The sequence below is a fragment of the Kitasatospora sp. Ki12 genome (assembly GCF_054601375.1).
In genome coordinates this window covers 2,399,301-2,454,941 of sequence record NZ_BAAIHT010000001.1, presented here as the reverse complement: position 1 = coordinate 2,454,941, position 55,641 = coordinate 2,399,301, and the positions used below count along the sequence as shown (strand labels likewise).

The following is a 55,641-nucleotide window of genomic DNA, read 5'->3' as shown; positions in this document are numbered from 1 at the left end:
GCTGGTCCAGGTGGCCGGGCCGAGCCCGTACAAGCTGTCCGAGGACGGCGACTCGGCCCGGCACTCCGCGGCCGTGGCGGCCAACCTGCTGCCGCTGGAGCCGCCCGCCCCGGCCGCCGGGCCCGAGCCCGCCGCGGCGCCCGCTCCCGCCCCGGAGCCGGCGCCCGCGCCCGAGTGGTCCGCGCCGGTGCCGGACGCGCCGACCAGCAACCCGTACGGGGTGGCCAACCGCAGCTACGCGGCCGGGTACCACACCGGGGTGGACTTCGCGGTCTCCCCGGGCACGCCGCTGCTGGCGGTCGGCAACGCGACCGTGGTGTCGGCCGGCTGGGACGGCGCGTACGGCAAGGAGGTCGTGCTGCGGCTCGCGGACGGACGCTTCGCGCAGTACGCTCACCTCTCCTCGCTCGCCGTCTCTGCCGGCCAGCAGGTGGCGGCCGGGCAGCGGATCGGGCTGTCCGGGAGCACCGGCAACTCGACCGGGCCGCACCTGCACTTCGAGATCCGCACCAGCAACAGCTACGGCGCGGTGATCAACCCGGTCGCGTACCTCGCGGCGCACGGCGTCACGGACTTCTGACCGGCCCTCAGGGGCGGACGGGCTCCGGGGCCGGCGGTGCGGGTACGGGCGGCGCAGGGGGTGCCGGCGGCGCGGCCGCGGGCGGTGCCGGGGGTGCGGCCGGGGGTGCCGGGTGGCTGATCCGGCCGCCGATCTCCAGCGCGATGTCCCGGGCCGTCCCGATCGCCTCGTCCAGCGTGGCCGCCGTGTCCAGCGGCTCGCCCCAGACGTTCTCGGCGTGGCCGTCGTCCGCGGTGTCCTGCTTGAGCAGGAACATCGCCGAGTGGACGGTGAACAGCGCCATCGCGGCCCGCAGCCGGTCCGGGAAGTCCGCCTGCGGCCCGTGCACCAGCTGCATCATGGTGATCATGCGGTCCCGGAAGGCCAGTCCGGCCGGGGACTCGCGCAGCGCGGGCTGGTTCTCGTGGAAGAAGCGCAGCAGCGGGGCCCGCTCGGCCATCCCGTCCGCGAAGCGGCGGATCAGCTCGTCGCGCATGGCCGGGCTCCAGGACTGCCCGCGGCCCCACTCGATGGTCTCGTCGATCGGCGCGGCCATCCGCTCGACGATGCCCAGGACGATGTCGTCCTTGGTCTTGAAGTGGTAGTAGAGCGCGGCCTTGGTCACACCCAGCCGGTCGGCGATCTCGCGCAGTGAGGTCTGCTCGTAGCCCTGCTCGGAGAAGAGCTCCAGCGACACCTCGATGATGCGAGCCCGGGTGTCGCTGCGGGGACTGTGCGGAGTGGCCATGGCCTGCCTCATGACTGCGTCGTTGACTGCTGCGGACGCCCGGTGACGTCCGCCCCGGGCACCATTCTCCCTGCCCAGGTGGCCGGTTCGAAAACTGGCTTGACGACCGGCTAGGAAACAACTTACCGTGCCGACGATCGATAAACTAGCCGGGCGACAAGTAAGTGACCCGCCGCACGGCCCGACGTTCCGTCCGAACCACCCCTCCGGGAGACCCCACCTCATGTCACAGTCCAAGACCGCCGGCCCGGTACCGGAGGACAAGACGGCCGAGGAGGAGCAGCCGCGGTCGCCCCGCGAGATCCGCCTCGTGATGGTCGGCCTGGTCGTCACCATGCTGCTGGCCATGCTCGACAACCTGATCGTCGGCACCGCGATGCCCACCATCGTCGGCGACCTGGGCGGTGCCGAGCACCTGTCCTGGGTGGTCACCGCCTACACCCTGGCCACCGCCGCCTCCACCCCGATCTGGGGCAAGCTCGGCGACATGTACGGCCGCAAGGGCACCTTCCTCACCTCGATCGTGATCTTCCTGGTGGGCTCGGCGCTGTCCGGCCTGTCGCAGAACATGAACGAGCTGATCGGCTTCCGCGCCGTGCAGGGCCTCGGCGCCGGCGGCCTGATGGTCGGCGTCATGTCGATCATGGGCGCGCTGGTCCCGCCGCGCGACCGCGGCAAGTACCAGGGCATGTTCGCCGCGGTGATGGCCCTCGCCACCATCGGCGGCCCGCTGGTCGGCGGCTTCATCACCGACCACCTGAGCTGGCACTGGACCTTCTACATCAACCTGCCGCTCGGCGTGGTCGCGCTCGCCGTCGTCATCGTCACCCTGAAGCTGCCCAAGGTCCGCAGCACCGCCAAGATCGACTACCTGGGCGCGGTCCTGCTCACCGTCGGCATCACCTCGCTCGTGCTGATCACCACCTGGGGCGGCCAGCAGTACGCCTGGGGCTCCAAGCAGATCCTCGGCCTGGCCGCGCTCGCCGCCGCCTCGCTGATCGCCTTCTGCTACGTGGAGCAGCGGGTCGAGGAGCCGATGCTCCCGCTGACCCTGTTCAAGAACCTGAACTTCACCCTGGTCTCGATCATCGGCTTCGTCGTCGGCTTCGTGATGTTCGGCTCGACCGTGTTCCTGCCGCTCTACCAGCAGATCGTCCAGGGTGCCTCGGCGACCAACTCCGGCCTGCTGCTGATGCCGATGATGTTCGGCATGCTGGTGGTCTCGCTGGTCGTCGGCCAGGCGGTCACCAAGACCGGCAAGTACCGGATCTACCCGATCATCGGCACCGTCGTGATGACCGCCGGCATGGTCCTGCTCTCCACCATGGGCGTCGGGACCAGCAGCTTCACCTCGGCCTGCTGGATGGTCGTGCTCGGCGCCGGCATGGGCTTCCTGATGCAGATCACCATGCTGGTCGCGCAGAACAGCGTCGAGCTCAAGGACATGGGCGTGGCCAGCTCCACCGCCACCCTGTTCCGCACCATCGGCGGCTCCTTCGGTGTCGCCCTGTTCGGCGCGCTGTTCAACAACCGGGTGACCGACACCATGAAGGAGAAGCTCGGCGAGCAGGCCGCCTCGGGCGGCGGGGTCAAGGACCCGGGCCAGATGAGCCCGGCCGCCCTGCGCAAGCTGCCCGAGAACATCCAGGACGCCTACCACCACGCGGTGTCCAACGGCATGCACACCGTCTTCCTCTGGGGCGCCGGGGTGGCCGTGATCGCGATCGCCGCCGCGCTCTTCCTGCGCGAGGTGCCGCTGCGCGGGGCCGGCAAGGACGAGAAGTCGGCCGAGGCCTCGCTGGAGGCGGCGGCCGTCTGACGGTCCCGCCCCGCACGTACGACGGCGCCCCCGGGAGTGGACCTCCCGGGGGCGTTGTCGTGTCCGCTGGGGCGTTGTCGTGCCTGCTGAGGCGCCGTCGTGTTCGCTGAGGCGCCGTCGTGTCTACTGGGGCAGGCGGTAGACGCCCTGCTCGACCGGCTCGACCAGGCCGTCCGCCACCAGGCCGTCCAGGGCCCTGGCCCGCTGCACCGCGTCCGGCCAGACCGCGTCCAGCCGGGCCTGCCCGACCTCGCCGTGCGCCTCGCGCAGCACCGCCAGCAGCTTGCCGCGCACCTGGCGGTCCGTCCCCTCGTAGGACTGCCCGCGCCGGGCCGGGCCCTCGTACGGCGGACGGCCGGCCCGCTGCCAGGCGCAGCCGGTGAACAGCGGGCACTCCCCGCACTCCGGGCCGCGCGCGGTGCAGACCAGCGCGCCCAGCTCCATCACGCCGACCGCCCAGGTGGCGGCGGTCTCGGCGTCGTCGGGCAGCAGGGCGGTGGCGGTGCGGCGCTCGGCGGCCGTGGTGGCCTGCGCCGGGTACTCCACACCGGTCACCGCGCGGGCGAAGACCCGGCGGACGTTGGTGTCCAGCACCACGTGCCGCTGGCGGAAGGCGAAGGAGGCGACCGCGGCCGCGGTGTACTCCCCCACCCCGGGCAGCGAGAGCAGCGTGGCGTGGTCGTCCGGGACCTCGCCGCCGTGCTCCTCGGTGATCGCCACGGCGGCCGCGTGCAACCGCAGCGCGCGGCGCGGGTAGCCCAGCCGGCCCCACATCCGGACCGCCTCGCCGGGGGCGTCGGCGGCCAGGTCGGCCGGGGTCGGCCAACGGGTCAGCCAGGCCTCCCAGGCGGGCAGCACGCGCTTGACGGGGGTCTGCTGGAGCATGAACTCGCTCACCATGACCGCCCAGGGCGTCGCGTCGGGGGTGCGCCAGGGCAGGTCCCGCTTGGTCGCCTCGTACCAGTCCAGGACGGTCGAGTGGAACAGCGGCAGGGGCATCGGCAGCCGGGTGGCCCCGGCGTCGGGGGGTGTGGCGGTGGCGGTGATGGCAGTCATGGCCCTTCGATCCTCCCATGCCCGCCACCCCGGCCGAAGTGGAGTTCGATGATCCGGTCCACCCGGAGGATTCACCGGAAATCATCCCTTCGGGGCTCCCTCGAACGGATCAAATGGCGGATCATGTGAAGGAAGGGACGACTGTGCGGTGTTGGTGAGTCAATCGCCACACACAGTCTCGTAGAGTTTGGTCGTGCCCTCTCTGCGTCAACCCGTGGGACCGCTGCCGGCCTCGATCTACTGGCGTCGGCGCGTCGTCGTGCTCGCCGCCGTCGCGGCGGTCGTCGCCCTGATCGCCTGGCTGATGACCGATCAGGGCGGAGGGGGTGACGGCGGCTCACAGAGCAAGGCCGCCCAGGCCGTTCCGTCCCAGTCCCAGACCCCCGCCCAAGCCATCACGCCCGGCGCCTCGCCGAGCGGCCCCGCGGCGCGCCCCGGCGGCGGAGGCTCCGGCGGCGGCCCGGTGGCCGGCGGTGGCGGCACCGAGGTCAACCTGAGCGGCGGCGGCACCGGCGGCGCCAACCCGGCCCCCGGGGGCGGTACCGGCGGCTCGGCCGGCGGCACCGGTGGCGGTGCGGCGGGCGGCTCCGGCGGCGCGGCGGGCGGCTCCGGCGGCGCCCCGGCGTTCAACACCGCGGAGGTCATGGCCCTCCCGGTCTGCGCCTCCTCGCAGGTCGCCCTGGAGCTGGCCGGCACCCAGAACTCGTTCCAGCCCAAGGACAAGCCGCGGCTCGCCCTGACGGTCAAGAACTCCTCCGGCGCCAACTGCCGGGTGGACCTCGGCCGGATCGCCTCCGCGATCACCGTGAGCGCCAGCAACGGCGACCGGGTCTGGTCCTCCGGCGACTGCCCCAGCGAGAAGGGCAGCATCTGGGTCCAGCTGGCCGCGAGCGGCAGCCAGACCGAGACCTTCACCTGGGACCGCAGCCGCAGCAAGCCGCAGTGCGCGACCGCCGACCAGACCCCGCCGCCGAACGGCACCTACGTGGTGCTCGCCGAACTCACCGGGCTCTCCGGGGACAAGGTCTCGGCGCGGGCCTCGATCCGGCTCGACAACTGAGGGACGCTCATCCCCGTTCCGGAGCCCCCGGCCGCGCGCGGCCGGGGGCTCCGGCGTTCTCGGGGCGCCGGGGGGTCGGGGTTCTGGGGGTTCTGGGGGTGCCGGGGTTCTGGGGTTCTCGGAGTGCCGGCCCTTTCGGTGCCGGGACGCGGGACGGCCCCCGGGGAAGCGTCTCCCCCGGGGGCCGTCCGTCGTCGTGCGCGCGTCGGGTCAGACGTAGCGCTCCAGGATGGACGATTCGGCAAGGCGGGACAGGCCCTCGCGGACCGAACGGGCCCGGGTCTCGCCGACGCCCTCCACCGTCTGCAGGTCGTCGATGCTCGCGGCGAGCAGCTTCTGCAGGCCGCCGAAGTGCTCGACCAGGCGCTCTATCACCGTGTTGGGCAGGCGCGGGATCTTCGCCAGCAGGCGGTAGCCGCGCGGCGAGACGGCGGAGTCCAGCGACTCCGGCGAGCCCGAGTAGCCGAGCGCCTTGGCCACGGTCTGCAGGTCCAGCAGCTCGGCGTGGGTGAGCGCCTCCAGGTCGGCCAGCACCTCGTTGACCGTCCGGCCCTTCTTGGCGGCCCGCTCCGGGAAGTAGTCCCGGGCGACCAGTTCGCGCTCCGGCTCCACGCCCGCGATCAGCTCGTCCAGCTGCAGCGAGAGCAGCCGGCCGTCGATGCCGAGTTCCAGCACGTAGCCGGCGATCTCGGTGGCGATCAGCCGGACCATCTCCAGGCGCTGGGCCACGGCGGTGACGTCCCGGACCGTCACCAGGTCCTCGATCTCCAGCGCGGAGAGCGTGCCGGCCACCTCGTCCAGGCGCAGCTTGTAGCGCTCCAGGGTGGCCAGCGCCTGGTTGGCGCGGGACAGCACGGTGGTGGAGTCCTCCAGCACCCGGCGGGTGCCGTTGACGTACATCGCGATCAGCCGCATCGAGTGCGAGACCGCGACCACCGGGAAGCCGGTCTGCCGGTTGACGCGCTCGGCGGTGCGGTGCCGGGTGCCCGTCTCGTCGGTCGGGATGGTCGAGTCCGGCATCAGGTGGACACCGGCCCGGACGATCTTGGTGATGTCCTTGTCCAGCACCACCGCGCCGTCGAGCTTGCACAGCTCGCGCAGCCGGGTGGCGGTGAACTCGACGTCCAGCACGAAGCCGCCGGTGCAGATCGACTCGACGGTCTTGTCGAAGCCCAGCACGATCAGGCCGCCGGTGTTGGCCCGCAGGACCCGCTCCAGGCCGTCACGCAACGCCGTGCCGGGCGCGATGGCGGTGAGGGAGGCCCGCAGCAGGGCCTCCTCACGGGAGGCCTTGTCCGCCCCCCGGTCGCTGGCTGCCACGTGACTCCTCCGGTCGACCCCGTGCCGCGCGCCTCGCGCCGTGCGCCGGTCCGCGGTCTGTTGCTCTGTCGCTCAGTACCGCTCGGTACTGCCTTCTGGCCAATGAGACTGGGGAAAGTCTAACTGCGTGTGGCTTCGGCAGGGCTTGGGTCAGCGCAGTTCGTCGGAGTCGAGCGGCTCCCAGCCGTCCATCAGCTCCTCCGGGTACGCGGCGACCCGGGCCGAACGGGGTGCCGGCGGCGCCGACGGAGCCTCACCACGGGCCTCGGTACGGGCCTCGGCACGGACGTCGGTACGGGCCTCGCCGCGCGGCTTGTCGGCAGACCGGCGACGGCCCGGGATGGCCCGCAGCGCCTCGCCGATGTCGGCCACCTCGACCACCTTCATGCCCGGCGGCACCTTGCCCGGGTCCGGCGGGACCAGGGCATGGGTGAAGCCCAGCCGGTGCGCCTCGGCCAGCCGCCGCTGCACACCCGTCACCCGCCGCACCTCGCCCGCCAGGCCGACCTCGCCGATCGCCACCAGGTTGCTGGGCAGCGGGGTGTCGGTCGAGGAGCTGGCCACCGCGAGCGCGACCGCGAGGTCGGCGGACGGCTCGCTCAGCTTCACCCCGCCCACCGTCGCGGTGTAGATGTCCTGCTTGCCGAGCTTCACCCCGCCGTGCCGCTCGACCACGGCCAGGATCATCGCGATCCGGGGCGACTCCAGGCCCGAGGTGGTGCGGCGCGGGGACGGGATCTGCGAATCCACCATCAGCGCCTGCACCTCCGCCACCAGCGGGCGCTTGCCCTCCAGGGTGACGGTGAGGCAGGTGCCGGGGACCGGCTTGTCACGCCTGGTCAGGAAGAGGCCGGACGGGTCCGCCAGGCCGACGATGCCCTCGTCGTGCAGCTCGAAGCAGCCCACCTCGTCGGTGGCGCCGTAACGGTTCTTGACCCCGCGGATGAGACGCAGCCGGGCGTGCCGGTCGCCCTCGAAGCTCAGCACCACGTCCACCAGGTGCTCCAGCAGGCGCGGACCGGCGATCTGGCCGTCCTTGGTGACGTGGCCGACCAGCAGGGTGGCCATGCCGCGGTCCTTGGACGCCCGGATCAGCGCGCCCGCCACCTCGCGGACCTGGGCCGGGCCGCCGGGGGCGCCGTCCAGCTCGGCGGAGGCGATGGTCTGCACCGAGTCCAGGATCAGCAGGCCGGGGCCGACCGCCTCGATGTGCCCGAGCACGGCGCCCAGATCGGACTCGGCGGCGAGGTAGAGGTGCTCGGAGAGCGCGTCGATCCGGTCCGCGCGCAGCCGGACCTGGCTCGCCGACTCCTCGCCCGTGACGTAGAGGGTGCGGTGCTGCGCGGTGGCCGCCTTGGCCGCGACGTCCAGCAGCAGGGTCGACTTGCCGACACCGGGCTCGCCGGCCAGCAGCACCACCGCACCGGGGACCAGCCCGCCGCCGAGCACCCGGTCCAGCTCCGGCACGCCCGTCGAGCGGGCCGTCGCGACCTGCCCGTCCACCTGGCCGATCGGACGGGCCGGCGCGCTGACCGGACCGGCGGCCGTCGTCCGGATCGGCACCGCGCCGTACTCCTCGACCGTCCCCCAGGCGTTGCACTCCGGGCAGCGGCCGACCCACTTGGGCAGCTGGTTGCCGCACTCGGTGCAGCGGTAGGCCGGGCGCGGCTTGGCGGTGGTCTTGGAACGCGGAGGCATGCGGCCCACGGTAGCGCCTGGGTACGACAGCGGCGGTCCGCCACCGGACTCGCCGCGCGTCCACACAGATGGGCGATGTTGTTACCCGAAAGAAGTACATACGGCGCGAATGGCGGGGGCGGGCCGTCCGGGGTCTCTACCGTCGGACGGGTGACAACGCGAACCCTTGGGCCGGCCGGGCCCCAGGCCGCCGCCGTACTCGTGGCCTACGACCGGCAGGTGGACGGCCTGTTCACCTACTGCCTCTCGGTGCTGTGCGAACACGACGCCGCCGCCGACGCCCTGCGCGAGGTCCGTGAGCTGGCCCGGCGGCACGGCGCCCGACTGGCCGAACCCGGACTCGTCCGGGCCTGGCTGTTCTCGCTGGCCCGGTACTGCTGCCTGCGCCGGCTCACGGCCGGGGGCGGGGGCCGGGACGGGGGCGGGAGCGGCGGTCTGGACGGGGGCGGGGGTCTGGACGGGGGCGGGGGTCTGGACGGGGCTGACGGCAGGCTCGGTGCCGGACGGGCCTCCGGGGCGGAGCCGAGCGAGACCGAGGCCGCCCGGCGGCGGCGCGAGCTGGCCTCGCTCGCCTGGCCGGAGGCGGCCGGCACCGACCCCGAACAGCGCGAGGCGCTGGAACTGTCCGTCCGGCACCGGCTCACCCCGCTGGAGGTGGCGGCGGTCCTGGGCCTGCCGTTCGAACGGACCCGGGAACTGCTGACCGGCGCCGAGGCCGAAGTGGCCCGGACCAGGGCGGCGCTGCTGGTGCTCGGCGTGGGCAGCTGCCCGGAACTCGACCGGCTCGGCGGGGCCGGGGCCGAGTCCTGGCGGGACTGGGTCCTCGGCCCGGCGCTGCGGCGGGAACTGGTGCAGCACGTGGTGGACTGCCCGACCTGCCGGGGAACGGCCGAGCGGGTGGCCGGCGAGGCGGCGGCGGGCACGGCGGGGCTGTCGGGGCTGCCGCTGCTGGGGGCTCCGGTGTCCGTGGGCGGGGCAGGGGGCCTCGGGGGCGCGGCGGGCGTCGGGGGCGCGGCGAGTGCCACGGGTGTGGCGTCGGTGACGGCGGTGGCGGCGGTTGCGTCGGTTGCGTCGGTGCTGGAGCCCGGGTTGCGGTTCGACCAGAGCGGGTTCCCCCGGCACCGGGCGCCGGACGCGGGGCGCGGACTGGCGGTCCGTCGGCGGGTGGTGACCACCGGCGTGCTCGCGGCCGTCCTGGCGGCACCCGTGGTCGCCCTCTGGGCCGGACACCGGGGCGGCGGCGGGTCGGGCTCGGCGGCCTCGGTGTCGGCGGTCCGGGTGGACGAGGCCGGGCGGGTGACCGGGCAACGGCCGCCGCAGTCGCTCGACCATTCCGGCGCCGGCCAGGGCGTACCGGGCATGCCGGGGCTGGAACTGGCCGGGGCGGGCGGTGCCGGCGGCGGAATCGGTGGTGCAGAAACGTTGCTCCCCGGATTTCCACGGCTGACCTTCCAGGGCGCCGTGATCCCCGTCCCGGCCCACGGCGCCACCCCGCTCAGCAGCCCGACCCTGGTCGCCGCCCCGGCCCCCGTGGTCGACCGGGCCTCCGCACCGGGCGCGGCCGAACCCGCCCCCACCGGACTGCTCACTGTCGAAGCCGGCGAGTACGGCAACCGCACCGTCCTCACCCTCACCAACTCCGGCACCACGGAAATCCGCTGGCGCGCGGTGACCGACGCCGGCTGGCTCCGGCTCAGCCGCGACTCCGGCACCCTCGCACCCGGGCAGCGGATCACCGTGATCGTCACCGTGGACGAGGACCTCGCGCCGACCACCCAGTGGACCGCCCGCATCGCACTACCGCCCTCCCAGGCCGTGGTCACGCTCGAAGGCGGCCCGCACAACCGCGGCGGCTCGGCCTCCTCACCCGCCGACCCCTCACCCACGGCCTCCGCCACCCCGACCGCCACCGGCTCCGCCACCATCTCGCCGCCCCCCACGGGCACACCCACGCCGTCCGGCTCGCCGTCCTCGCCGCCCCCGTCGCACACCCCGACGGGCTCGCCGTCCCCCTCGGACACACCAACGGCAACCCCGACGAACAGCACTTCACCCCACCCGACGGGAACCCCAACCGCCCCGGCGTCGGCGTCAGCATCAGCCTCGGCTCATTAGGGCGATCGCCCACCAGGCAGCGGCGCGCTTGCCAACTCCTCGTGTTCGGCAGTCAGGTGCGCGAGAAGTCGACCAGTCCGACTTCTCGCGCACGACCTGATGGCAGTGCCCAAGCAATATGTAGACCGGTCGTCATAATCCTGCCCTCCCGGGCATCAGAGCGCACAGGAAGTCGGCCAGACCGACTTCTCGTACACCGCGCCGGGCTGACCCAGCTCCCGCGCCGCAAAATATGTAGACCGGTCGCCATATTCCCGCCCCGGCGAACACCACGAGCACAGAAAGTCGACCAGCCCGACTTCTCGCGCACCGCGCCGGGCCCACCGGGCAGCACAGCATGTAGACCGGTCTTCATAATTCTTCCCCGGCGAATACCGCGAGCACAGGAAGTCGACCAGACCGACTTCTCGTACACCGCGCCGGGCCCACCGGGCAGCACAGCATGTAGACCGGTCTTCATAATTCTTCCCCGGCGAATACCGCGAGCACAGGAAGTCGGCCAGGCCGACTTCTCGCGCCCCGCGCCGGGCTGACCCAGCTCCCGCGCCACAAAATATGTAGACCGGTCGCCATATTCCCGCCCCGGCGAACACCACGAGCACAGAAAGTCGACCAGCCCGACTTCTCGCGCACCGCGCCGGGCCCACCGGGCAGCACAGCATGTAGACCGGTCTTCATAATCGTCGCTCGGCAGGCCGACAGGCCCCGGCCCTCGGTGTCAGCTGCGGTGGATCGGGGGGACCTGGTAGGTGCCGTCGAGGACGGGGGGTTCGGGTTGGTAGAGGCGGATGATGGGGCGGAAGTCGCCGGGTGGGGCGGGGAGCCAGTTGGCGGCGGCGGTGGGGTCCTCGGGGTGGTCGTGCTGGAGGGTCACCGTGAGGGAGCCGTCGTCGCCGTAGACCAGGCCGGGGGTGCGGTCGCCGATCGAGTAGCGGTCGATCGGGTTCTCCACCAGGTAGTAGTCCGGGACGGAGTACATCGTGACGGACCAGAAGGCCTCGGCCGGGGGCATCCGGTCGAAGCGCAGGGTGTAGCTGTTGGCACCGTTGAGGGGGCGCCCGTCGGAGTCGTCGTAGGTCATCGCGTACGAGGCCTCGTAGGCGTGGTTGCCCCAGAGGCCGGCGCGGGCGGCGGCGGCGCGGCTGAGGTAGGCGGCGCGGCGGTCGGGGATGCGCCACTCGGGGTCGTCGAGGGTGCCGGGGCCGAGGTGGTCGGTGTTGTAGTCGAAGAGGTGGAGGGCCGAGCGCCATTCGCCGGGAGGGTGGTCCTCGGGCGGGCGGGTGGCGTCCTCGACCCGTTCGCGGCCGGCGGCCAGGCCCTTGGCCAGTGCGAGCGTCCACTCGGGGACTGCCGCCCGGTACGGCGAGGCGCCGTCGTCCAGCAGGCCGAGCGGGGCGAAGCGGCGCTGGTACTCGATGTCCGCCGTGGCCGGTGGGAACGCCTGCATCCAGACCCGCAGGCGTTCGAAGAAGGCCAGCCGTTCGGGGACGTCCGGGTCGGGCTCGGGCAGTCCGGCGACCAGGCCGCCGGGTTCCAGCGGTTCCAGGACGAGAGCGGACTGCAGGGCCCGGACCCGGGGCAGGTCATCCGGGCCGGTGCAGGCGAAGCGGCCGACCACGGTGCCGACGGTGGTGGGCAGTTCGATGACGCGGTCCGGGTCCGACGGGGTGCCGTGCCAGCCGGGCGGGACGATCAGCCAGGTCTGCGCGGCGGTGCCGGTGGCGCGGCGGCCGAGGTAGGCGACGTTCTCCGTCCAGGCGTCGATGAACTGCAGCACGTAGTAGGAACCGTCGGTGTCCGGGACGTGCAGCACCTGCGGGCCTTCGGCGAGGTCCAGTTGGGCGATCGAGTAGATCGTGTCGTTGTTGACCGAGACGAAGTCGTCGGCCGGGCCGGCCAGCCGGGTGGCGTGGCTGAAGTGGTTGAACGGCGCGGCCGGCAGGGTACCCAGGCCGCCCCTGATGAAGCGCTCGACCATGGTGAGGCCGGCGACCAGCGGGTAGCCGTAGACGTACGCGTCGGCGGCCAGTGCCTCCAGCTCGGGCTGGTTCATCGGGGGTCCTTCGTACGGTCGGGGCGGTCGGAGCGGTCGGGTCGGGACGGCCGGGGCGGGCGGGGCAGTCGGTGGTCAGCGCGGGTCGAGCGGGGGGAGCCGCCAGCTGCCGTCGAGGACGGCCCGGTCCGGGCCGTAGAGCCGGAGCACCACGGTGAACGGGCCGTCCGGGGCGGGCAGCCAGTTGGCGGAGTGGCCGGCGTCGGCGGGGCGCTTGTGCCGGATGTGGAGGGTGAGGCCGCCGTCCGGGTCGCGGACCAGGCCGGGGGTGTGGTCGCCGATGGAGTAGCGGTCCAGGGTGTTGTCGACCAGCCGGTGCAGCTCGCCGGACAGCTCGTAGAGGGTGGCGGACCAGGAGAAGCGGGCCGGCGGCAGCGCGTCCGGGGCGAAGCGGATGACGTGGTCGCGGTCGGCGGCGTTCGGCGGGCGGTGGCCCGCGCTGTCCGCCTGCCAGCTGTCGTACCAGACCTCCTCGGTGGGCAGTCCGTCGAGGTCGACCAGGGCACTGACGGCCTGCCGGAGGAAGTCGCCGCCGATCTGCTCGCGGGTGCCGGACAGGCCGCACCGGTCGCGGAGTCCGGCGAGGGCTCCCCGGAGCCGCGCGCGGCCGTCGGCGATGCCGCGTTCGATCTCGGCGCGCGCCTCCAGCGGGAGGGCGGCGGGCTCGAACTCGCCGCGGCCGTCGACGCCGAGGTCGGCGAGGCGGCCGCGCAGGTCGGTCTCGGCGGGCGGCAGTGGGACGGGGCCGGCCGGCGGGAAGAAGCCGAGCAGGAAGTCGAGGAGGGAGAGGAACTCGACGCCGTCCGGGATCTCCTCGCGCCAGACCGGCCAGACCGGCTCCGGCGCGGGGTCCGGCGCGGGCGTGCCGGCGTACTCGTGCAGCGGGCGCAGCCGGTACCGCTCCTGGACGGCGGCGAGTTCGGCGGCTTCGACCGAGGTGTCGCCGGTGAGCCGGGTGCGGCCGGGGATGCCGACCAGTCGGGTGGCGGTGCGGGTCACGCTGCGAATGCCCGGCGGGGGCTCGCCCTTCCAGTCGGGGCCGGCCACCAGGTGGTCGCCGGCCTCCGGGCCGGTGGTCCGGGAGCCGATGAACCCGGCGTACACGCCGTCGAGTTCCTGCAGCGGTAGGACGTAGTAGCGGTCCTCGGCGGGGACCGAGACGACCCAGGGTTCGGCGCGCAGGTCGAGCCAGGCGCGGGAGTACGGGGTGTCCCCGGCCTCGCTGCCGACGGCGGCGGCGGCTTCGGTGCCGACAACGGGGGTGCCAGTGGGGGCGCCGGTCGGGGTGTCGGTCGGGGCGCCGGTCGGGGTGTCGGCGGGGGTGGGCGGCCTCGGGTGGTGGCGGAAGACGCCGAAGCCGCCGAGGTACGACGGGTCCGCGTCGTCCAGGGCCTGGGCGTAGAGGCGGCGGTAGGTGCGCAGGAGGGGTTGGGCGCGGATCCAGGCCTCGGCGGCGGTCGCGCGGACGGTGTCCGGATCCACGAGTGCCGGGTTGACCATGCTGTCGCTCTCCCACTGCCGAATCCGGTCGAATCGGTATGGACCGATACAGATCGGATGCTAAGTGGACGGGGAGGGGGCGGCATGTCGGGCCGGGCGCTCCCCGGGATACCGGACCGCCGCGGGATCCGGACCGCCGCGGGATCCGGGCGCCCACGGGATCCGGACGGTCGCGGAATCTGCTCAGCGCTAATCCGGGCGTACCGGCGGGACGGCCGGGAGAGGGTGAGCGGTATGAAGATCCTCCTGCTCGGAGGCTCGTCCTTCCTCGGACGGGCCTACGCCGTCGAGGCCCTCGCCAGGGGCCACCAGGTGACCACGTTCAACCGCGGCCGCAGCGCCGCCGACCTGCCCGGGGTCGAGGCCGTCCGGGGCGACCGCGACAGCGCGGAGGACCTCGCCCGGCTGGTCGACGGACGCGCCTGGGACGCCGTCGTCGACACCTCCGCCCAGCAGCCCGCCCAAGCCGTGCTCACCGCACGGCTGCTGCGCGAGCGGGCCGGCCACTACACCTTCGTCTCCTCCGTGCACGCCTTCGCCGACTGGCCCGCCCGGGTGATCGGCGAGGACTCCCCGCTCCACCCCTGCCCAGCCGACACCCCGCCCGATCAGCCGTTCAGCGCCGCCCTGAAGGCCGGCTGCGAGCGCGCCGTGCTGGAGGGCTTCGGCGCCGGGCGTTCACTGGTCCTCAACAGCGGGCTGCTCATCGGACCGTACGAGATCGGCGGGCGGCTGCCCTGGTGGCTGGAGCGGATGGCGCGCGGCGGGCGGGTGCTCGCCCCGGGCGATCCGCACCGGACCATGCAGGTGATCGACGTCCGGGACTTCGCCGCCTTCGGGCTGGACCTGCTGACGGCCGGGACGGCGGGCCGGTTCCTCACCACGGCCCCGCCCGGGCGGCTGAGCTTCGGCGAGTGGCTGGAGACCTGCCGGACGGTCGCGGGCGCCACGGACACCGAACTGGTCTGGGTGCCGGACGCCCCGCTGCTCGCCGAGGGGCCGGACCGGGTCGAGCCCTGGAGCGAACTCCCGCTCTGGGCACCGGACCTGCCCGAGATTGCGGGCACCTGGCTCGCCGACACCGGCCGGGCGGAGGCGGCCGGGCTGCGCTGCCGACCGTTCGCCGAGACCGCCCGCGACACCTGGGACTGGCTGCGGACGCGCGGACCGGCCGAGGACACCGCCGCCGACGGACGCAAGGGGCGGCCGGGTACGGCGACACCCATGGGCATCGAACCAGGGAAGGAGCGGCGGCTGTTGGCCGCCTTGGCGTGAGCCGGCCATGGGAGTGGGAAGTCGGACGGGCCGACTTCCCACTCCCCGACGGACCGCACCCTCAGTGCGAACGGCGGGTGACCAGCTCGGCGAGCGCCAGCAGTTCGTCGGCCGCGGCCGGCTCCGGTACGGCGGCGGCCAGTTGCGCCATCGCCGCGGCCATCCGCTCGCAGGACTGCCCCTGCGCCCAGCCACGCCCGCCGGCCGCCTCCACCGCCGCCGCGCACTGGGCCAACTCCTCGGGGCTCAGCGGACGTTCGAGCGCGTAGAGCTCGGCCAGCCGCCGGCCCTCGGCGGTGCCGGAGCTCAGCGCCGCGACCACCGGCAGCGACTTCTTCCGGGCGACCAGGTCCGCCCCGACCGGCTTGCCGGTCACCGCCGGATCCCCCCAGATACCGATCAGGTCGTCGATCAGCTGGAAGGCCAGGCCGATCTCCCGGCCGAAGCCGTCCATCGCCTGCGCCGTCTCCTCGGACGCGCCCCCGTACAGGGCTCCCATCGCGCAGGCGGCGCCGAGCAGGGCACCGGTCTTGGCCTCCGCCATCGCCAGGCACTCGGGCAGCGAGACGTCGTTGCGCTGCTCGAAGGCGCAGTCGATCTGCTGACCCTCGCACAGTTCGACCACGCAGTCGGCGAGCCGGCGGATCGAGCCGTGGGCGGCCTGGTGGGTGTCCTGGGCGAGCAGCCGCAGCGCGAGGGAGTGCATGGCGTCCCCGGCCAGGATGGCCTCGGTGGTGCCGAACACCCGCCAGGCGGTGGGGCGGTGGCGCCGGGTGTCGTCCCGGTCGATGACGTCGTCGTGGAGCAGGGTGAAGTTGTGCACCAGCTCCACCGCGGCGGCCGCGGCGGCGGCCTCGCCGGGCGTGCCGCCCAGGGCCTGGGTGGCGGCGAGGACCAGGGCCGGTCGGATCGCCTTGCCGGCGGAGGCCGCGGCGGGCGTGCCGTCCGCCTCCCACCAGCCGAAGTGGTAGCCCGCGACCTTGCGCATCGTGCCGGGCAGCGAGTCGACGGCGGCCCGCATGACCGGGTCGACCAGCGCGCGGGCACGGGCGAGGATGTCCGCCGCCTCGTGCCCCTCCTTGTGGTCCCGTTCCAGCGTGGGACTCGTCATGGGTCTCTCCCCCTTGTCGGCGCCCGTCCCGGGACGGCCCGGTGCGGGCGGGCCGGAACGGCGCTGTGGATGTCGGGCGGTGTTCGGGCACGGCGACCGGGACGCACGGCCCAGCCAGCACGCCCCGGCTAGCGCGGCCCAGCGAGCACGGCTCGGCTCGTACGGTTCGGGGCGTGCCGGGACGCGCCGTCCGGCCGGGGTGCGGTGGGCACCTCCGGCCGGACGGCGTGGATCTCCGGTCGGCCTCGCCGGGCCGCCGTCAGCGCTGCGCGATGTCCACGTTCTCCAGGACGCCGACGGCGTCCGGCACCAGGATCGCGGCGGAGTAGTAGGCGCTCACCAGGTAGGAAATGATGGCCTTCTCGTCGATTCCCATGAACCGGACCGAAAGGCTCGGCTGGTATTCGTCCGGAATTCCGGTCTGGTGCAGCCCGATGACACCCTGGTTGTCCTCGCCGACCCGCATCGCGATGATCGAGCTGGTGTTCCCGCCGGTGATCGGGATCTTGTTGCACGGGAAGACCGGGACCCCGCGCCAGGACATGACGTGGCGGCCCTCGACCTCGACGGTGCCGGGGTTGATGCCGCGCTTGTTGAGCTCCCGGCCGAAGGCGGCGATGGCCCTGGGGTGGGCCAGGAACATCTTGGTGCTGCGGCGGCGGCTGAGCAGCTCGTCCATGTCGTCCGGGGTGGGCGGGCCGGAGTGGGTCTGGATCCGCTGGTCGTACGCGGCGTTCTCCAGCAGGCCGAACTCGGGGTTGTTGACGAGCTCGTGCTCCTGGCGCTCCCGCAGGGCCTCGATGGTCAGCCGGAGCTGGTGCTCGGTCTGGTTCATCGGCTGGTTGTAGAGGTCGGCGACGCGGCTGTGCACCTTGAGGATGGTCTGCGCGACGCTCAGCTCGTACTCGCGGGGCTTGAGCTCGTAGTCGACGAAGGCGCCGGGCAGCTCGTACTCGCCCTCGTGGCCGGCGGAGAGGTCGATCGCGGCCTCGCCGTGCTTGTTCTGCGCCTGCTGGAAGCCGTTCAGGTACTCGATGACCTGCAGCTGCAGCGCCTCGGAGCGGTCGTGCAGCTCCTCGAAGGCGGGCCAGGACAGCACCAGCACGGTGCCGGAGGTCGCGGCGCGGACGGTGTACGGCCAGTTGCCGCCGTCCTGCTGGACGGCCTCGTCGCCGAGGTGGTCGCCGTCGGCCAGGGTACCGACGACCGTCTCGTCGCCGTACTTGCCGGTGCCCATCCGGTCGAGCTTGCCGTGCGCGATCACGAAGACCTCGGTGATCGGCGTGCCGGCCTCGACCAGGACGTCCCCGGGGTTGAACTCCCGCTGCACGAAGCGCGAGGCCAGCTCCTCCAGCACCGCCTCGTCCTGGAATCCGCGCAGCACCGGCACCTCGGCGAGCGTCGGCGGGACGATCCGCACGTCGGCACCGGTCTTGACGAAGCCCACCCGGCCCCGGCCGACCGCGTAGCGCAGGCGGCGGTTGACCCGGTAGGTACCGCCGGACACCTGCACCCAGGGCAGCTTCCTGAGCAGCCAGCGCGGGCTGATGCCCTGCATCTGCGGCGCGGACTTGGTGGTCGTGGCGAGGTTCCGCGCGCCCGCCGTGCTCAGACTCTGCTGCTGCCGGACTTCCGACTGCGCACCTGGCGCGGGAATACCGGCATTGGTTTCGGTCGACATGAGGGGAGCCCTTCGCATATCCCGATGAATCGTCGCCTTGCACATTCGTGTTGCAGCTTCATCGTGGGCCCATTCGAAGGCAGCCCGCAATCACTCATTCGAGTGGTTTGGAACAACCGAACAAATAGTACGACTGGATCACCTGATCGATATCAATTCGACTGTTCATTCGAACAGACCGGAACCCGGCATCCCATCTTGCCCCATCGACCCCGTCCCCCGCGCCTCCCCTTGACAAGGTCCGGACCCCACCGCTAAAGCGGCCCGTCCCAGTCGAGCGTCGGCTCCAACACCCCCTCCAGGGTGAGCAGCCAGCGCTTCACCTCGATCCCGACCCGGCCGCCGCCGAAGCCGCCGATCCCGTCCGCCGCCACCACCCGGTGGCAGGGCACCAGCAGCGCGACCGGGTTGGCGGCCATCATCTGCCCGACCGTCCGGGCGGCCAGGCCGGGCTCCGTGACGCCCTCGAACACCCCGCTGCGGGAGGCCAGTTCGCCGTACGTGACGGTGCGGCCGAACGGCACCTCGCGCCAGAGCGTCTGCAGCACGGCGCGGTGCGGCCCGGAGCTCAGGCTCCAGTCGATCGGCAGGCCCAACTCACGCGTGCGGCCCGCCAGATAGGCGCCGATCCGCTCGGTGACGGCGGCGATCTTCGTGTCGTCGGTGCACGGGGGCGCCTCGCCGTCCCGTCCGCCGTACCCGGCCGCCGCCACGCCGAGCGGGGTCACCGCGATGTGCATCGGGCCGCTGGGCAGCGGAGTCGGCACGGTCAGCCAGGACATCGACCAGGACTGCGACACGCTCGGGCCCCCGCCCTCCGCCGGACCGGCCGCCGGCCACCCCGGCGCCCGGAGGGCTTCCCCGCCCCGCGCGCCATCGTACGGCGGCCGATCGGCACCCCGGTCGCGGTCGGCCTCCGGGCGGGCGCGGTCGACCGCCGAATCGGCGCGGTCAGGCGCGGTCGGCCGCCGGCCGGACACGGACGACTCCGGTCAGAGCCGCCCCTTCAGCCGGGTGGCCAGCGCCTGGGACCAGTGCGCCAGTTCGGCGCGGTCCGGGGCGCGGCCCTCGCACAGCAGGGCGAGCTGCGCCTCGTTGATCCGGTTCGGCCCCGGGATCTCCAGCAGGTACGCCAGCTCGGCCAGTACCGTGGCGAGCCGCTCGGCGTCCGTGTGGTCCAGGGCGACCGCGGACTCGTGGTGGCTGATGGTGAGCGAACCGGGCATTGGTCGACCTCCTCCGTCACCCCCGCCCCTCCACGGTACGACCGGGTCGGCCGCCCCGCCCGCCGCGGAGGCCTGCGTGCGCGGGTGGGGCAGCCGGTTGCACTCCGGGGCCGGCCGGGCACGGTGCGCGGTGGGTCGCACCGGGGGCCGGGGGTGCGCCCCGGAGCCGTCCGAGGGGTTGGTCAGTTCTCCGGCGCCTCCTCCCAGCGCCGATTCCGTACGGCCGGTATGCCCAACACTACGGCCCCGGCGGCCAGTTGCCAGACAGACCCGAGCAGCAACACGCCGCCGATCCCGAACCGGCCGGACAGCGGGCCGGCCGCCGCCAGACCGAGCGGGCCGAGGACGAAGGAGCCGAGCGCGCCGAAGGAGGTCAGCCGCCCGAGCAGTTCCACCGGGACCCACTCCTGCATCGTCGTGCCGTACAGCGTCCCGCAGACCGCCGAGCCGACCCCCGCCACCAGCCCGCCCGCGACCACCCAGGGCAACGAGGCCCCGGCCGCGAGCGCCCCGGACGGCAGCGCCCAGCCCAGACCGGCCACGGTGGCCACCGCCAGCGGACGGGCGGGCCGACGGCCGAGCATCAGCAGCCCGCCGAGCACCGCGCCGGCCCCGTACACACCCATCACCAGGCCCCAGGCGCGGGCCCCGCCGAGGTCCCGCTGCGCGGTCAGCGGGCCGAGCACCAGGAACGGCGCCCAGACCAGCAGGTTGAACAGGCCCATCTGCGCGGTGGTGAGCCAGAGCCACGGACGGGAGGCGAACTCCGACCAGCCCGCCCGCAGGTCCTCGATCATCGACTCCCCGCCGCCGCCCGACGGCCCCCGCCCGGGCAGCCGCAGCGCGGCCAGCGCGAAGGCCCCGACGCCGTACGTCACCGCGTCGACCAGCAGCACGGCGGCCGGGCCCCACGCCGCGGTCAGCAGGCCGGCCGCGGCCGGACCGACCACAGTGGACACCGAACGGGACAGCCCCAGCAGGGTGTTGGCGTCCGCCAACAGCTCCTTCCGGCGCACCAGCCCGGGCACGATCGCACCGAAGGCCGGCATGAACAGCCCCTCCCCGACCCCCCACACGGCCACCAGGGCGACCATCGCCCAGACCGGCGCGTGCCCGGCCAGCAGCAGCCCGGCGAACAGCGCCTGGACCAGCCCGCGCAGCAGGTCCGACCCCAGCATCACCCGGCGGCTGCCGAGCCGGTCGGCGATCACCCCGCCGGCCAGCAGCACCAGCACCACCGGGAGGATCCGGGCCGCCATCACCCACCCCAGGTCGGTGCCGCCGCCACCGCCGTCGAGCACCGCGAACGCCACCGCCACCGGCGCCATCGAGGAGCCGACGAGGGACGTCGTGTACCCGGTGAAGAACCACAGGAATTCGCGCTCGCCCAGCACGGCGAGCCGGTCTCCCAGACGCCTACGGCGAGCCGGGATCCGTTCGGTGTCCACTGCCATGGGCAGCAAGTCTGGGGTTCCGGGGAGACGGGATTCAAGGGTTTCCGGGAAAAACTTGAGCCTTTCCGCATCAATTTCCGGCGAGTCGGCGACTACCGCAGTAAACAGTCCTGGAAATAGCCGTCCACCTGCTGTTTACTGTGCCTGGCGGATATTCTTCCGGCGGCTTCGGATGATTGATTTACTGCGGAAGAGGGCGAACGTGACAGAGAGCGCGGCAGGACTCCCACCGGTCGAGTACGCCGTCGCCGTCGAGCGCTACCTGGCCGCCTCCGGGCTCGCCGAGGGCTCCCGGCGGATCTACCGGATCGCGCTGCACACCTGGGCCTGGGCGCTCGCCGACCGCCCCGCCCCCACCGGCACCGAACGGCGCCGCGCCCGGCCCCCCGTACTGCCGCTCGCCCTGCTCGACCACCCGGACGCCGCCGGGCGGCTCCGCGCCGCCGTCACCCACCGCGGCACGGACACCGACCCGCGCACCCTCAACCGGGAACTCTCCACCCTCCGCGCGGCCGTGGCCTGGTGGCGGGCCCGCGGCTGGATCGACGGCGACCCGACGACCGGCCTGCACCCCCGCCCACTACCCGAACCACCCGCCACCGCCGGCCCGTTGACCCCCGACGAACTGCACGCCCTGTTCGCCCTCCGCGCGCCGCTGCGCGAACAGACGCTCTGGCACCTGCTGCACGAATCCGGCGCCGTGATCGAGGCCGTCCTGGCCCTGGACACCGACCACCTCGACCTCCCGCACCGCCGCACCCGCCCCGGACACGCCCCCGTCCACTGGCGGGCCGGCACCGCCCGCCTCCTCCCCCTCCTCATCGCCGGCCGCGGCACCGGCCCGCTCTTCCTCACCGACCGCCGCGCCCCCGCCGGCACCCCCGCCGCCGACCGCTGCCCCTACACCGGCCGCGCCCGCCTCTCCTACCGCCGCGCGGCGGAGCTGTTCACCGCCCACACCGGCGCGCTCGGGCCCGGCCGGACCCTCCGGCAGCTGCGGACGGGGCGGTAGCGGCAGCGGCTCCGCAGCACCTGATCGGCAGCCGAACCCGCCTGCCCTGAAGGCGAGTTCGCCCCTTCCGAGGCGACCGGCAGCCGGTCCGGGTCACGACCGCGCGGACCCCGGTACGTTCCGCGCGACGACCGTTACACAGCCGATGGGCGGCCGTGACACGACCGGCCGAGGACCGCGACAGGGCCCTCCTACCGTCACTGACGACGCCCCGGCCGCACCGGTCGCACGAGTCCTACCGGCCGTACCGGCCGTACCGGCCCTCCGACCCGACGGCGACCCGGTCGAGGGGCGTCCGTGACGAGGACGTGCACGTCCGGCGCCGAAGACCGACGTATCCCACCGATGCAGATGGAGACCACCGCATGAGCAGGAGCCGTACCGTTCACTCGCCCACCCGCCGCGTCCTGGCGGTCTGCGCCCTCACCGGGGCCGCACTGCTGACCGTCATGACCGGCGGACAGGCCTGGGCCGACGGCACCCCGAAGACCCCCGCCCCCGCCGCGGTCGCCGGGGCCACCCCGACCGCCACCCCGAGCGCGGCCGGCCCCAAGGCCCCCGCCGCCCCCGCTCCCGCCGTCGCCCCCGCCGGGGCCGCGCCGACCGCCACCCCGAGCGCCGGCCCGAAGAGCCCTGCCCCGGCCGCTCCGCAGGCCCCCAACGGCACCCAGCCGCAGGTCCGCGACGTGCCGAAGGGCGCCGCGCAGGCAGGCGACGGTTCCACTGCCTCCGACAGCTCCGGCCTGATGCTCGCGGGCGGCGGCGCCGTCGCGGCCGTCGGCGCCGGCGCGCTGGGCTTCGCCGTCCTGCGCCGCCGCTCCGGTGCGCGCGGCTGACACCGGTCCCGAGTCCGCCGGGCACCCCGGCGCCGTTCCCCCGCACCCGGCCAGTCGGGGGAACGGCGCCGGGGCCGCCCCGACGGCGGGGACCGTCGGCCACGGCCGCACGCGCGCGAACGGCCCCGGCCGCGGGCCGGGACACCGGCGCGGACGGCGCCGCGCCGCCAGAACCGGCCCGAGTGCCCTGCGCCGTACGGCCTTCGGCACGGCGGGCCTGCTCTGCCTGGTGCTCGGCGTCTCACTTGCGCTGTCCGGCCGGGAGACCCCGGTGGTGCGGATCGAGGCCTCCGGGCACGGCAGCAGCACCGCCGGCACCCCGCCGGCCGCAGCGGCCACCGGGACCACCGCACCCGTCGGCGGCCCCGCGGCCAGCGCCCCGAAGCCCGTCCCGTCCTCCCCGCCGACGCGACTGCTCATCCCCTCCGCCGGAGTGGACGCGCCGGTGACCGACCTCGGGCTGAACACCGACGGCACCGTGCAGGTACCGCCGGCCGACCGGGGTGACGAGGTCGGCTGGTACCGCAACGGCCCCACCCCCGGCGAGACCGGGCCGGCCGTCCTGATCGGGCACTACGACACCGCGCACGGCCCGGCGGTCTTCCGACAGCTGCCGAAACTGCGGCCCGGCGAGCTGATCCAGGTCCGGCGGGCGGACGGCGGCACCGTGGACTTCAAGGTCCGTACACTGCTCCAGGCCGCCAAGGACGCCTTCCCCACCGAACAGGTCTACGGCAACACGCCCGCACCCGCGCTGCGGCTGATCACCTGCGGCGGGCGGATCGGCTCGGACGGCCACTGGACGGACAACATCATCGTGCTGGCCGACCCGGCCTGACCCTTCCCCTGTTCCGTACCTGATCCGCCCCGATCCGCCCCCGGGGAGCCACCGGCCTGGAACCCCGCCGGGAACCCCCGGCCGCCGTCCGCACGACCTACCAGTGGGGCCCGGGCGCTCGGCGGCCACCGGGCCGCGCGGCGGAGCGGGCCCGCCGACCGCCGCAGCACCATAGATCAGGAGGACGAGCACCGACCGTGGCAGCACCACCCGTACCCCGCCGCCGTCCCGGCGCCGTCCCCGTGGCGGCCCTGGCCGGCCTGCTCGTCCTCCTCGCCGTCGCCGCGCTGGCCTTCGGCCGGTCCACCCCCGGCGGTCTGCGGGACCAGGGGCCGGTCCGGACGGTCACGCCACCGCCCGTCGCCCAGGCGCTCTGGCCGGCCCTGGACGCCACACCGGCCCCGACCCAGCCCGTCACCGGCGCCGGTGACGCCACCCAGCCACCGCCGCAGCCCGTACCCGACGTGACCGTCCCCGGGCACGACGTCACGGCGGTCGACGTCCGTACCGTCCTCGCCAAGGACCCGGCCGTCACCGCCGAGGAACGGACGGCGCTCGGCTCCTGCGACAACTGCGAGATCCGCAGTCCCGAGTTCCGCGACCTCACCGGGGACGGCCGGCTCTCGCTGATCATCGCCGTCATCACCCCCGGCCCGGTGGTGCTGCACGTCTACACCCCTGCCGAAAACCGTCTGCTGCCCGTCCTGCGGGTCCAGGTCCAACGGACCTTCAGCGCCGCGACCATCGGCTCCGACCTGTGGCTGTACGAGTCGACCAGCCTCTACGTCCGGACCAGCAGCCACTACCACTGGGACGGCGTCAGGCTCGTCCTGCTGGAGCGGAAGGACGAGGGCCTCGGCGTGCGTCCGCCCACCGGGGAGGGCCCCGCCCAGCCCAGCGGTGCCGTCAAGACCGCGGCACCGGTCGGCCCGTCGGCCGTTCCGACCGCCACCCCCTCCGCCGGCGCGGCCGTCCAGCCCCCGCGCGCGCCCCGGCCGGCCACCCCGCAGATCACGCCCACCGTGTCCCCGGAGCCGAAGCGATGACCCCCGCGATGACCCCCGCGACGCACCCCGCCGCCGCCCAGCCGCACATCCTCCTGGTCGAGGACGACGAGGTGATCCGCGAGGCCACCCGGATGGCCCTGGAGCGCTACGGCTTCCCGGTCACCACGGCCGCCGACGGACTGGAGGGGCTGGAGGCCTTCCACGCCGTCCGGCCCGACCTGCTCCTGCTGGACGTCATGCTGCCGCTGCTCGACGGGGTCGGCCTCTGCCGCCGGATCCGCGAGGAGAGCCAGCTGCCGATCCTGATGATGTCGGCGCGCACCGACCCGGTGGACGTGGTCTCCGGCCTCGAAGCCGGCGCGGACGACTACGTGGTCAAGCCGTTCGAGAGCGCCGTGCTGGTGGCCCGGATCCGCACCGTGCTGCGGCGTATCCCGGTCGCCCCGACGCCGCCGTCCGAAGCCCCGCCCACCACCCCCTCCTCCCCTCCCGCCCCGTCCACCCCTCCCTCCCCCACCGTCCGCAGCTTCGACGGCCTCCGGGTGGACACCGACAGCATGGAGGTGCGGGTCGACGGGCGCCTGGTCCCGCTCACCCCCACCGAGCTGCGGCTGCTGCTGGAGTTCACCGCCGCACCCGGCATCGTGCTGGAGCGCTCCACCCTGCTCGAACGGGTCTGGGACTACGAGTGGGGCGCCGACACCCGCGTCGTGGACGTCCACGTCCAGCGGCTGCGCGCCAAGATCGGCTCCGGCCGGATCGAGACCGTCCGCGGCTTCGGCTACAAGCTGCGGCGACCGGCATGACCCTGCGCCGCCAGATCGCCACCGCCGTCGCCGCCATCTCCGTCCTGGTCGCGGTGGCCGTCGGCCTGCTGGTCCACCGGGCGATGATCCGCCAGCACGTCGACCAGGCCCGCGCCACCGCCCTCACCGCCCTCGAATCCTCCCTGACCGGCTACGGCCGCAGCGGCGAGGTGGCGGGCCGCGGCGCCGCCCTGAACGACCCGGCGCTGCCCGGCCGACTGCACACCCTCGCCACCGGCGGCCGGCAGGGATCGATGCTCGCGACCGACGGCGCGGGCGAATCCATGTGGGCGGCCGGCCCGGTGCAGCAGGGCGTGCTCTCCGTCCGGGTGGACTTCGCCCAGGACCGGCAGGCCATCGCCGACCTGGACCGGATCATCCTGCTCACCGTCGTCGCCGCGGTCTTCACCACCGTGCTGGCCGGCGTACTCGTCGCCGACCGGATCAGCCGTCGCCTGCGGACCGCGGCCACAGCGGCCCGGGGCATCGCCGCCGGCGGAACCGACACCCGGATCGGCGAACTCGTCGACGGCAAGGACGAGGTCGCCGACCTCGCCGCCGCCGTCGACCTGATGTCCCGCACCCTGCACCGCCGCCTCGCCGACGAGCAACGCTTCACCGCGGACGTCGCCCACGAACTCCGAACCCCGCTCACCGGCCTGGTCACCGCCGCCGAACTGCTCCCGCCGGGCCGGCCCACCGAACTCGTCCGCAACCGGGTCCAGGCCCTGCGCGGCCTGGTCGAAGACCTCCTGGAGGTCTCCCGCCTGGACGCCGACGCCGAAGCCCCCGACCTCTCCGCCATCCCGCTGGACCGCGCGGTGCGCCGGACCGTCACCCTCACCGGCCTGGACGTCACCGTCGAGGTCGCCGACGGCCCCCGGGTCCGCACCGACCTGCGCCGACTGGACCGCATCCTCGGCAACCTGCTCATCAACGCCCACCGCCACGGCGCCGCCCCGGTCCACCTCCACGTCGACGGCCGCCGCATCACCGTCCGCGACCACGGCCCCGGCTACCCCGACGACCTCCTCCGGCACGGCCCCCAACGCTTCCGCACCAACGCCCCCGAACGCGGCCGCGGCCACGGCCTCGGCCTCACCATCGCCACCGGCCACACCCGCGTCATCGGCGCCACCCTCACCTTCACCAACCACCCCGACGGCGGCGCCCTCGCCACCCTCACCCTCCCACCCGACTGACCCCCGAGCCGACCACACGTCAGCTCCCCCTCCCGCAAACCCCCTGCTGACCACCAGCCCGCCGCCCCCACCAACGAAACGCCGAAGGGCCAGCCCGCCCGGGATCACCCCGGCGAACTGGCCCTTCACACGCGGAGCCCCCTGTCGGGTTCGAACCGACGACCCCCGCTTTACAAGAGCGGTGCTCTGGCCAGCTGAGCTAAGGAGGCACGGTGACCGTCCGCGACGGATCACGGCGGCACCGGGGGCAGTCTACCGGGCCGGGGTGGCGGGGTGGTGGGATATCCGGGGGTTGGTGGGGTGGGGCTGGCGTGATGGAACCGATGCCGAAATCGGGGCGGGAGGGGCTGACAAGGCGCGGAAGCGCGGGTAGCGTCGCCGGGAGTCGCGGTTTCGTTCCAGTGGTTCAGACCACTGGCGGGCGACGGACAACTACACCCCCCCTTTACTCGGATCGTCCGGCACGTTCCTGCCGGTGAAGGAGAGCAACGACCATGGCTTCTGTCACGTACGACAAGGCGACCCGCATCTACCCGGGTGCGGACAAGCCCTCGGTGAACGCCCTGGACCTGGACATCGCGGACGGCGAGTTCCTGGTGCTGGTCGGCCCCTCGGGCTGCGGCAAGTCGACCAGCCTGCGCATGCTGGCCGGTCTGGAGGACGTCAACGACGGCGCGATCCGCATCGGCGACCGGGACGTCACCCACCTGCCGCCGAAGGACCGGGACATCGCGATGGTGTTCCAGAACTACGCGCTCTACCCGCACATGACGGTCGCCGAGAACATGGGCTTCGCGCTCAAGATCGCCGGCGTGAACAAGTCGGAGATCCGCACCAAGGTCGAAGAGGCCGCGAAGATCCTCGACCTCACCGAGTACCTGGACCGCAAGCCGAAGGCGCTCTCCGGCGGTCAGCGCCAGCGCGTCGCGATGGGCCGCGCGATCGTCCGCCAGCCGCAGGTCTTCCTGATGGACGAGCCGCTGTCGAACCTGGACGCCAAGCTCCGCGTCTCGACCCGTACCCAGATCGCCGGCCTGCAGCGCCGCCTGGGCATCACCACGGTGTACGTCACCCACGACCAGACCGAGGCGCTCACCATGGGCGACCGGGTCGCGGTGCTCAAGGACGGCGTGCTGCAGCAGGTCGACACCCCGCGCAACATGTACGACAAGCCCGCCAACCTGTTCGTGGCCGGCTTCATCGGCTCGCCGGCCATGAACCTGGTCGAGGTGCCGCTGGTGGACGGCGGCGTGAAGTTCGGCGGCTCGGTCGTCAACATCTCCCGCGAGAACCTGGTCGGCGCGGGCTCGGACAAGACGGTGACCGTCGGCGTCCGCCCGGAGCACTTCCAGATCGTCCCCGCGGGTGGCATCGAGGGCGTCGCGGTGACGGTGAACGTGGTCGAGGAGCTCGGCTCGGACGGCTTCGTCTACGGCACCACCAAGATCGGCGGCGAGGACAAGGACCTGGTCGTCCGCGTGCCCGGCCGTCAGATCCCGGCCCGCGGCGAGACCATCCACGTGGTGCCGATCGCCAACGAGACCCACGTCTTCGCCACCGGCAGCGGTGTGCGCCTGAGCGTCTGCGACTGACGCGACGCCCGGTCGGCCCGGCCACCCCGCGCGGCCGGCCCCTGGCCGCCCCACGGCCGAACCCGAGGCCGCCCCGCGCGGCTGACGACGGACACGACGGAGCCCGTCGGACCACTCCCGGTCCGGCGGGCTCCCTCCGTACACCCCCGCGTCAACACGGCGCGGGGACGAACCCGGACACCGTGTCACTCGATGGTGTAACGGAGGGCGATCCGGCCCGCACCCACCGCTACTCTCCTGAGGGTGAAGCAGCTTGTGCGCCGTATCGGCCAGACCGTCGCCCTGACCCTGCCGGTCGTCCTGGTGACCACCGGCACCCTCGCCGTGACCCGGGTCCCATGGGCCCCGCCGACCGGTCTCGACCAGCAGGTCGTGGCGGCGTCGAGCGGGGACGGCGCCGGGATCGGGCGTTCCACCACCGCGGCCAGGACGGCCGACGGGCTCGCCCCGCAGGAGTCGTTGCGGGTGGCCCTGCTGGACGAGCTGCGGGCGAAGAACCCGTCCGCCGCGCTGGACCTGCTGGAGCGCTCGATGCGCGAGCAGCCCTCGCTGACGCCGTACTGCACCTCGCTGGCCACCGAGCTGGGCAAGGCGGCGGTGCGCAAGTACCAGGGCGACGTCCAGCGGGCCCGTTCCTTCGCCCGCCCGGTCTGCGACGGCTCGTTCTCGGCCGGCGTGGTGGGCTGACGCCCGTACGGGCCACGGCCGGGGCGGCGGGCCTATTGTTCAGGCATGACCGCTGACTCCGGCCCCACCGCTGGCTCCGGCATCACCGCCGACCACGCGTCCCCGCCCGCTGCGCCGTCCTCGAACCCCGCGCCGTCCTCGAACCCGGCGCAGCCGTCGAACCCCGCGCAGCCCCTCGGCGGCACGCAGCCCCACCCGCCCCGGCCGACCTCGACGCCGGTCACCCAGGCCGTCATCCTGGCCGGCGGCCAGGGCTCCCGGCTGCGGCCCTACACGGACGACCGTCCGAAGCCGCTGGTCGAGATCCCGGGGACGGGCACGCCGATCCTCGGCCACCAGCTGGCCTGGCTCGCCGCCGAGGGCGTCACCGACGTCGTGGTCTCCTGCGGGCACCTCGCCGACGTGCTGGAGGAGTGGCTGGACAAGGCGGACCTGCCGCTGCGGGTGCGCACGGTGGTCGAGGAGGAGCCGCTCGGGCGCGGCGGCGGGCTCAAGTACGCGGCGAGGGCGCTGCCCCGCCCGGAGGAGCCCTGGTACGCCACCAACGGCGACATCTGGACCCGTTTCAGCCTGCGCGAGATGGCCGCCTTCCACCACGAGCGGGACGCCGTCGCGACGCTCGCGCTGGCCCGGCCGCGGATCCCGTGGGGCGCCGTGGAGACCGACCAGTTCGGCAACGTGCTGGACTTCATCGAGGCGCCGCCCTCGCCCTTCCTGATCAACGCGGGCCTGTACGTGTTCAGCCCGGAGTTCGCCGAGCTGCTGCCGGACGTGGGCGACCACGAGCGCACCACCTTCCCGCAGCTGGCGCGCGGCAAGCGGCTGGCGGGCTACCAGCTGCCGCAGGGCGTGTACTGGCGGGCGATCGACACCGCCAAGGACCTGACCGAGGCCGCCAAGGAGCTCGCCTCCGGTGCCGGGCGGACCCCCGTGTGACGACGCGGCCGTAACACCGCAGCAGCAAGCACAACGCCGGTCGGCCGGGTGCTCCCCCACGGAGCACCCGGCCGACCGGCGTGTCAGGGCCCTCAGGTCGCCGTAGGCGCCCCCGGGCGGGTGGAACGGGTGCCGCCGGACAGGTCGGCCAGCGGCGCGCTGCCCAGCACCCCGCCGAGCAGTCCGGAGCCGGAGCTCGGGCTGGTCTTCGGCGCCGGGCCCGAGCCGCCGGGGCCCGGGGTGCTGCGCTGGGCGGGGGCGGGACCGCCCCCGGCGGACGGGGCGGCGGGGGCCGGGGAGGAGCCGGTCCCGGCCTCCGGCTTGCCGGAGTGGCCCTTGCCGCTGGGCGTCGGGGTGGCCGGCTTGGCGCTCTGGGCGGCGGACGGCGTGCCGGCGCTCGGGGTCGGGGTGGCCGGGCGCGGGGCGGTGGGCGAGGGCGACGACGTGGACGGGCCCTTGCCCCCCGGGGTGCCGGACGGGCCGCCGGACGGCCACACCGGGGTGCCGTAGTCGGTGGCCGGACGGGTCGGTGCCTGGTGCGCCCGGGCGCCGGTGCGGACGGCCGCACCGAGCATCGAACCGAGCAGCAGGGTCAGGCCGACGACGACGGTGGTGACCACGGTGCCCCGGCGCAGCACCCGGCGGCGCAGTGCTCGGGGCGCGTCGGCGCCGTACCGCCGCCAGGCCTCCAGGTTGAGCCGGCCGTCCAGGGAGGCGAACGGCGCCCCGGCGATCAGCAGCGGGCTCCAGGCCGCGAGGAAGATCAGGTCGGGGGTGTCGTAGACCGGTACGGCCCGCCAGCTGACGGTGAACAGCAGCGCGGCGGAGAGCGCCATCGCCGCCCCGGCCGCGAGCCGCTGCCAGAGGCCGAGGACGGTCAGCACGCCGACCACGATCTCGATGAACGACACCGCCAGCCCGGCGCCCACCGGGTGCGCCATGGCGAAGGCCAGCAGCGGCTCGGCGACCTTCCAGGGGTGCAGCGAGGAGAGCCAACGCATCATCGAGCCGCGCTCGCCGCCGTCGAAGTACACCGGGTCGCAGAGCTTGCTGAACCCGGCGTAGACCGAGAGCGAGCCGAGGACGGCGCGCAGCGGCAGCAGCACCAGGCCGAGGTCGACCCGGCGGCCGGGGTACCAGGGCTGCTTGCCCTCGGCGTCGGTGGCGGAGACCTCGGGCAGTTCGCCGCTCGGGGTCCAGCCGTGCGGCTCGCCGACCGGGCCGACGCCCGCGTCGGTGGCGGTGCCGTCGCCCTCGCGGGGCTGGCGCGGGACGGTCCGGGCGCCCGCGAGGGACGGGATGACCTGGGTCTCCGCCTCGGCCAGGCCGACGCCGACGCCGCCGCGGGCCGGGGTTCCGCCCTGGCGCACCGCCTCCAGCAGCCGGGTGGCGGCGAGGTCGCCGGGGGGTGCCTGGCCGGTCCAGGTGACGGCGGTGACCCGGCCCTTGCGGCGCGGCGCACCGCCGGCTCCGGCCCCGGCCAGCGCCGGGACGGCGGAGGCCGGGACGACGACCTGCGGGGTGACCAGCGGACGGCGGATCAGGCCCTGGTTGGCGTACGGGTCGCCGAACGCGGCGCCGGTGGACAGCAGTCCGGCCGGAGCCTCGATCAGCGGCGCCACCGGGGCGCCGAGCCGGAGTCGGAAGCTCGCCTGGGTGATGCTGAGCCGCGCGGGGTCCGACTCCACCTTCACGGTGTTGAGGCCGGGGCCCGCGTCTATCCCGGTGCTGCCGCCGCCGAACAGGGGGCGCCGAGGTGTTCTGGTGTCCACGCCCGTCTAACCGGGTGACGGCCGCTTAGGACACTCTCCCGGGTGGATGTCCGGCGCACACTTGAAGTGATCATGAAAAAAGCGATCGGACCCGGTCGGGCCCGATCGCCTTTCACTCGAATTGCGGGCAATACGGAAGATCGCCTGCGCCCCGCCCGTCGAACGTGCTCAGCGCTCAGCGATCATTGCCCAGCGATCAGCACTGACCGATCAGCACTCAGCGCTTGGCGCGCAGCCGCGCGGCCTCGTACAGCACGATGCCCGCCGCGACACCGGCGTTCAGCGACTCGGTCAGGCCGGACATCGGGATCCGCACCCGCATGTCGCAGGTCTCCGAGACCAGCCGGGACAGGCCCTTGCCCTCGCTGCCCGCGACGATCACGACCGGGCCGGTCAGCAGCTCCAGGTCACCCAGCTCGGCCTCGCCGTCGGCGGCCAGGCCGACCACCATCAGGCCGGCCTTCTGGTAGGCCTCCAGGGTGCGGGTCAGGTTGGTGGCCCGGGCGACGGGCAGCCGGGCCGCGGCACCGGAGGAGGTCTTCCAGGCACCGGCGGTCATGCCGGCCGCGCGGCGCTCGGGGATGACCACGCCGTGCGCGCCGAAGGCGGCGGCGGAGCGGACGACGGCGCCGAGGTTGCGCGAGTCGGTGACGCCGTCCAGCGCGATGATCAGCGCGTCCTGGCCGGCGTCGGAGGCGTCGACCAGGAGGTCGTCCGGGTGCGCGTACTCGTACGGCGGGACCTGGAGCACCAGGCCCTGGTGGTTCATCCCGCCGGTCATCTGGTCCAGCTGCGGGCGCGGGGCCTCCATCAGCGGGATGCCGCGGTCGTTGGCGGCCTGGAAGGCGTCGCGGACCCGGTCGTCGGTGTCGATGAACTGCTGGACGTACAGCGCGTTGGCCGGCACGTCGCCCTGGAGGGCCTCGACGACCGAGTTGCGGCCGAAGACCAGCTCGGCGCTGCCCGCGCCGCCGCGACCGCCGCGACCGCCGGCACCGGCCCGGCGCATGCCGGCCCGGGCCTTGGCGTCCCGCTCGCGCTTGATCGCGGCGTTGGCGGCCCGCTGCTTGGGGTGGCCCTTGCGCTCCTCCCCGGGCGGGGTCGGGCCCTTGCCCTGGAGCGCCTTCCGGCTGTGGCCGCCGGTACCGACAGACGCACCCTTCTTCGATCCGGGGTTGCGGCGGTTCCTGCGTGCACTGTTGCCGGCCATGGCTGTACTTCCTGTCTGTCCGGCATGCCCTCGCCGCCCCGGTCTGTCCCGGCGGCGGCCGACGGCATGCGTACGTCATGCGGGAGGGCCGCACCGGTCCGGTACGGCCCACCCATCACCCCGATCGTCAGATGGGGTTACTGGCTGTTGATCGTCCAGCGCGGGCCGGACGGGGTGTCCTCGATCGCCAGCCCGGCCAGGCCGAGCTGGTCGCGGATGGCATCCGCGGTGGCGAAGTCCTTGCGCTGGCGCGCCGCCTGCCGCTGGTCGAGGACCAGGCGGACCAGCGAGTCGACCACACCGTGCATGCTCTTAAGTGTCCCAGTCTCACCGCGCTCCGTCCCGGCCCACTGCGGGTCGAGCGGGTCGAGGCCCAGTACACCGAGCATCGCACGGACCTCGGCCAGTCGCGCCACCACGCTCTCCTTGTCGTCTGCGTTCAGGGCGCTGTTGCCCTGGCGGACGGCGGTGTGCACGATGGCCAGCGCCTGCGGGACGCCGAAGTCGTCGTCCATCGCCTCGGCGAAGGCCGGCGGCACCTCGGGCGCCGCGTCGACCGTGCCGCAGCGCTCGACGGCGCGCTGGACGAAGCCCTCGATCCGGCCGAAGCCGGCCTCGGCCTCACGCAGCGAGTCCACGCTGTACTCGATCATCGAGCGGTAGTGCGGGGCCGCCAGGTAGTACCGGAGCACGATCGGCCGCCACGCCCGGACCATCTCGGAGACCAGCACCGAGTTGCCCAGCGACTTGCTCATCTTCTCGCCGGCCATGGTGACCCAGGCGTTGTGCACCCAGAAGGCGGCGAAGGCGTCACCGTACGCCTTGGACTGGGCGATCTCGTTCTCGTGGTGCGGGAAGATCAGGTCCAGCCCGCCGCCGTGGATGTCGAAGGCCGGGCCCAGGTACTTGTGGGCCATCGCCGAGCACTCCAGGTGCCAGCCCGGACGGCCGCGGCCCCACGGGGTCTCCCAGCTCGGCTCGCCCGGCTTGGTGGCCTTCCACATCGCGAAGTCGCGCTGGTCCCGCTTGCCGGTCTCGCCCTCGCCGCTCGGCTGGCGCAGGTCGTCGAGCTTCTGGTTGGAGAGCTCGAGGTAGTCCGGGTAGGACTTCACGTCGAAGTAGACGTTGCCGTCGGCCGCGTAGGCGTGGCCCTTCTCGATGAGCCCCTGCATCATCTCGATCATCTCGGGGATGTGCCCGGTGGCCCGCGGCTCCACCGTCGGCGGCAGGCAGCCGAGCGCGTCGTAGCCGTCGTTGAAGGCGCGCTCGTTCTCGTAGGCGATCTGCCACCACGGCGTGCCGAGCTCGCGCTCCTTGGCGATGATCTTGTCGTCGATGTCGGTGACGTTCCGGGCGAAGGTCACCTGGTAGCCGCGGTAGGCGAACCACCGCTGCATGATGTCGAAGTTGAGCCCGGAACGGATGTGCCCGATGTGAGGCGCCGACTGGACGGTAGCGCCGCACAGGTAGATCGAGACACAACCCGGTACAAGCGGGACGAAGTCGCGTACCTGTCGGGTGCTGGTGTCGTACAGACGAATGCTCACAGCGTCAAGCGTAGTGGGAAGTGGGGGGTGCCCCGCCACATTCCCCGGGACAACGGTGCTGTGATCCCGGGGAAGGGCAGGTCGCGGGCGGAAAGCCGGCGAGAAGCCGGCGGGAAGGTCAGATGCTGCCGACCACCTTGCGCGGGCTGAGGCGCACGATCACCCGGACGTCGTCCGGGCCGTCCCAGGTGTACTTGTCCACCCCGCGGTACTTGGCGGCCAGCTCGTCGATCAGCTCCCGGCCGCCCTCGGTGGTCATGCTGACCTCCCCGCGCGCCTCCAGGTACTCGTACGGGCTGTCCGCCGGGTTGAGCAGGATCGAGACGCGCGGGTCCCGCACCAGGTTGAGGTGCTTGCGGCGGCCCTCGACGGTGGAGAAGAGGATGTCGTCGCCGTCCCTCTTGACCCAGACCACCGAGGACTGGGGGCTGCCGTCGGGCTGGACGGTGGAGACCACGGCGAAGCTCTTGCCGTCGATCAGCGCCTTGGCGCGGTCGGAGAGTTGGGTGGTCATCGTGGCGAAACCTCATCTCGTCGCGGCGGTCACGGCCCGAGGGGAAGCCCCGCGCGGGCCCGAGCCGACAGTACCGACCCGGGGCCCCGCGCCACCGGGTGAACACCCGTCAGACGCGGTTTTCTTCCCGACCTGCCTCCCGACATGCCTCCGGGCACGCTTCCGGCCGCTCCACCGACCACCCCACCGGCCCGCGCCCTCACCGCCCCACCGGCCCGCGCCCTCACCGCCCCGCCGGACTCAACGCCGTTCGTACACCAGGGCGGTGGCGATCGCGGCCAGCCCCTCGGCCCGGCCGGTCAGGCCCAGCCCGTCGGTGGTGGTGCCGGAGACGGAGACCGGGGCGCCGGCCGCCTCCGAGAGCGCGACCTGCGCCTCGGCCCGCCGCTTGCCGATCTTCGGCCGGACGCCGATCACCTGGACCGCGACGTTGCCGATCTCGAAGCCGGCCTCGCGGACCAGCCGGGCCGCCTCGCCGAGCAGCTTCACCCCGGAGGCGCCGGCCCACTCCGGGCGGTCGGTGCCGAAGTGCGCGCCCAGGTCGCCGATCCCGGCGGCCGAGAACAGCGCGTCGCAGGCGGCGTGCGCGGCCACGTCGGCGTCCGAGTGCCCGGAGAGCCCGACCCCGGCGTCCGGCCACTCCAGCCCGGCCACCCAGAGCGGGCGGCCGGCCTCGAAGGCGTGCACGTCGGTGCCGATCCCGACGCGGGGGATCAGGGGGAGCTGCGGGTCAGTAGGCATCGGCGGCCCTCCGGCGGGCGAGTACGGCCTCGGCGAGCACGAGGTCCAGCGGACGGGTGACCTTGAACGCCTCCTCGTGGCCGGGCACCACGACGACCTGGCCGCCGTAGCGCTCGACCAGGCCGGCGTCATCGGTGACGGGCGGCGCGTCGGCAGTGCCCGCGCTCTCCTCGGCCAGCGCCTTGGCGTGCACCTCGACCAGGGTGGCGCGGTCGAAGCCCTGCGGGGTCTGCACCGCGCGCAGGGTGGACCGCTCGGGCGTGTCGAGCACCGGCTCCGGGTGGCCCGGGTTCGGTTCGACCCGCTTCACGGTGTCGGCCAGCGGCACCGCGGGCACCACGGCCCGGGCCCCGGCCCGGACGGCGGCCGCGACGGCGTCCACCACCTCGACCGGCACGAGCGGGCGGGCCGCGTCGTGCACCAGGACGATCCCGACGTCCTCCGGGATCGCGGCCAGGCCGAGGCGCACCGACTCCTGGCGGGTCGCGCCGCCGGCCACCACCCGGATGTCCTTGTCGTCCAGCCCGTGGCTGTCCAGCAGGGCGACCACCTCGGCCACCCCGTCGGCGGGTGCGGCGACCACGACCAGGCCGACCGCCCGGCTGCGGGCCAGCGCCCGGACGGCGTGCACCAGGAGCGGCACACCGCCCAGCTCCCGCAGGGCCTTCGGGGCCCCTGGCCCCAGCCGCTCACCGCGTCCGGCGGCGGGCACCACTGCTGCTGCGACTGCTGCTGACGCGTTCAGGTTTCACTCCTTCGGCGAAGTGGGTATGGCCATGGCGTGCCCGGCGGGCGCACCGGGCCCCTTCCGAAGAACCACGGTCCCACTACCCGCCGCACAGCTCCGCACGACCCGCACTCCGTGGAAGTTCCACGGGAGAGCGGGTGCAGAAACGGTCTTGCAGGCCTGGACCGGCTCGGGGCGCGAGGTGTCGTCCGGACACGCCTCAGCGCCCGGAGTGCCACTGCACCACTCCCGGACTGTTCGTCCGAGGAGCGGCGCGCCGGCACCGGGCGCTGTGGGCGTTGGGCGGAAGCCCGACTGCACTGCGGTGGCGCGTGCGCTACGAGGCGAGGACCTCGTCGAGCAGCGTCTCCGCCTTGTCCTCGTTGGTGTTCTCCGCCAGCGCGAGCTCGCTGACGAGGATCTGGCGCGCCTTCGCGAGCATCCGCTTCTCGCCGGCCGAGAGGCCGCGCTCGCGCTCGCGACGCCAGAGGTCGCGCACAACCTCGGCGACCTTGATAACGTCGCCCGAGGCGAGCTTCTCCAGGTTCGCCTTGTAGCGACGGGACCAGTTGGTCGGCTCTTCCGTGTACGGTGCGCGCAGCACCTCGAAGACCCGGTCCAGACCCTCCTGGCCGACTACATCGCGCACGCCGACGAACTCCGCGTTCTCGGCGGGCACGCGGAGCGTCAGGTCTCCCTGCTGCACCTTGAGCACCAGGTAGGTCTTGTCCACACCTTTGATCTGGCGAGTTTCGATGGCCTCGATCAGTGCGGCCCCGTGATGGGGGTAGACCACCGTGTCGCCAACCTTGAACGTCATGTGACAGGACCCCTTCCGTGGCTTTCCAGAATAACACGCTTCTCGGCGCACCCGAAGGGCGTTTTCGCAGGTCAGGGCAGGTCTCGGGGCTTGACAAGCACCCCCATGACGTGCTGCGACCGGTGTTCGAGGGGGGCTTCCCGCAGGTCGGAGGCGGTTCCGGGGTTCGGCGAAACCCTTGCGCAACACCCCCGCAACCATGATTGGATCTTGAGCTTTCACCTCTTTTCCGGTCGCGGCCCAATCGTTATTCGATCTTGGTCGAAGCTTGTCCGCGTCGTGACCGGGACATGGCGGGTGTACCGCCGGACGGCCCCCGGCGGGCCCCGGGAGTGCGACACGGGGACCACCCCGTGAGGACGGCATAAGTGAGGTCGATAATCTGAGACCTGACCTACCGACACGTGACTTAGGAGAAGCCGCCGCCGTGAGCCGCAGCCTTCGACGCGGCAGCATCGCCGCCATCGCCGCCATCGCCATCGCCTCGCTGTCCTCCTGCGCAGCCGGCAACACGCCGGACACCCTGCAGATCAAGCCGGACAACGCGGCGGCAACCCTCGGGACGAACCTTCGGCTGAACAACATCGTGATCGTCACCGGGGAGGGCACCTCGGGCGACTACTCCGGCGCCGCCAACGTGGTGGTCAACATCGCCAACACCGCGAACACCCCGGCGGAGCTGCAGTCCGTGACGGTCGGCACCTCCACCGCCACCTTCGCGGACGCCGCGGGCGCCCCGCTGACCGGCATCGTGGTGCCGGCCGGCGGTTCGGTGGCGATCGGCGGCCAGGGCAACCCGACCGCCGGCGTCGCCTCCGCCTCCGTCCACGTCGGTGGCTTCGCCCCCACCACCTTCACCTTCAAGGACGGCCAGAAGGTCGAGGCCCAGGCCGGCGTGAGCCCGGACGGCAAGGGCCTCTACAAGGGCTACGGCCCGACCCCGTCGGCGAGCGCCACGCCCGTCAAGAGCTCCTCTCCCGCCGCGGGCGCCCCGACCGCCGGTGCCACCACCCCCGGTGCCACCGCCACCCCGGGCGCCCCCGTCACCGGCACCCCGGCCACCGGCGCCGCCGTTCCGGCCGGCGCCACCACCCCGGCGGTCCCGGCCGCCCACTGACGCCGTGCCCCGCCTCCGGCGGGCCCGGACGGGCCCGCCGGGAGCAACGCGGAGGCCCCCTCCGGCTGCTGCCGGAGGGGGCCTGCGCGTGTGGCGCGCTCCCGCGGTTTACGGCTCGAACTTGTAGCCGAGGCCGCGGACCGTGACCAGGTAGCGCGGCGCGCCCGGGTCCGGCTCGATCTTGGCCCGCAGGCGCTTCACGTGGACGTCCAGGGTCTTGGTGTCGCCGACGTAGTCCGCGCCCCAGACCCGGTCGATCAGCTGCATGCGGGTGAGCACCCGGCCCGCGTTGCGCAGCAGCATCTCCAGCAGGTCGAACTCCTTGAGCGGCAGGTCGACCTTGGCACCGTCCACGGTCACCACGTGGCGGTCGACGTCCATCCGGACCGGGCCCGCCTCCAGGGCGCCCGGGCCGTTGCCGTTCTCGCCGGCCCCGCCGTCCTCGCCGCGGCGGCGCAGCACCGCGCGGATCCGGGCGACCAGCTCCCGGGTGGAGTACGGCTTGGTGACGTAGTCGTCAGCGCCTATCTCCAGCCCGACGACCTTGTCGATCTCGCTGTCCTTGGCGGTCACCATGATCACGGGGACGTTGGAACGCACCCGGAGCTGGCGGCAGACCTCGGTACCGGGCAGACCCGGCAGCATCAGGTCGAGCAGGACGAGGTCCGCGCCGTTGCGTTCGAACTGCTCCAGGGCGTCGGGGCCGGTGGCGGCGACGGCCACCTCGAAGCCTTCCTTGCGGAGCATGTACGAGAGGGCGTCGCTGAACGACTCCTCGTCCTCGACCACCAGTACTCGGGTCACGATCAGGCCTCCGGGGCAAGCTGCGGGGTTGTGTCTGACAGGTGTGGTTCCCGCTCCCGGGTGGGGAGCGAACGGTCGGTACGGTCCGTGCGGTCCGTGCGGCCCGTGGTGAGGGTTCGGGGTGCCGCGGCGGGGCCGGCGGCGTCCGGCTCGTGGTCCGGCTCGCGGTGGGTCCGGTCGGCGTCGGTCCGGTCGGCGTCGGTCCGGTCGGCGTCGTCGTGGAGGTCGCCGCCGGTCCCGTCGAGGTCGTCGTCGAGGCCGTCGTCATCGAGGTCGTCGTCGCCGGGCGCCTGCCCGGCGGGCAGGCGGACGGTGAAGGTCGAACCCTGCCCCTCGACGCTCCACACCGACACGGTGCCGCCGTGCGAGGCGGCCACGTGCTTGACGATGGAGAGGCCGAGACCGGTGCCGCCGGTGGCCCGGGAGCGGGCCGGGTCGACGCGGTAGAAGCGCTCGAAGACCCGCTCGCGGTCCTTCTCGGAGATGCCGATGCCCTGATCGGTGACCGAGATCTCGATGAGCTCGCCGTCCGCCTCCCCGAGCGCCGCGGCGCTGGAGATCCGGCGGGTGGCGATCGCCACGCGGGTGCGCGGCGGGCTGTAGTTCACGGCGTTCTCGACCAGGTTGCCGAGCGCGGCGGCCAGCTGGCCGCGGTTGCCGTGCAGGTAGAGGCCGGCGATGCCGCCCGCCGCGATGAGGATCTGCTTGGCGGCGGCCTGCTGGCGGCAGCGGTCGATCGCCTCGGCGATCAGCTCGTCCACCGCGACCGGCTCCGGGTCGACCATCAGCCGGTCGTCCTGGACCCGGGAGAGGTCGATGATCTCCTGGACCAGGCTGGCCAGCCGGGCGGCCTCGACCTGCATCCGGCCGGCGAAGCGCTGCACCGCCTCCGGGTCGTCGGACGCGTCCACGACCGCCTCGGAGAGCAGCGACAGGGCACCGACCGGGGTCTTGAGCTCATGGCTGACGTTGGCGACGAAATCCCGGCGGACGGCCTCCACCCGGCGCCGATCGGTCTGGTCCTCGACCAGCACCAGCACCAGCCGGGAGCCCAGCGGGGCGACCCGGACGGAGACCGCGAGCGGCTCGGCCGCGCGGGCCGCGCCCGGCCGGGGCACCTCCAGCTCGACCTGGCGGATCTCGCCGTCCCGGCGGGTGGCGCGGGCCAGCGAGAGCATCGGGTCCACGGCGACGGCACCGCCGCGCACCAGGCCCATCGCGTACGCCGCCGAGCTGGCCTTGACCACCTCGTCGCCCTCGCCGAGCACGATCGCGCAGGAGCGCAGCACGGAGAGCACGGTGTCGACCCCCGGCGGCAACGGGGGCTCGGGGTTGCCGGTGCCCAGTGCCTGGTACCGGCCGTGGTTTCTGCCGCTGGTGCCGCTCTGCTTGCCCCTGGCCTGCTCGCGCTCGCTCCAACGGAAGGCGATGGAGGCGGTGAGGCCGACACCGAGCCCGGCTATGGCGCAGGCAGCGGCGGCGGCCACGTTCACGTCCATGTGGCCAGCGTAAGCGCACGGCCAGGCCAGTCCCCAAGGTCTGGGTCAAGGCATCGACCACGCGTTGCCGAGAATTCACCTTCGTGTGGCCGCCGATTCACCGCACCGGCCGTGCATCGTCGCCCGGGCGTCGGAAAGTTGGCCGGGCAGCCCGTGTGGGAGAGCTCGGTGTGCCGAACAGCGGGCACCGGCTCGGGTGTGCGCGTACGATGCGCGCCACCAGCAGCGGTCACCCGGACGCCGGACGTACGGTCGTACGGGCTGACCGGTCGGCACCGCCACCGACACAGCTACTGAGGAGAGAACATGCGCGACGCGTACCACGAGGAACTCGATGCGATCGGTGACAACCTGGTCGAGATGGCGCGGCTGGTCGGCTCCGCACTCGGCCGCGCCACCACCGCCCTCCTCGACGCGGACCTGGCGCTGGCGGAGAGCGTGATCGCCGCCGACGAGAAGGTCAACGACCTGCACCACGAGCTGGAGAACCGGGCGATCGACCTGCTGGCCCGCCAGCAGCCGGTCGCCACCGACCTGCGCATCGTCGTCACCTCGCTGCGGATGAGCGCCGACCTGGAGCGCTGCGGCGACCTCGCCCGGCACGTCGCCAAGGTCGCGCGGATGCGCTACCCCGACACCGCCGTGCCGCGCGACCTGCACTCCACCGTCCTGGAGATGGGCCAGCTCGCCCAGCGCCTGGTCGCCAAGGCCGGCCTGGTCATCGCCACCAAGGACGTCGACAAGGCCCTGGAGATGGAGCAGGACGACGACGCCATCGACACCCTGCACCGCGAGCTGCTGTCGCACCTGATCGACGAGCGCTGGCACCACGGCATCGAGACCGCCGTCGACATCACCCTGGTCGGCCGCTACTACGAGCGCTTCGCGGACCACGCGGTGTCGGTCGCCAAGCGCGTGGTGTACCTGGTGACCGGCGAGCACGTGGCCGAGTTCGTGGCCGCCACCGAGGCGGCCGAGGCGGTGGGGACCATCGGGGCGGAGTGAGCTCCGCCCCGACGGCCGCTCACCCGAGGGGTGAGTAAACCTGTGGCGAGGGTGGTGCGGGCGCACGGTTCTCCGGGCGTCCCACCACTGCGCGCCTGTTGACGCTCCCTCCGTCCGGCGGTTTCACTCGAAGTATCGGGCGCCGGAGTGTGCCCGCTTCACGGAGGGAACAGCTCGATGAAGGCCAACCCGACCCGCCCGGCCCCCGCCCGCGACACCGTCGAGCCGCCCGCCCCGAAGCTGCTGCCCGTCCTCGCCGCCGGCTGCGGCTGCGGCCCGGGCTGCGGCTGCGGCTGCCAGTCCGGTGCGCCCTGCCAGTGCGGCGGCGCGAGCGGCGGTTGCTGCGGCGGCCACTGAGGACTCCGGCCGGGTGCGCGGCGCGGCGCTCCGGCGGCCGTGCACCTCGTCCGCGTCCGGCCCGCCCCGTCTCCGGCCCGCGCGGTCGCGCCCGCGCGCGGCTCCCGGGCCCGAATCCCGGGCCCGGCGTCAGAACCTGACGTCGGTGCAGGAGTAGAAGGCGTTCGCGGTGTCGGCGATCGTCCAGACCGCGACGACCACCTGGTGGCCGGTCCGTCCGCTCGGGACGGTGGCGGTGTGGCTGAGTGTGCCCGGCACCTGCTTCCCGCCGTACGGGACGGTCAGGAAGGGCGTGAGGTCCAGGTCGGCCCGGGTGATCGGCCGACCGGCGTCGTAGCCCGGCTTGGTCAGGTAGTACCGGAAGTCGCTGGTCGCGTGCCGGGCGGTGAACTTCCAGGTGAAGGTGAGCGACCGACCCGCCGTCACCGGGGTGGTCGGCCAGGCGCCCGCGTGCGGGTCGTCCAGCTCGGCGAAGCGCGCGTTGCCGCCTGCGCAGATGGTGCCGTCCGCGGGGCCCAGGGCCGGGAAGCCCTTGGGGCCCTCGACGCTCTGCGGCTCCCACTGGATGTCGCCGCAGTTCCAGGGGACACCGCTCGTGTGCACGTCGCAGAGCGCGGCCCTGCTGGGCGGGGTCGTGACCCAGCCGTGGGACGACGCGGGGAAGGCGAGCGTGAACGGTATCGCCAGCGCGGCGACCACCGCGCCGACGAGGTGACGTGTGCGCATGGTGCTCCTCCGTGGGGGTGGATGGAGAGTGCGCCGGGGCGCGGACGCGCACGTGGGGGTGCGGGCCCGGGACGGGGAGATCCGGGGCACGCCGGCGCCGGTCCGGTGCCCTCACGGTAGGAGCCCCCGCCACCGCCCGTCAATGGTCTGAACCACTTTCACCATGGACCAACTCGCCTTCCCCGCAAGCCTGTTGGAACGCCCCGCGAGCCGGCCGGACATGCGGAAGGCCCCGCCCCCGGCGAACCGGTGAGCGGGGCCTTCGGTGGCTGTCGTGCTTACTTCTTGCCCTGGTTCTTGACCGCCTCGATGGCCGCGGCGGCGGCGTCCGCGTCGAGGTAGCGGCCGCCCGCGGCGACCGGCTTGAAGTCGGCGTCCAGCTCGTACACCAGCGGGATGCCGGTCGGGATGTTCAGACCGGCGATGGCCTCGTCGGAGATGCCGTCGAGGTGCTTGACCAGCGCGCGCAGGCTGTTGCCGTGGGCGGTGACCAGGACGGTCTTGCCGGCGGCGAGGTCCGGGACGATGGCGTCGTACCAGTACGGGAGCATCCGCTCGACGACGTCCTGCAGGCACTCGGTGCGCGGACGCAGCTCGCTCGGGATCTCGGCGTAGCGGGCGTCACCGGCCTGCGAGTACTCGGAGTCGTCGGCCAGCACCGGCGGCGGGGTGTCGTACGAGCGGCGCCACAGCTGGAACTGCTCCTCGCCGAACTCGGCCAGGGTCTGGGCCTTGTCCTTGCCCTGCAGCGCGCCGTAGTGCCGCTCGTTCAGGCGCCAGCTGCGGCTGACCGGGATCCAGTGGCGGTCGGCCTTGTCCAGGGCGATCTGCGAGGTGCGGATGGCGCGGCGCAGCAGCGAGGTGTGCACCACGTCCGGGAACAGACCCTCGGCGGCCAGGAGCTCGCCACCGCGGGCGGCCTCCTTCTCGCCCTTCTCGTTGAGGTCGACGTCGACCCAACCGGTGAACAGGTTCTTCTGGTTCCACTGGCTCTCGCCGTGGCGGAGCAGGATGAGTCGGTACGTCGTGTCAGCCATGGGCCCCAGCTTAGTGGAGGCCCGAAAACCCCTGGTGGGGACCTTGGGCCGATGGGTAACGTGTGCCCCGCGCATCAGCCACTTACATGCGTCGGCTGACCGGGCCTGCCCGAGCCGCTCAGCGGACGCCTGCCCCGGGGAGCCCCACACATGCCCGTCACCGCCCGCTTCCGAGGAATGCTCCAGGAGACGGCGGGCGGACTGCCGCGCCAGTTCTGGTGGCTCTGGGTCGCGACCCTGGTCAACCGCCTCGGCGCCTTCGTGGTCACCTTCCTGGCGCTCTACCTCACCAGCAGCCGCGGGTACTCCCCCACCTACGCGGGCCTGGTCGCCTCCCTGTTCGGCCTCGGCTCGGCGATCGCCTCGATCGTCGCCGGGGTGCTGACCGACCGGATCGGGCGTCGGCCCACCCTGCTCGCCGCCCAGCTCGGCACCGCGCTGTTCACCGCCGTGCTCGGCTTCACCGACGGCCAGGTCGCGATCGCGGCGGTGGCCTTCCTGGTGGGGTTCTGCAACAACGCCACCCGGCCGGCCATCTCCGCGATCATCGCGGACATCGTCCCGGCCGCCGACCGAGTCCGCGCCTACTCGCTGAACTTCTGGGCGATCAACCTGGGCTTCGGCCTCTCCTCGGCGGTCGCCGGCCTGATCGCCACCCACGGCTACCTGACGCTCTTCCTGCTGGACGCGCTCTCCACGGTGCTCTGCGCGGTGGTGATCTTCCTCAGGATCCCGGAGACCAAGCCCGACGCCCCGGCGGACGGACGGGCCGACGAGCCGGCGGTCGGCCTCCTCACCGTCTTCCGCGACAGCCGCTTCATGGCCGTGGTCGGCCTCACCCTGCTGCTCGCCCTGGTGATGCAGCAGGGCTCCACCACCCTCGCGGTGGACATGGGCCGCCAGGGGATCACGTCCTCCGAGTACGGCCTGGTCATCGGACTGAACGGGCTGCTGATCGTGCTGCTGCAGATCCCGCTCACCCGGTGGGTCGAGAACCGCAGCCGCTCGGCCATGCTGGCGACGGCCTCGCTGTTCATCGGCTGGGGGTTCGGGATCACGGCCCTGGCCGGGTCGTCCGCGTGGTTCTACGCCTTCACGGTGGCGGTCTGGACGGTCGGGGAGATCCTCTACACCCCGACCCTGATGGGCCTGATCGCCGAGCTGTCGCCGACCCACGCCCGCGGGCGCTACCAGGGCGTGTACGGGCTCTCCTGGTCGCTCGCCTCGTTCCTCGGTCCGGCCGTGGGCGGCGTGCTGCTGGAGCGGGCCGGCGGCGGGGCGCTGTGGGGCGCGTGCGGGATCTGCGGCACGGTCGCCGCGGTCGGCTACGTGGTGCTGGGCGGACGGACCGGCGCCGCCGAGGGCGCCGGGTCCGGCGATGTCGTCGCGGTCGCGGCGCCCGCAGCGGAGGCCGTCACGGCGCCCGCGGCGGAGGCCGTCGCGGCGCCTGCCGCCCAGGCCGTCACGGCGCGTGCCGCGCGGCCCGTCGCGGACGCCGTCGCGGCGCCCGCGGCGGAGGCCGAGAAGGCCCCGGCGGGAGCCTGAGCGGGCTCGGTCAGTCGGCGGCCGGGGCGTCGCCCCGGGCGGCGTCCGGGCCGGCCAGGTGGGCGAAGGCGGCCAGGTTGCGGGTGGACTCCCCGCGCTTGGTCCGCCACTCCCACTCCCGCCGGATCGCCGAGGCGAAGCCCAGCTCCAGCAGGGTGTTGAACGGCGTGTCCGCGCTCTCCAGCACCGTCCCGAGCAACCGGTCGACGACCTCCGGGCCGAGCGCCTCCAGCGGCAGCCGGCCGGCCAGGTAGACGTCGCCGAGCGCGTCGACCGCGTACGCCACGCCGTACAGCCTGGTGTTGCGCTCCAGCAGCCAGCGGTAGACGGCCTCGTGGTTCTCGTCCGGGCGGCGGATCACGAAGGCGTTCACCGACAGGGTGTGGTCGCCGACCCGCAGGGCGCAGGTGGTGCTCAGCTTCCGGGTGCCCGGGAGGGTCGCCACCAGCGTGTGCGGGTCGGTGGCGGCCGGCTCCCAGGCCACCCCGGCGTCGTCCAGGGCGGTGCGCAGGAGGGTCAGGGCCTCGTCCTTGGTGCGGATTGCCATGGGGGTGACGTTACTCGCCGGTACCCGGCGGGCGCAGCCTCGGCTCACCCGCGACGGCCGACCGGAACGGCTCCCGGCCTCAGGTGAGCCGGCGCCGGGCGGTGGCCAGCCGGCCGGCCGGGCGGGCCAGGCTGCCGGCGTACACCTCGGCGGTGGTCGCCGCGGCGGTGTCCCAGCCGAAGCCGGACGCGTGCCGGGCCGCCGCCGCACCGCGCCGGGCCACCAGCTCGGGGTCGGTGACGTACGGCTCCAGCGCGTACGACCAGTCCCGCGGGTCGTGGCCGCGCACCAGGGTGCCGGTCTCGCCGTCCCGCACCGCGACCGGCAGGCCGCCGACCGCGGCCGCCACCACCGGGGTGCCGCAGGCCTGCGCCTCCAGCGCGACCAGGCCGAAGGACTCGCTGTACGAGGGCATCACCAGGGCCGTCGCCGCGCGGTACCACTCGGCGAGCTTCTCCTGGCCGACCGGCGGGTGGAAGCGCACCACGTCGGAGATGCCGAGCTGGGCGGCCAGTTTGTGCAGGCTCTCCGGACGGGCCAGCCCGGTGCCGGACGGGCCGCCGACGACCGGCACCACCAGGCGCTCGCGCAGCTCCGGGCGGCGGGCCAGCAGCGCGGCGACCGCGCCCAGCAGCACGTCCGGGGCCTTGAGCGGCTGTATCCGGCCGGCGAAGAGCAGCACGGCGGCGTCCTGCGGCAGGCCGAGCCGGGCCCGGGCGGCGGCCCGCGAGCGCGCCGGACCGGGCCGGAAGACGTCCAGGTTGACCCCGGGGTGGACGACGGCCAGCTGGTCCGGCCGGGCGGCGTAGTGCAGGGCCAGCTCGGCGGCCTCCTCGGTGGTGTTGGCGATCAGCCGGTCGGCCGCCTCCACCACCTGGGTCTCGCCGATCACCCGGGCCGCAGGCTCGGGAGTGTCCCCCTCGGCCAGCGCGGCGTTCTTGACCTTCGCCATGGTGTGCATGGTGTGCACCAGCGGCACCCCCCAGCGCTGCGCGGCCAGCCAGCCGACCTGCCCGGAGAGCCAGTAGTGCGAGTGCACCAGGTCGTAGTGGCCGGGGCGGTGGCCCGCCTCCGTCCGCAGCACCCCGTGGGTGAAGGCGCACAGCTGGGCCGGGAGGTCCTCCTTGACCAGGCCCTCGTACGGCCCGGCGGTGACGTGCCGGACCAGCACGCCCGGAGCCAGCTCGACGGTCGGGGCGTCGTCCGAGCAGATCGCCCGGGTGAACACCTCGACCTCGATGTTGAGGTCCGCCAGCCGCTTGGCCAGCTCGACGATGTAGACGTTCATCCCGCCGGCGTCCCCGGTGCCGGGCTGGTGCAGCGGCGAGGTGTGGACGCTCAGCATCGCTATCCGGCGCGGGCGGCGGCGGCCCGGGACGAGCGACTGGAGCCGGCCGCGCGCGGGCACGGCGGACTGGGCACGGCGTACCGAACGGACGGGGTGCTGGATCACCTGGCTGAAGCCTCCTCTGTGCGGCCCGTCGAGGCGGTCCGCGCCGGGCCGCCCGTTGTCCGGTGTGCGCTGCCCCGTCCGGGCACACATCACCACCAGTGTGCCAACCGCGCGGGTGGCTCCCGGCATTCCCGGTCCGGCCCACGAGCGTCCCCGGTCCGGCGCACCGGCTGAGCGCGGCGGCAACGCCCCAGGTCAGCGCGGTGACTCCGGCGCCCCGACTACCCTTCTGGACATGGCTGCCTCCTTCGACCCCGCGACCGCCGCGCCCTCCCGTGGGCGGACCGGGCGCCCGGTGGGGACCGTCACCCGGGGCACCACCAACACCAACCGGCTGCGCCGGATGGACCGCTGGATCGCCCACACGCTCGGCCGCACGCTGCGCTCCGCCGGGCACCCGCCGGTGGCGGTGGACCTCGGCTACGGCGCCGCGCCGTGGACGGCCGTCGAGCTGGCCGCGCGGCTGCGCGCGGTGCGGCCGGACGTCCGGGTGGTCGGGATCGAGATCGAGCCGGAGCGGGTCGCGGCCGCGCTGCCGTACGCCGAACCGCCGCTGCTCACCTTCCGGCGCGGCGGCTTCGAGGTGCCCCTGGACGGCGGCGCGCCGGCCCAGCTGATCCGGGCGGCCAACGTGCTGCGGCAGTACGACGAGGCGGCGGTGGCCGGGGTCTGGGAGCGGCTGTGCGCCCGACTCGCCCCGGACGGGCTGCTGGTCGAGGGCACCTGCGACGAGATCGGGCGGCGGCACGTCTGGGTCGCGCTCGGCCCGGAGGGGCCCCGGACGGTGACCTTCGCGGCCCGGCTCGGCGGTCTGGCGCTCCCCTCCGACCTGGCCGAACGGCTGCCCAAGGCGCTGATCCACCACAACGTGCCGGGCCGGCCGGTGCACGCCTTCCTGACCGAGTTCGACCGGGCCTGGGCGGCCGCCGCGCCGTACGGGGCGTTCGGGGCCCGGCAGCGCTGGGTGGCGGCCTGCACGGCGCTGGCGGGCAGCTGGCCGCTGGTGGACGCGCGCGGGCGGTGGCGGCAGGGCGAGGTCACGGTGCCCTGGTCGGCGCTCGCGCCGTAGGGACCGCACCGGCGGAGCGGCGGCGAAGTGGCCGCGGAGCGGCGGGCGCGGGCGGGAGCTGGTGAGCGACCCGGCGCATTCACTCGAACGAGTTATCGAATATCTCTGGCGTGTTGACGCCCCATCACGCCACCATGGGACGCGACCGAGCGGCGACACCACACGCCGCCCGGAGCGCACCACGCCCAGCCGTCCGCCGTCAGCCGTCAGCCGTCCTGCCCGAGCAGCTCCCGCCAGGCCCGCTCGAACACCCCGTACATCTCCGACCCGAACAGCACGAACCGCACCTCCGCCAGCGCCGCGCCCGCCTCCGCGTCACCGCCGTCCAGTACCTCCGCGACGGTGGCCAGCGCGATCCGCGCCGCGTCCGCCGGCGGCCAGCCGTAGATCCCGGCCGACACGGCCGGGAAGGCCACCGTGCGCGCGCCCAGTTCCGCCGCGACGCGCAGCGACTCGCGATAGCAGGAGGCCAACAACCCCGCCCGCTCCTCGTACTCCTCCGCCCGGTACACCGGCCCGACGGTGTGCACCACCCACCGGGCCGGCAGCCGTCCGGCCGTCGTCGCCACCGCGCGCCCGGTGGCCAGCCCCTTGCCCCAGTGCGAGGCGCGCAGCCGGCGGCACTCCTCCAGGATCTCCGGCCCACCCCTGCGGTGGATCGCACCGTCCACCCCGCCACCACCCAGGAGGGACGAGTTCGCGGCGTTCACCACCGCGTCCACCTGCTGCTCCGTGATGTCACCCTCGACCAGGGTGATCCGCGTCACCATCACATACCCCCGTCTCCGCCCCGCGCGTCAGCCGCCGGGACGGGCATTCGAGCCGTCGTCCGAGTCCGATCACCACACCGCCACCGGCGTGGCAATAACCACAACGGCGCCGGTCGGCCGAAGAAATCCCCGGAGATCACGTTATGGTCGCGAGAAGTTCCCCGACGCACGGTGCCAGGCGGGCACTGCGGACGGACGTCGACCGTTACGCAGTCGGGGAAAGGGAGGAACCACCAATGCCCGCAACGGGAGACGGGCGGGCACCTGGTGCCGCGAACCTGCCGGGGGCCCACGAGGGCGCCCCGGTCGGCCGTGCCCGCAACCGCCCGGTGACGACCGGCCCGGCGACGGCGGCTCCCCCGATACCCCACCCCCGCTCGCAGGCGGCCCGGGCGGCACACGCCGCCCACCCCTCCCACGTCTCCGCGGCGCCCTCCGGGCCGGGCCAGGACGTCCCCGCCGACGGCGGCACGCCGCTGCGGCTGCTGGTCATCGAGGACGACGTCTCGGACGCCCAGCTGATCAAGGCGGCGGCGGCCGACAGCGGCACCTCGATCGAGATCCACTGGGCCCGCGGCCTCGGCCAGGCCACCGCGCTGCTGGCCCAGCCCTCGCTCTCCACCCGGCGCGGACGCTCCCGCGGCTCCGAGTTCGGCTGCGTCCTGCTCGACCTCACCGCGCTCGCCGATCCCCCGCAGCCGCCCGGCACCTCCGACGGCCTGGAAGGCCTGCACGAGCTGCTCCGGCGCGCCCCGCACATCCCCGTCGTGGTGCTCACCGACGCCGCCGGGGCCGAACTCGGCGCGGCCGCCGTCGCCGCCGGCGCCCAGGACTTCCTGATCAAGCACGAGACGGACGGCCCGCTGCTGGCCCGCGCCCTGCGCTACGCCGTCGAACGCAAGCGCGCCGACGAGTCCCAGCGCCGGCTCGTCGAGGCCGAACTGCGCGGCCAGGAGAACGCCCGCCTCCAGCGCCACCTGCTGCCCACCCCGCTGCTGGACGGCGCCGGGCTCTCCTTCACCCGGCGCTACCGCCCCGGCCGCCGCCGCGCCCTGCTCGGCGGCGACTTCTACGACGCCGTGCGCACCGACGACGGCACCGTCCACGTCGTGATCGGCGACGTCTGCGGCCACGGCCCGGACGAGGCCGCGCTCGGCGTCGCGCTCCGGATAGCGTGGCGCACCCTGGTGTTCGCGGGCCTCACCGGCGAGGCCCTGCTCACCACCCTCCAGCACGTACTGGAGCACGAGCGGCGCAGCGACGAGATCTTCGCGACGCTCTGCATGGTCGTCATCGAGCCGGGCGGCGCCGGCAGCGACCTCGACTCGCTCGGCGCCGCCGAGAACGCCCGGCTCTACCTCGCCGGGCACCCGGCCCCGCTGCTGCTCGGCCGCGACCACGACCCCCTCTCCCTGCCCGCCGACCTCGCCGGCCCCGCGCTCGGCCTGCTGCCGTGCCACGACGGAGAGGCCGCCTGGCCCGCGCAGCGGATCGAACTCCGGCCCGGCTGGCGGCTGTTGCTCTACACCGACGGGCTGATCGAGGGCCGGGTCGGGGCCGGCTCCCGTCGGCTCGGCCAGGACGGGCTCGCCGGCCTGATCGGCGACCACCAGGCCGCCGGGCTGACCCGCGGGCGGCTGGTCGACAGCGCCATCGCCGAGGTCGAGGAGCTGAACGGCGGCGCGCTGACCGACGACGTGGCGGTGCTGCTGCTGGAGCGCAACCCGGTGCAGCTGATCCTCGGCTGACGGGGCGGCGGGCCGACGGCCCAGCGGCTCGGCCGCTCGACCGAGTGCTCGACCGGGCGCCGGACATACGACGGCCCGGGCGGGGAGTTCACCCGCCCGGGCCGTCGCGTCGTCCGCCGCCGGGTCTACCAGGACCCGTACGGGCCGGTGTTGCTCCGGCCGCCGCCCCCGGTCAGCGCCCGGATCGCGGGGCGGACGTCCACCACGTAGACGATCGAGGCGACCAGGCCGGCCAGGGTGCCGATCCCGGTGAAGAAGTTCACCCCGAACAGGAGGTCCCAGCCGAAGGAGATCATGAGGATCGCGATCCAGAACCCCTTGGTCTTCTTGTCCGCCGCCCGGTACGCGTCCTCCCGGCGGACGGCCGCGTCGACCAGGGCGAACAGCTTGTAGGCCAGGATGGCGATCGTCGCCCACCAGATCGGGTTCAGGTAGGAAAAGGCCAGAATCTGGAGCACTCCGACCATCACGATCTCCTCTGTCTCTCGATTCCGGCGCGTGCGACTGCCGTCCATCCTGGCACGACCACCGTCCGCAACGGTGTCAACGTTCCGTGCTCACCGGATGTGCCCCCGGTGGAGGACCGCCGCTCACTCCGCGTCAGCGGAGCCGGCCTTCCGGGCCCGGGCGGACTTCTTCGGCGCCGGCGCGGGGTCGGCCTCCGCCACCGGCTCGGCCTCGGCCTCGGCCGGCCCGGCCTGGGCCGACTCCACCTCGGCCACCTCGGCGGGCGCACCGGGGCGGGCCTTCTCCACGACGACCTTGCCGCGCTCGGCCAGCTCGTCGTACGTCTCCTTGGCCTTCACCGCCAGCTCGACCGCACGGCCCACCTGCTGCAGCGCGAAGCCCTGGGCGCGCTCCTGCAGCGACTTGAGGTCGGTGGGCAGGGCGGTGACGGCCTCGCCGACCTTGGCCGGCGCCGCGACCAGCAGCGACTGCGCCTCCTGGAGCCGGGCGGTGGCCTTCTCCTGCGCACCCTTGCGGTCCGCCGCCAGCGCCTCGACCTTGCCCGGCACCTCGCGCAGCTTCTCGTACGCGAGGTCCCCGGCGCCCGCCAGGGCGTACAGCGGGGTCGGGTCGCTGAGGGTCTTCTTGATCTCGTCGGTGATGGGCATGGTTACCGGTCCTCCCGGTGGGTGTTCTGGATGGCTGGGCCGTCGGTCGCCGCACCGGGTGCCGGGGCGGCGTTCTCCTTCAGGAAGGCGTCGTAGACCGCGAGCAGCGCCTGCTTCTGCCGCTCGTTGATCAGCGGATCGGCCAGGATCGAGGCCCGCAGCTCCAGGCCCTCGCCCCGCCGCTCCTCCAGGATCCCGGCCTGGACGTACAGCGTCTCCGCCGAGATCCGCAGCGCCTTGGCGATCTGCTGCAGGATCTCCGCGCTCGGCTTGCGCAGCCCGCGCTCGATCTGGCTGAGGTACGGGTTGGACACGCCGGCGGCCTCCGCCAGCTGCCGCAACGAGTACTGCGCGTTGCGGCGCTGCTCCCGGATGTACTCGCCCAGCGAGCCGACGTTGAGTGAGGCCATGCGAACAGCCTGCAGCACCCCGCTTGCAAATGCAAGCAGGGTGCTAGCGCCAGCAAACGCGGCGCGCGTGCCTCAGCGCCGTGGCGCGACCGTTCAGGCGGCCAGGTGGGCGAGCAGCAGGGCGGTGAGCCGGTCGGGGGCGCGCAGCGGGAGGTAGTGGTCGGCGGCCGGGACGAGGTGGCGGTGGGCGCCGGGGATGTCGGCGGCGAGCCGTTGCGCGATCGCGGCGATCTCCGGGTGGTCCCGGTCGCCGTGGACGACCAGGGTGGGGGCGGCGACCTCGCCGAGGCGGGGTTCGGCGGGCCGCCCCGGGGCGCCGGTGAGGTACTGCTCGCTGACGATGCGGCGGGCCGCGTTCTCCTCGACCATCGCCGCGATCAGCTCGCCGCCCGGCGCCGTCCGCCCCATCGCGGCCCAGACGGACAGCTCCAGTTCTGCCAGGGCCGCCGCGTCGCCCCGGCGGCGGGCCTCGGCGTAGGCGGTGGTCCCCGGGTCCTGCGGCCAGTCGTGGCCGCTGACCGAGGCGCCGACCAGGGCCAGGGCGGTGACCCGGTCGGGGTGGGCGAGGGCGAAGTCCAGTGCGGTCTCCCCGCCCATGCTGAGGCCGACCAGCGCCGCCCTCGCCAGGCCGAAGTGGTCCAGCACGGCGCGCAGGTCCGCCACGTCGTCGAACGGCCGCTCCGGCTCGTCGGACCGGCCGAGGCCCCGGGCGTCGTAGCGGATCACGTCGTGGTGGCGGGCGAGCTCCGGCAGGACGGCGTCCCACAGCCGGGAGTCCATGCCGGAGCCGTGCAGCAGCACCACCGGGCTGCCGGACCCGCCGCGCTCCGCCCACAGGCGGCCGCCGCCGGGGACGGGGACGGGGACCTCGGACACGGGGCGACCGGTGTGCTGGCTCATGCGGCGATCCTCCCAGGGGCCCGCGCGGGCCGGCCGGTCAGGACCGCTCGGCCGGTCAGGACTGCTCGGCCGGCTCGGGGAGCTCGTGGGGCTCGGGGAGCCGGACCGGCATCAGGACCGAGAAGGTGCCGGCCCGGCCGGGGGTGCGGATGGCCAACGGGGCGATCGGGCCGCCGAGTTCGAGGACGAGCTGTTCCGGCCGGCCGGCGCCGAGGGCGTCGAGCAGGAAGTCCCGGTTGACGGCCAGTCGGAAGTCCTCGGCGGCCGGGTCGGTGGCGACGGCCAGCCGGCCGTCCCCGGTGAGGGTGAGGATGGTGACCTCGCACTCGGCGCCGTGCGGGCCGGAGGGGAGGGTCCGGGTGGCGCCGGCCTCGACGGCGGCCCGCAGTTCGGCGGCGGGCAGGGTGATCCGGTGCTCCGGTTCGAGCCGGGTCAGGGCCCGGTGGTCGGGGTAGTCGAAGTCCAGGGCGACGCCCTCGACCCGGTGCCCGCCCGCCTCGGCCCGGACCCGGCCGCCGCCGAGGGTGAGCGAGACCTCGGCGGCGCCCGGGCCGAGCAGCGCGCGCAAGGCGTCCACCAGCGGGGTCGGGACGATCGTCCCGGCCACCGGGTGCCCGGTCGGACCACCCTCGGCGGGCACCTCGGCGAGGGCCATCCGGTAGCGGTCGGTGGCGACCAGGCGCAGCACCGGGCCGTCCGGCTCGAACAGCACCCCGGCGAGCGCGGGCACCTCCGGGTCCCCGCCGACCGCGAAGCGGACCGCGTCCAGGGCGGCGGCCAGGCCTTCGGCCGGAACGGTGAGGCGGAGCTCGGTGGGGTCGGTGGGGCCGGTGGTCATCGGCTGCTCCCTCTGGTCGGTCATCGCGCGGATCAGGGAGAGCTCGCGGCGGGCGTCGGTCAGGCCGTCCTCCAGCCGCCGCAGGTGCGCGTCGAGGACCCGGCGGGCCTCGCCGCTGCCGGGCGCGGCACCGAGCACGGCGCGGATGCCGGCCAGCGGCAGGCCGACCCGGCGCAGCCGGGCCAGCAGCCGGGCGTCGGCGAGCTGGCCGGGCCGGTACCAGCGGTAGCCGGTCTGCGGGTCGACCCAGGCGGGGGTGAGCACCTCGGCGCCGTCGTAGTAGCGCAGGGTGCCGACGCCGAGGCCGCTGGCGCGGGCCAGCTCGCCGATGCTGTGCAGCTCGCTCTCCATGGCGGTGACTCTGCGGGCTCGACCTGGTCGAGGGTCAAGCCCGGTCGGTGCCGGGGGCGGCTCCGGGAGTGGGGTCGGGGGCGGCGGCGGGGGCGAGGCCGGCGAGGTGGCCGAGCTTGTGCGGGTTGCGGACGGCGCGGATCGCGGAGATCAGCGGCGTGCCGTCCGGCCCCTCGACGAAGTCGAACACCGAGACGGAGTCGACCGCGCCGTCCACGGTGACCAGCAGACCCGCCTCGCCGTTGACCAGGACCGGGTGGACGGCGGCGCCCTCACCCAGCTGCCGGAGCACGCCGAGGGTGAAGCGGGCCACGTTCTCGGCCCCGGTGACCGGCCGCAGCGCGGCGCGGATCACCCCGCCGCCGTCGCTCCAGGTGGTGACCTCGGGGGCGAGCAGTTCGAGCATCCGGTTGAGGTCGCCGCCGACGCAGGCCGCGAGGAACTCGTCGGTGGCGCGGCGGCGCAGCTCCGGCGGGGCGTCGTAGCGGGGCCGGCGGGCGCGGACGTGCGCCCGGGCCCGGCTGCCGATCTGGCGGCAGGCGACCTCGGTGCGGTCCAGGGCCTCGGCGATCTCCTGGTAGGAGAAGGCGAAGGCCTCCTTGAGGACGAACACCGCCCGTTCCAGCGGGGACAGGTTCTCCAGCAGCACCAGCAGGGCGAGCGAGACGGTCTCGGCGCGCTCGACGCCGTCGGTCGCGTCCGGTTCGGTGACCAGCGGTTCGGGCAGCCACGGGCCGACGTAGGCCTCGCGGCGGACGGCCGCCGAGTCCAGCCGGTTGAGGGCGAGGTTGGTGACCGTACGGGCCAGGAAGCCGGCGGGGCTGGCGACCGGGCCGGTGACCCGGCTCCAGCGCAGCCAGGTGTCCTGGACCAGGTCCTCGGCGTCGGCGACGCTGCCCAGCATCCGGTAGGCGATGCCGAAGACCAGCCGCCGGTGCTGCTCGAAGTCGACCAGCCGCGCGTCGGCCGGCTGTCCGTCTGCCGGCTGTGCGTCGACCAGCCGCGCGTCGGCCGGCTGTCCGTCTGCCGGCTGTGCGTCGACCAGCCGCGCGTCGGCCGGCTGTCCGTCTGCCGGCTGCGGGCCGTCCGTCCGGGGGGCGTGGGTGTCGGTCACCCTCGCGACGCTACCGCACGGTATCGGCGGCGCTCAGTCGCGGAGGACCTCGTACACGGGGGTGAGCAGGACGGCGAGGTCGCGGCCGTGGACGGTGATGCCGGAGCGGCCGAGGCGGCGCAGCGAGGGCTCGTCCGGCTCCTCCGGATCCGGCTCCTCCGGATCCGGCTCCGGCGGGGCCGGGCGCAGGGTGAAGTCGCCGCGCCAGTAGGCGGCGACGTTGACCATCGGGGCCGGCTGTTCGCTCACGCGTCCTCCTCGGCGACGGCGTCCTCCCGGGTGAGGGCGACCAGTTCGCGCAGGGCGTCGACCGG

General features: G+C 74.0%; 53 protein-coding genes and 1 tRNA gene (2 of these 54 running past the window's edge). 20 read left to right on the top strand and 34 right to left on the bottom strand.

What is annotated here, in order from left to right; translation table 11 throughout:
- Positions 1 to 580: the 3' portion of a M23 family metallopeptidase gene (locus tag ACYP53_RS10740; protein ID WP_229928559.1), read on the top strand. 335 nt of this gene lie to the left of the window's left edge; 580 of the gene's 915 nt are visible here — the last part of the coding sequence; its start codon lies beyond the left edge, outside the window; the stop codon is at positions 578 to 580.
- Positions 581 to 587: 7 nt separating this feature from the next.
- Here the strand turns inward: ACYP53_RS10740 and ACYP53_RS10735 are convergent, their stop codons facing one another.
- Positions 588 to 1,307 (bottom strand): TetR/AcrR family transcriptional regulator, encoded by a 720-nt coding sequence (locus tag ACYP53_RS10735; RefSeq protein WP_459647268.1) that lies wholly within the window; start codon positions 1,305 to 1,307, stop codon positions 588 to 590.
- Positions 1,308 to 1,530: 223 nt separating this feature from the next.
- On the opposite strand from ACYP53_RS10735, the gene ACYP53_RS10730 reads away from it, so the two are divergent.
- Positions 1,531 to 3,126, top strand: coding sequence for an MDR family MFS transporter (locus tag ACYP53_RS10730; RefSeq protein ID WP_189915917.1), 1,596 nt, complete (start codon positions 1,531 to 1,533; stop codon positions 3,124 to 3,126).
- Positions 3,127 to 3,249: 123 nt separating this feature from the next.
- Here ACYP53_RS10730 and ACYP53_RS10725 read toward each other — a convergent pair whose 3' ends face one another.
- Positions 3,250 to 4,173 carry an HhH-GPD family protein gene (locus ACYP53_RS10725; protein WP_459647967.1) on the bottom strand — a complete coding sequence of 308 codons (924 nt, stop codon included), beginning with the start codon at positions 4,171 to 4,173 and terminating at the stop codon, positions 3,250 to 3,252.
- Positions 4,174 to 4,375: 202 nt separating this feature from the next.
- Between ACYP53_RS10725 and ACYP53_RS10720 the strand changes: the two genes are divergently transcribed.
- Positions 4,376 to 5,242 carry a hypothetical protein gene (locus tag ACYP53_RS10720; RefSeq protein ID WP_459647267.1) on the top strand — a complete coding sequence of 289 codons (867 nt, stop codon included), beginning with the start codon at positions 4,376 to 4,378 and terminating at the stop codon, positions 5,240 to 5,242.
- A gap of 210 nt (positions 5,243 to 5,452) precedes the next feature.
- Here ACYP53_RS10720 and disA read toward each other — a convergent pair whose 3' ends face one another.
- Complete coding sequence (gene disA / locus ACYP53_RS10715; RefSeq protein WP_189916216.1) at positions 5,453 to 6,511, bottom strand: DNA integrity scanning diadenylate cyclase DisA; 1,059 nt, start codon at positions 6,509 to 6,511, stop codon at positions 5,453 to 5,455.
- A gap of 201 nt (positions 6,512 to 6,712) precedes the next feature.
- Complete coding sequence (gene radA / locus ACYP53_RS10710) at positions 6,713 to 8,260, bottom strand: DNA repair protein RadA (RefSeq protein ID WP_459647266.1); 1,548 nt, start codon at positions 8,258 to 8,260, stop codon at positions 6,713 to 6,715.
- Positions 8,261 to 8,410: 150 nt separating this feature from the next.
- Between radA and ACYP53_RS10705 the strand changes: the two genes are divergently transcribed.
- On the top strand, positions 8,411 to 10,375 hold the full coding sequence (locus ACYP53_RS10705) for a BACON domain-containing protein (protein ID WP_459647265.1): 1,965 nt from the start codon (positions 8,411 to 8,413) through the stop codon (positions 10,373 to 10,375).
- 718 nt (positions 10,376 to 11,093) lie between these two features.
- Here the strand turns inward: ACYP53_RS10705 and ACYP53_RS10700 are convergent.
- Both ACYP53_RS10700 and ACYP53_RS10695 read right to left on the bottom strand, forming a co-directional pair.
- Positions 11,094 to 12,428 carry a DUF1254 domain-containing protein gene (locus tag ACYP53_RS10700; RefSeq protein ID WP_459647264.1) on the bottom strand — a complete coding sequence of 445 codons (1,335 nt, stop codon included), beginning with the start codon at positions 12,426 to 12,428 and terminating at the stop codon, positions 11,094 to 11,096.
- 75 nt (positions 12,429 to 12,503) lie between these two features.
- Positions 12,504 to 13,928: a DUF1254 domain-containing protein gene (locus ACYP53_RS10695; RefSeq protein WP_189915912.1), complete on the bottom strand. Its 1,425-nt coding sequence runs from the start codon at positions 13,926 to 13,928 to the stop codon at positions 12,504 to 12,506.
- 234 nt (positions 13,929 to 14,162) lie between these two features.
- Here ACYP53_RS10695 and ACYP53_RS10690 point away from each other — a divergent pair, with 234 nt between their 5' ends.
- Positions 14,163 to 15,203, top strand: coding sequence for an NAD-dependent epimerase/dehydratase family protein (locus tag ACYP53_RS10690; RefSeq protein ID WP_459647263.1), 1,041 nt, complete (start codon positions 14,163 to 14,165; stop codon positions 15,201 to 15,203).
- Positions 15,204 to 15,264: 61 nt separating this feature from the next.
- On the opposite strand, the gene ACYP53_RS10685 is transcribed toward ACYP53_RS10690, so the two are convergent.
- The 5 genes from ACYP53_RS10685 to ACYP53_RS10665 form a co-directional block, all read right to left on the bottom strand.
- Positions 15,265 to 16,314 (bottom strand): family 2 encapsulin nanocompartment cargo protein polyprenyl transferase, encoded by a 1,050-nt coding sequence (locus tag ACYP53_RS10685; protein ID WP_459647262.1) that lies wholly within the window; start codon positions 16,312 to 16,314, stop codon positions 15,265 to 15,267.
- A 259-nt stretch (positions 16,315 to 16,573) separates the two neighbouring features.
- Positions 16,574 to 17,995, bottom strand: a complete 1,422-nt coding sequence (locus ACYP53_RS10680; protein WP_189915909.1) for a family 2B encapsulin nanocompartment shell protein — start codon at positions 17,993 to 17,995, stop codon at positions 16,574 to 16,576.
- A 254-nt stretch (positions 17,996 to 18,249) separates the two neighbouring features.
- Entirely contained in the window at positions 18,250 to 18,795 is a 546-nt protein-coding gene (locus ACYP53_RS10675) for a methylated-DNA--[protein]-cysteine S-methyltransferase (RefSeq protein WP_459647261.1), read from the bottom strand.
- Positions 18,796 to 18,987: 192 nt separating this feature from the next.
- Positions 18,988 to 19,221, bottom strand: coding sequence for a hypothetical protein (locus ACYP53_RS10670; protein ID WP_189915908.1), 234 nt, complete (start codon positions 19,219 to 19,221; stop codon positions 18,988 to 18,990).
- Between the two features lie 182 nt (positions 19,222 to 19,403).
- Entirely contained in the window at positions 19,404 to 20,675 is a 1,272-nt protein-coding gene (locus ACYP53_RS10665; protein ID WP_459647260.1) for an MFS transporter, read from the bottom strand.
- A 202-nt stretch (positions 20,676 to 20,877) separates the two neighbouring features.
- Here ACYP53_RS10665 and ACYP53_RS10660 point away from each other — a divergent pair, with 202 nt between their 5' ends.
- The 6 genes from ACYP53_RS10660 (at position 20,878) to ACYP53_RS10635 (ending at position 26,376) form a co-directional block, all read left to right on the top strand.
- Positions 20,878 to 21,687 (top strand): site-specific integrase, encoded by an 810-nt coding sequence (locus ACYP53_RS10660; protein WP_229928557.1) that lies wholly within the window; start codon positions 20,878 to 20,880, stop codon positions 21,685 to 21,687.
- A 365-nt stretch (positions 21,688 to 22,052) separates the two neighbouring features.
- Complete coding sequence (locus ACYP53_RS10655; protein ID WP_459647259.1) at positions 22,053 to 22,523, top strand: sortase-dependent protein; 471 nt, start codon at positions 22,053 to 22,055, stop codon at positions 22,521 to 22,523.
- The gene (locus ACYP53_RS10650) at positions 22,510 to 23,361 is read left to right on the top strand and encodes a class F sortase (protein WP_459647258.1); all 852 of its coding nucleotides are present in this window, start codon (positions 22,510 to 22,512) and stop codon (positions 23,359 to 23,361) included. The genes ACYP53_RS10655 and ACYP53_RS10650 overlap by 14 nt, the downstream gene beginning before the upstream one ends.
- A 197-nt stretch (positions 23,362 to 23,558) precedes the next feature.
- The gene (locus ACYP53_RS10645; RefSeq protein ID WP_459647257.1) at positions 23,559 to 24,407 is read left to right on the top strand and encodes a hypothetical protein; all 849 of its coding nucleotides are present in this window, start codon (positions 23,559 to 23,561) and stop codon (positions 24,405 to 24,407) included.
- 8 nt (positions 24,408 to 24,415) lie between these two features.
- Entirely contained in the window at positions 24,416 to 25,174 is a 759-nt protein-coding gene (gene cseB, locus ACYP53_RS10640) for a two-component system response regulator CseB (RefSeq protein WP_459647966.1), read from the top strand.
- The gene (locus ACYP53_RS10635; RefSeq protein WP_459647256.1) at positions 25,171 to 26,376 is read left to right on the top strand and encodes a sensor histidine kinase; all 1,206 of its coding nucleotides are present in this window, start codon (positions 25,171 to 25,173) and stop codon (positions 26,374 to 26,376) included. Before cseB ends, ACYP53_RS10635 begins: the two co-directional genes overlap by 4 nt.
- A gap of 135 nt (positions 26,377 to 26,511) precedes the next feature.
- On the opposite strand, the gene ACYP53_RS10630 is transcribed toward ACYP53_RS10635, so the two are convergent.
- Positions 26,512 to 26,585: transfer RNA gene (locus ACYP53_RS10630), tRNA-Thr, on the bottom strand.
- 285 nt (positions 26,586 to 26,870) lie between these two features.
- Here ACYP53_RS10630 and ACYP53_RS10625 point away from each other — a divergent pair.
- From ACYP53_RS10625 to ACYP53_RS10615, 3 genes are all read left to right on the top strand, one after another.
- Positions 26,871 to 27,968 (top strand): ABC transporter ATP-binding protein, encoded by a 1,098-nt coding sequence (locus ACYP53_RS10625; RefSeq protein ID WP_189915901.1) that lies wholly within the window; start codon positions 26,871 to 26,873, stop codon positions 27,966 to 27,968.
- A 243-nt stretch (positions 27,969 to 28,211) separates the two neighbouring features.
- Positions 28,212 to 28,655: a hypothetical protein gene (locus tag ACYP53_RS10620; RefSeq protein WP_189915900.1), complete on the top strand. Its 444-nt coding sequence runs from the start codon at positions 28,212 to 28,214 to the stop codon at positions 28,653 to 28,655.
- 45 nt (positions 28,656 to 28,700) lie between these two features.
- Entirely contained in the window at positions 28,701 to 29,591 is an 891-nt protein-coding gene (locus ACYP53_RS10615) for a nucleotidyltransferase family protein (RefSeq protein ID WP_229928555.1), read from the top strand.
- A gap of 92 nt (positions 29,592 to 29,683) precedes the next feature.
- On the opposite strand, the gene ACYP53_RS10610 is transcribed toward ACYP53_RS10615, so the two are convergent.
- The 7 genes from ACYP53_RS10610 to ACYP53_RS10580 form a co-directional block, all read right to left on the bottom strand.
- Positions 29,684 to 31,363 (bottom strand): DoxX family membrane protein, encoded by a 1,680-nt coding sequence (locus ACYP53_RS10610; protein ID WP_459647255.1) that lies wholly within the window; start codon positions 31,361 to 31,363, stop codon positions 29,684 to 29,686.
- Positions 31,364 to 31,580: 217 nt separating this feature from the next.
- Positions 31,581 to 32,573: a 23S rRNA (guanosine(2251)-2'-O)-methyltransferase RlmB gene (gene rlmB / locus ACYP53_RS10605; RefSeq protein ID WP_189915898.1), complete on the bottom strand. Its 993-nt coding sequence runs from the start codon at positions 32,571 to 32,573 to the stop codon at positions 31,581 to 31,583.
- Between the two features lie 137 nt (positions 32,574 to 32,710).
- Complete coding sequence (gene cysS / locus ACYP53_RS10600; protein WP_189915897.1) at positions 32,711 to 34,120, bottom strand: cysteine--tRNA ligase; 1,410 nt, start codon at positions 34,118 to 34,120, stop codon at positions 32,711 to 32,713.
- Positions 34,121 to 34,238: 118 nt separating this feature from the next.
- The gene (locus ACYP53_RS10595) at positions 34,239 to 34,634 is read right to left on the bottom strand and encodes a PPOX class F420-dependent oxidoreductase (RefSeq protein WP_189915896.1); all 396 of its coding nucleotides are present in this window, start codon (positions 34,632 to 34,634) and stop codon (positions 34,239 to 34,241) included.
- Between the two features lie 240 nt (positions 34,635 to 34,874).
- Positions 34,875 to 35,375, bottom strand: a complete 501-nt coding sequence (ispF, locus tag ACYP53_RS10590; protein ID WP_459647254.1) for a 2-C-methyl-D-erythritol 2,4-cyclodiphosphate synthase — start codon at positions 35,373 to 35,375, stop codon at positions 34,875 to 34,877.
- Positions 35,365 to 36,120: a 2-C-methyl-D-erythritol 4-phosphate cytidylyltransferase gene (gene ispD / locus ACYP53_RS10585; RefSeq protein ID WP_229928586.1), complete on the bottom strand. Its 756-nt coding sequence runs from the start codon at positions 36,118 to 36,120 to the stop codon at positions 35,365 to 35,367. The genes ispF and ispD overlap by 11 nt, the downstream gene beginning before the upstream one ends.
- Before the next feature lie 319 nt (positions 36,121 to 36,439).
- Positions 36,440 to 36,922, bottom strand: coding sequence for a CarD family transcriptional regulator (locus tag ACYP53_RS10580; protein ID WP_014136563.1), 483 nt, complete (start codon positions 36,920 to 36,922; stop codon positions 36,440 to 36,442).
- A gap of 427 nt (positions 36,923 to 37,349) precedes the next feature.
- On the opposite strand from ACYP53_RS10580, the gene ACYP53_RS10575 reads away from it, so the two are divergent.
- On the top strand, positions 37,350 to 38,039 hold the full coding sequence (locus tag ACYP53_RS10575; RefSeq protein ID WP_189915893.1) for a DUF461 domain-containing protein: 690 nt from the start codon (positions 37,350 to 37,352) through the stop codon (positions 38,037 to 38,039).
- Positions 38,040 to 38,147: 108 nt separating this feature from the next.
- On the opposite strand, the gene ACYP53_RS10570 is transcribed toward ACYP53_RS10575, so the two are convergent.
- Together ACYP53_RS10570 and ACYP53_RS10565 are read right to left on the bottom strand one after the other, a co-directional pair.
- Positions 38,148 to 38,843, bottom strand: a complete 696-nt coding sequence (locus tag ACYP53_RS10570; RefSeq protein WP_189915892.1) for a response regulator transcription factor — start codon at positions 38,841 to 38,843, stop codon at positions 38,148 to 38,150.
- Positions 38,844 to 38,845: 2 nt separating this feature from the next.
- The gene (locus ACYP53_RS10565; protein ID WP_459647253.1) at positions 38,846 to 40,342 is read right to left on the bottom strand and encodes a sensor histidine kinase; all 1,497 of its coding nucleotides are present in this window, start codon (positions 40,340 to 40,342) and stop codon (positions 38,846 to 38,848) included.
- Positions 40,343 to 40,648: 306 nt separating this feature from the next.
- Here ACYP53_RS10565 and phoU point away from each other — a divergent pair, with 306 nt between their 5' ends.
- Together phoU and ACYP53_RS10555 are read left to right on the top strand one after the other, a co-directional pair.
- On the top strand, positions 40,649 to 41,347 hold the full coding sequence (phoU, locus tag ACYP53_RS10560) for a phosphate signaling complex protein PhoU (protein ID WP_189915890.1): 699 nt from the start codon (positions 40,649 to 40,651) through the stop codon (positions 41,345 to 41,347).
- 177 nt (positions 41,348 to 41,524) lie between these two features.
- Positions 41,525 to 41,704, top strand: coding sequence for a hypothetical protein (locus ACYP53_RS10555; protein ID WP_459647252.1), 180 nt, complete (start codon positions 41,525 to 41,527; stop codon positions 41,702 to 41,704).
- Between the two features lie 129 nt (positions 41,705 to 41,833).
- On the opposite strand, the gene ACYP53_RS10550 is transcribed toward ACYP53_RS10555, so the two are convergent.
- Positions 41,834 to 42,430 (bottom strand): lytic polysaccharide monooxygenase, encoded by a 597-nt coding sequence (locus ACYP53_RS10550; protein WP_459647251.1) that lies wholly within the window; start codon positions 42,428 to 42,430, stop codon positions 41,834 to 41,836.
- A 278-nt stretch (positions 42,431 to 42,708) separates the two neighbouring features.
- Positions 42,709 to 43,467, bottom strand: coding sequence for a phosphoglyceromutase (locus ACYP53_RS10545; protein WP_189915887.1), 759 nt, complete (start codon positions 43,465 to 43,467; stop codon positions 42,709 to 42,711).
- A 150-nt stretch (positions 43,468 to 43,617) separates the two neighbouring features.
- On the opposite strand from ACYP53_RS10545, the gene ACYP53_RS10540 reads away from it, so the two are divergent.
- The gene (locus ACYP53_RS10540) at positions 43,618 to 45,012 is read left to right on the top strand and encodes an MDR family MFS transporter (RefSeq protein ID WP_459647250.1); all 1,395 of its coding nucleotides are present in this window, start codon (positions 43,618 to 43,620) and stop codon (positions 45,010 to 45,012) included.
- Positions 45,013 to 45,022: 10 nt separating this feature from the next.
- Here the strand turns inward: ACYP53_RS10540 and ACYP53_RS10535 are convergent, their stop codons facing one another.
- Both ACYP53_RS10535 and mshA read right to left on the bottom strand, forming a co-directional pair.
- A complete protein-coding gene (locus tag ACYP53_RS10535) occupies positions 45,023 to 45,559 on the bottom strand; it encodes a type III secretion system chaperone family protein (protein ID WP_189915885.1) in 537 nt (178 codons plus the stop codon).
- A 79-nt stretch (positions 45,560 to 45,638) separates the two neighbouring features.
- Positions 45,639 to 47,012 (bottom strand): D-inositol-3-phosphate glycosyltransferase, encoded by a 1,374-nt coding sequence (mshA, locus tag ACYP53_RS10530; RefSeq protein ID WP_373313711.1) that lies wholly within the window; start codon positions 47,010 to 47,012, stop codon positions 45,639 to 45,641.
- A 235-nt stretch (positions 47,013 to 47,247) separates the two neighbouring features.
- On the opposite strand from mshA, the gene ACYP53_RS10525 reads away from it, so the two are divergent.
- Positions 47,248 to 48,081 (top strand): methyltransferase domain-containing protein, encoded by an 834-nt coding sequence (locus ACYP53_RS10525; protein ID WP_189915883.1) that lies wholly within the window; start codon positions 47,248 to 47,250, stop codon positions 48,079 to 48,081.
- A gap of 206 nt (positions 48,082 to 48,287) precedes the next feature.
- Here ACYP53_RS10525 and ACYP53_RS10520 read toward each other — a convergent pair whose 3' ends face one another.
- Positions 48,288 to 48,851, bottom strand: a complete 564-nt coding sequence (locus ACYP53_RS10520) for an O-acetyl-ADP-ribose deacetylase (protein WP_189915882.1) — start codon at positions 48,849 to 48,851, stop codon at positions 48,288 to 48,290.
- A 236-nt stretch (positions 48,852 to 49,087) separates the two neighbouring features.
- Between ACYP53_RS10520 and ACYP53_RS10515 the strand changes: the two genes are divergently transcribed.
- Positions 49,088 to 50,599 carry a PP2C family protein-serine/threonine phosphatase gene (locus tag ACYP53_RS10515; RefSeq protein WP_189915881.1) on the top strand — a complete coding sequence of 504 codons (1,512 nt, stop codon included), beginning with the start codon at positions 49,088 to 49,090 and terminating at the stop codon, positions 50,597 to 50,599.
- A gap of 125 nt (positions 50,600 to 50,724) precedes the next feature.
- Here ACYP53_RS10515 and ACYP53_RS10510 read toward each other — a convergent pair whose 3' ends face one another.
- From ACYP53_RS10510 to ACYP53_RS10475, 8 genes are all read right to left on the bottom strand, one after another.
- The gene (locus ACYP53_RS10510) at positions 50,725 to 51,066 is read right to left on the bottom strand and encodes a DUF2516 family protein (protein WP_189915880.1); all 342 of its coding nucleotides are present in this window, start codon (positions 51,064 to 51,066) and stop codon (positions 50,725 to 50,727) included.
- Between the two features lie 123 nt (positions 51,067 to 51,189).
- Positions 51,190 to 51,714, bottom strand: coding sequence for a hypothetical protein (locus ACYP53_RS10505; protein WP_459647249.1), 525 nt, complete (start codon positions 51,712 to 51,714; stop codon positions 51,190 to 51,192).
- A 2-nt stretch (positions 51,715 to 51,716) separates the two neighbouring features.
- Complete coding sequence (locus ACYP53_RS10500; protein WP_189915878.1) at positions 51,717 to 52,124, bottom strand: helix-turn-helix domain-containing protein; 408 nt, start codon at positions 52,122 to 52,124, stop codon at positions 51,717 to 51,719.
- Between the two features lie 93 nt (positions 52,125 to 52,217).
- Positions 52,218 to 53,024 carry an alpha/beta fold hydrolase gene (locus ACYP53_RS10495; protein WP_459647248.1) on the bottom strand — a complete coding sequence of 269 codons (807 nt, stop codon included), beginning with the start codon at positions 53,022 to 53,024 and terminating at the stop codon, positions 52,218 to 52,220.
- 55 nt (positions 53,025 to 53,079) lie between these two features.
- Positions 53,080 to 54,213, bottom strand: coding sequence for a DNA polymerase III subunit beta family protein (locus tag ACYP53_RS10490; protein ID WP_459647247.1), 1,134 nt, complete (start codon positions 54,211 to 54,213; stop codon positions 53,080 to 53,082).
- Between the two features lie 34 nt (positions 54,214 to 54,247).
- Positions 54,248 to 55,213, bottom strand: coding sequence for an RNA polymerase sigma-70 factor (locus ACYP53_RS10485; protein ID WP_459647965.1), 966 nt, complete (start codon positions 55,211 to 55,213; stop codon positions 54,248 to 54,250).
- 147 nt (positions 55,214 to 55,360) lie between these two features.
- The gene (locus tag ACYP53_RS10480) at positions 55,361 to 55,576 is read right to left on the bottom strand and encodes a hypothetical protein (RefSeq protein ID WP_459647246.1); all 216 of its coding nucleotides are present in this window, start codon (positions 55,574 to 55,576) and stop codon (positions 55,361 to 55,363) included.
- Positions 55,573 to 55,641, bottom strand: the 3' portion of a protein-coding gene (locus ACYP53_RS10475) for a DEAD/DEAH box helicase (protein ID WP_459647245.1). Its footprint extends 3,144 nt past the window's final position; 69 of the gene's 3,213 nt are visible here — the last part of the coding sequence; its start codon lies off the right edge, out of view; its stop codon occupies positions 55,573 to 55,575. The genes ACYP53_RS10480 and ACYP53_RS10475 overlap by 4 nt, the downstream gene beginning before the upstream one ends.

Bases quoted from the DNA above. Each gene is read 5' to 3' on its own strand.
- ACYP53_RS10735 (WP_459647268.1), bottom strand. From the start codon at position 1,307: ATGGCCACTCCGCACAGTCCCCGCAGCGACACCCGGGCTCGCATCATC.
- ACYP53_RS10730 (WP_189915917.1), top strand. From the start codon at position 1,531: ATGTCACAGTCCAAGACCGCCGGCCCGGTACCGGAGGACAAGACGGCC.
- radA (WP_459647266.1), bottom strand. From the start codon at position 8,260: ATGCCTCCGCGTTCCAAGACCACCGCCAAGCCGCGCCCGGCCTACCGC.
- ACYP53_RS10700 (WP_459647264.1), bottom strand. From the start codon at position 12,428: ATGAACCAGCCCGAGCTGGAGGCACTGGCCGCCGACGCGTACGTCTAC.
- ACYP53_RS10695 (WP_189915912.1), bottom strand. From the start codon at position 13,928: ATGGTCAACCCGGCACTCGTGGATCCGGACACCGTCCGCGCGACCGCC.
- ACYP53_RS10690 (WP_459647263.1), top strand. From the start codon at position 14,163: ATGAAGATCCTCCTGCTCGGAGGCTCGTCCTTCCTCGGACGGGCCTAC.
- ACYP53_RS10685 (WP_459647262.1), bottom strand. From the start codon at position 16,314: ATGACGAGTCCCACGCTGGAACGGGACCACAAGGAGGGGCACGAGGCG.
- ACYP53_RS10680 (WP_189915909.1), bottom strand. From the start codon at position 17,995: ATGTCGACCGAAACCAATGCCGGTATTCCCGCGCCAGGTGCGCAGTCG.
- ACYP53_RS10670 (WP_189915908.1), bottom strand. From the start codon at position 19,221: ATGCCCGGTTCGCTCACCATCAGCCACCACGAGTCCGCGGTCGCCCTG.
- ACYP53_RS10665 (WP_459647260.1), bottom strand. From the start codon at position 20,675: ATGGCAGTGGACACCGAACGGATCCCGGCTCGCCGTAGGCGTCTGGGA.
- ACYP53_RS10655 (WP_459647259.1), top strand. From the start codon at position 22,053: ATGAGCAGGAGCCGTACCGTTCACTCGCCCACCCGCCGCGTCCTGGCG.
- cseB (WP_459647966.1), top strand. From the start codon at position 24,416: ATGACCCCCGCGACGCACCCCGCCGCCGCCCAGCCGCACATCCTCCTG.
- ACYP53_RS10635 (WP_459647256.1), top strand. From the start codon at position 25,171: ATGACCCTGCGCCGCCAGATCGCCACCGCCGTCGCCGCCATCTCCGTC.
- ACYP53_RS10625 (WP_189915901.1), top strand. From the start codon at position 26,871: ATGGCTTCTGTCACGTACGACAAGGCGACCCGCATCTACCCGGGTGCG.
- ACYP53_RS10615 (WP_229928555.1), top strand. From the start codon at position 28,701: ATGACCGCTGACTCCGGCCCCACCGCTGGCTCCGGCATCACCGCCGAC.
- rlmB (WP_189915898.1), bottom strand. From the start codon at position 32,573: ATGGCCGGCAACAGTGCACGCAGGAACCGCCGCAACCCCGGATCGAAG.
- ACYP53_RS10595 (WP_189915896.1), bottom strand. From the start codon at position 34,634: ATGACCACCCAACTCTCCGACCGCGCCAAGGCGCTGATCGACGGCAAG.
- ispF (WP_459647254.1), bottom strand. From the start codon at position 35,375: ATGCCTACTGACCCGCAGCTCCCCCTGATCCCCCGCGTCGGGATCGGC.
- ACYP53_RS10580 (WP_014136563.1), bottom strand. From the start codon at position 36,922: ATGACGTTCAAGGTTGGCGACACGGTGGTCTACCCCCATCACGGGGCC.
- ACYP53_RS10565 (WP_459647253.1), bottom strand. From the start codon at position 40,342: ATGGACGTGAACGTGGCCGCCGCCGCTGCCTGCGCCATAGCCGGGCTC.
- phoU (WP_189915890.1), top strand. From the start codon at position 40,649: ATGCGCGACGCGTACCACGAGGAACTCGATGCGATCGGTGACAACCTG.
- ACYP53_RS10555 (WP_459647252.1), top strand. From the start codon at position 41,525: ATGAAGGCCAACCCGACCCGCCCGGCCCCCGCCCGCGACACCGTCGAG.
- ACYP53_RS10550 (WP_459647251.1), bottom strand. From the start codon at position 42,430: ATGCGCACACGTCACCTCGTCGGCGCGGTGGTCGCCGCGCTGGCGATA.
- ACYP53_RS10545 (WP_189915887.1), bottom strand. From the start codon at position 43,467: ATGGCTGACACGACGTACCGACTCATCCTGCTCCGCCACGGCGAGAGC.
- ACYP53_RS10540 (WP_459647250.1), top strand. From the start codon at position 43,618: ATGCCCGTCACCGCCCGCTTCCGAGGAATGCTCCAGGAGACGGCGGGC.
- ACYP53_RS10535 (WP_189915885.1), bottom strand. From the start codon at position 45,559: ATGGCAATCCGCACCAAGGACGAGGCCCTGACCCTCCTGCGCACCGCC.
- ACYP53_RS10525 (WP_189915883.1), top strand. From the start codon at position 47,248: ATGGCTGCCTCCTTCGACCCCGCGACCGCCGCGCCCTCCCGTGGGCGG.
- ACYP53_RS10520 (WP_189915882.1), bottom strand. From the start codon at position 48,851: ATGGTGACGCGGATCACCCTGGTCGAGGGTGACATCACGGAGCAGCAG.
- ACYP53_RS10515 (WP_189915881.1), top strand. From the start codon at position 49,088: ATGCCCGCAACGGGAGACGGGCGGGCACCTGGTGCCGCGAACCTGCCG.
- ACYP53_RS10510 (WP_189915880.1), bottom strand. From the start codon at position 51,066: ATGGTCGGAGTGCTCCAGATTCTGGCCTTTTCCTACCTGAACCCGATC.
- ACYP53_RS10505 (WP_459647249.1), bottom strand. From the start codon at position 51,714: ATGCCCATCACCGACGAGATCAAGAAGACCCTCAGCGACCCGACCCCG.
- ACYP53_RS10500 (WP_189915878.1), bottom strand. From the start codon at position 52,124: ATGGCCTCACTCAACGTCGGCTCGCTGGGCGAGTACATCCGGGAGCAG.
- ACYP53_RS10495 (WP_459647248.1), bottom strand. From the start codon at position 53,024: ATGAGCCAGCACACCGGTCGCCCCGTGTCCGAGGTCCCCGTCCCCGTC.
- ACYP53_RS10490 (WP_459647247.1), bottom strand. From the start codon at position 54,213: ATGGAGAGCGAGCTGCACAGCATCGGCGAGCTGGCCCGCGCCAGCGGC.